The following is a 55917-nucleotide window of genomic DNA, read 5'->3' on the forward strand; positions in this document are numbered from 1 at the left end:
CAGGGGCTGCTGCCGGGGGGAACGTCCTTGACCGCGGCGGATCGGGGGTCGGCGGGCGGAAGGTCGGCGGGCCGACTGTCGGCGGCGGGTCGGCGGTCGGCGGGTCGGGAGTCGGTGGGTCGGGGGGCGGTGGGTCGGGGGTCGGTGGCGTGGTTCTCGGTCATGGCTCGGCGGGCTTTCCGGGTGTCCGTCGGGCCTCAGCCCCGGCTCTTGGAGGGGTCCTTGAGGCCGATCGCGGCGTAGTCGACGGTGCCGGTCCACACCGGGTGGCCGAAGGCGCCCGCGATGTTGGTGCCGACGAGCAGGGGCTTGCGTTCCAGCAGGACCGGGACGGAGGGGGACTTCTTCATGATCTCCGCGTCGAGTGCGATCCAGGCCCGCTCGGCCTGGCCGGCGTCGGCCATGGCGTTGATCTCGTCGATCCGCTGCGTCGTCGCCCCGTCGCGGAACTGGCTGTAGTTGCCCTGGTTGCCCTTGTCCTTGACGGTGCGTCCGTCGAAGACGAAGGGGATCCAGGTGGAGCCGGAGGGGTAGTCGGGGCACCAGCCCGCGAGGGTCATGTCGGGGGTGGTGGACAGGTCGCCGATGACGTCGTAGTACGCGCCCGGGTCGATGGTGTCGATGACGACCTCCACGCCCGCCCGGGACAGGCCCTGTTGGATGGCCTCGGCCTTGCCCTTGTCGCCGGTGGAGACGGCGAAGGTCACCTTCAGCTTCTCCTTCCCGGCGGCCTTGAGGAGTTCCTTGGCCCTGGCCGGGTCGCCGGCGGGCGGGATCTTGAGGGTGTCGGCCTGCCGGCCGCCGGAGAGGGCCGGGGGCAGGTAGGCGGTGGCCACCTCGTTGAGGGCGGGCCCGCCTCCGGCCGTGACCACGGCTTCCTTGTCGACCGCGTACTGCATGGCCTCGCGGACCCGGGGGTCGTCGAAGGGGGCGCGGGAGTTGTTGAGGTGGAGCATCTCCGTACAGCCCTGGGACTCGGCGAGCAGGCGGGCCTTGACGTCCGGCTTGGGCAGGACCTTCGGCGCGCTCTCGGGCCGCATGTCGGAGTACTGGACGGCGGAGGCGTCCGCGCCCTCGCCGGCGATGATGCGGTCGTCGATCTGGCCGCCCTTGAGTCCCATCACGACGACGAAGCGGTCGGGGTAGGCCTTGCGGACGGTGTCGGTGCGGGCGTCCCAGTGTTCGTTGCGGACCAGGACCAGCTTCTTGTCGCGGTCGTAGGACTCGATCTTGTAGGGCCCGGAGGAGAACGGGCGCGCGTCGTAGCGGGTGCCCGCCTCCTTGGACTGCGGGACCGGTGCGAAGGTCGGGAGGGTGGCGGTGGCGGAGAAGTCGGCGACTGGGCGCCTCAGTTCGAAGACGATCGTGCGGTCGTCGGGCGTCTTGATCGAGTCGAGGTGTTTCCCCTGGAGCGGACCCTTGTAGGTCTCGCCGCCGGCCAGGTACTGGGCGGCGTAGTCGGGTCCGCCGGTGAGGTCGGGGGCGAAGGAGCGCTCGACGTTGTACTTGACGTCCTGGGCCCGGACGGGGGTTCCGTCCTCGTACTTGACGCCTTCCTTGAGGGTGAAGGTCCAGGTTCTGCCGCCGTTGGACGGGGTGCCGAGGTCGGTCGCGAGGTCGGGCACCAACTCGCTGCCCGCCTTGCCGGGTTCGGCCTTGAAGGTGACGAGGGTGCGGTAGAGCAGGCGGGTGCCGAAGTCCATGGTCGGCATCGTCCAGTTGCGCGCCGGGTCGAGGTGGGAGAAGTCCTGGTTGGACAGGACGGTCAGGGTGCCGCCCTTGCTCGGCGTGCCGCCGAGCGTCTTGCCCTCGTTGGCCGCGGCGGGGTTGGCGGCGGGCCCCCCGGCGGAGCCCTTCCCGCCGGCGTCGGAGCACCCCGAGGCGCCGACGGCGAGTGCCGCCACCAGAGCGGTGGCGAGGGCGAGTTGGGTGCGCTTGGTCATGGGTCACTCCAGTGAGGGGCGCTCGCTACGATGTGACCGGTAACATAGTAATGTGAAATTGCACTGACAAGGGTTCGGTCACGCCGTTACCCAGCCGTGTTCAAAAGGAGCGGACGACGGGTCCCCCAGAGCCCCGCCGGCCCGCTGTGACATGCCCCACCCCCTCTTGCCGCGAGAAGAAAGGGTTACCTAAGTTCGACCGTATGCCCCCACATGACCCCACCCCCTTCACCGACCCGGACGCGCCGGCGCTCGTCGGGTTCGACGTCGACCTCACCTCGCACGAGGTGCTCCGGCGGGCCCACGTCCTGGACGCCCTCGGCGACGCGTGGGACCCCGTCGAGGTGCTCCGCGGCGAGGAGGCGGCGTACGACCTGCTCTACTCCGGCCTTGACGAGGAGCAGCAGCGCGTGCACGACCGGCTCGTCGCGGCCGGCGTCCTCCCCCCGCGCGGGGGCGGCCGTGCTGCCGCTTGACCCGCAGGCGGATCCCGGGCGCCGCGCCTGGGTGCCCTGCCCGAGCTGTGCGGACGACCGCGACTGCGCGCCGTGCGGGCAGCGCCGGACGTGTTCCGCCCACTGGCGCTACCTGCTCTCCAACCACGGGAGCCTGCTCCACCTGCAGTGCCCGGCCTGCACCCACGTCTGGGCGCACGAGAGCGGCTTCGGCGCCACCCGCTCCCTGTGGAGCCGGGTCACCAGCGGTCGCTCACGCTCCTGACCGCGGCGGCGGGGGACGGACCGGACCGTGCGGGGCGGCCCGCTCCGGGCGGCTTCAGACGCCCGAGCCGAGCCGGCCCGGCGTGCGCCCGACCGGCTCGTCGCGGCCCTGCGCCCAGAGCGAGCGCACGTGGCCGAGGTGGCGGACCATGCACGCCTGGGCGGCCTCGGCGTCGCCGCTGATCATGAGGTCGAGCAGCTCGATGTGCTCCTCGGCGGAGGAGACCAGCTTCCCGGCCTCGTCCAGGCCGGTCAGGCCGTAGAGCCGGGAGCGCTTGCGCAGGTCGCCGACCGTCTCGACGAGCCGGTCGTTGCCGGCGAGGGCCAGCAGGCCCAGGTGGAAGCGGCGGTCCGCCTCCAGGTAGCCGATGAGGTTGTGCTCCCGGGCGTTGGTGACGATCTCCAGCGCGACGGGGCGCAGCGCCTCCAGTTGCTCGCGGGTGGCGATCTCGGTGATCCGGCCGATGGTCGGGACCTCGATCATCGTGCGCAGTTCGGTGTACTGGTCGAGGTCGCGTTCGCTGACCTCGGTGATCCGGAAGCCCTTGTTGCGGACCGGTTCGACCAGCCCCTCGCGGGCCAGGTCGAGCATGGCCTCGCGCACCGGGGTGGCCGAGACGCCCAGTTCGGCGGCGAGGCCGGGGGCGGAGTACACGCTCCCGGGGCGCAGTTCGCCCGCGATGAGCGCCGCTCGCAGGGCATGGCCGACCTGGTCCCGGAGTCGTTCCTGGGCCTTGATGAGACTGTGCTGCTTCAGGTCACCCATTGCGTTTCCTCCGAGACCACTACACCAGCGGCGAGCAGAGGCCAGCGTACAATGTCACGTTGCGCCGCCCGCCCCGGCGGCCCGGAACAGGGCGACCGCCACGGCAAGATCCTCCCAGGCCATGCCCACGCTCTTGAAGAGTCGCGGGGAATCCGCCCGCCCCGGCGGCGGGAGGCGTCCCGCGACCAGGTCGGCCAGGGTGCCCGCGACGTGGCCGGCCCCCAGGAGGCCTTCCGCCTCCGGGACCAGCAGGTCCCCCGCCTCGCGCAGGGCCGCCGCGCGGGACTCCACGTACACGACCGCGCGCCGCACCAGCGCGCTGTCCGTCTCCCGGGCGTCCGGCTCGTGGGAGCCCACGGCGACGACGGTGGCGCCCGGGGCGACGAGCCGGCCGTCGAAGAGGGGTTCGCGGGCCGTGGTGCAGCAGACGATCAGGTCGGCGTCCGCCACCGCCGACGCCGTGCCCGTCCGGGCCGTGAGCCCCAGGTCCCGGGCGTGCGCGGCCAGTTTCCCGGCGCCCGCGGGATCGCGGGCCACCACGACGACGTCCGCGGGCCGGCGCACGGCCAGGACGGCTTCGAGATGCCCGTACGCCTGCGGGCCCGACCCGAAGAGGACCATGCGCGGCGGCCGGTCCCCCGGGGCGAGGTACCGCAGCGCGAGCGCCGACACCGCCGGGGTGCGCAGGGCGGTCAGGGCGGCCCCGTCGAAGTGGGCGAGCGGGCTGAGCGTGGACCCGTCGAGGAGCAGGTACGAGCCGGTGATCCGGGGCAGGCCGCGTACGGGGTTCCCGGGCGCCACCCCGGCGACCTTCACCCCGGCGTACCCCCCGAACGCGGCCGGCATCAGCAGCAACTCCCCGCCGGGCACGGGCAGGGCGGTTCGGGGCGGGCAGGTCTCCGGGTCGAACCCGGCCCGCAGCGCGTCGGCCAGGGCGTCCGCCGCCGCGGCCGGTGTGAGCAGGCCGGCCATCCGCGCGGCGGTCCACTGGGGGATCACAGCAGGAACCCGGTGCCCAGGTCGTCGTACGGGTCGACGGTGAAGGTGTGTTCGCCGGTGCGGTGGGCGGTGCCGGTGACCTCGGTGACCGGTGCGTCGGGGGCGGTGGCGGGCAGGAGCCGGCCGGTGAACACCGTGCCCACGACGGACTCGTGCAGCAGTTCCTCCCCCGGGCCCAGCCGCCCGTCCTCGGCCAGCAGCGCGAGCCGGGCCGAGGTTCCGGAGCCGCAGGGTGAGCGGTCGACCTGCCCGTCGGCGAAGACGGTCACGTTGCGCTGGTGCGGCCCCCGGGGGGTGTCCGCCAGCTCCTCGTGGAGGATCACCCCGTACACCCCGGAGAGCAGCGGCCCGTCGGGGTGCCAGGTCCCGGGGTGGGTGGCGAGGGCGGCCTTGATCTCCCGTCCGGCGCGGACCAGTTCGGGCAGCGCGGCGCGGGAGACCTCCAGTCCCAGGTCGCGCGCGCGGACCGCGGCGTAGCAGGCGCCGGCGTGCGCGAGGTCCACTTCGACCGGGCCGAGGGTGGTGGCCACCGGGACCTTGCGGGCGCCGATCCGGGCCGGGACGTTGCGGAAGGTGATCCCGGCGGTGCGGCCCGCCTCGCGGTGCACGGTGACGCCGACCCGCCCCGAGGGCACGTCGATGCGGACGTGCGCGTCACCGGTGTCCGGGGCGGGGACCCGGCCGCTGTCCACGGCCCACGCGCCGAGGGCCATGGCGCCGTGCCCGCAGGCAGTGGAGTAGCCGTCCTTGTGCCAGAACAGCACCCCGAAGTGGGCGCCGTCGTCGTCCGGGGGCACGACGAAACCTCCGTACATCCCCGCGTGCCCGCGCGGCTCCCGCACCAGCAGGCGCCGTACGTCGTCCAGCGCGCCCCGGCGGGGGGCCGTCCCGGAGCCGCCGGGCCCGACGGCGGTGGCGCAGCGCTCGGCGACGGTGTCGCCGGGGATCTGCGGGAGGCCGTCGCAGACGATCCGGAAGGGTTCGCCGGCGGTGTGGTAGTCGACGGTGTGGACCGGGCGGGGCGCGGTGCTCACAGGAGGAACCCCCCGGGGAAGGGGTCGGACGGGTCGAGGAAGTACTGGGCGGTGCCCGTGATCCACGCCCGACCGGTGACGGTGGGGACGACCGCCGGGATTCCTGCGACGGTGGTCTCCCCGATCAGCCTGCCGGTGAACTCGGTGCCGATGAAGGACTCGTTGACGAAGTCGGCGCCCTGCTCCAGCAGGCCGCGGGCGTGCAGTTGGGCCATCCGCGCGCTGGTGCCCGTACCGCAGGGCGAGCGGTCGAACCAGCCGGGGTGGATCGCCATGGCGTGCCGGGAGCGGCGGGCGTCGGACCCGGGGGCGGCGAGGTAGACGTGCTTGACGCCGGCGATGGAGGGGTCCTCGGGGTGGACGGGGCGGTCGTCCGAGGCGTTGATGGCGTCCATGACGGCGAGCCCGGCGGCGAGGAGTTCGTCGCCGCGGGCCCGGTCGAAGGGGAGTCCGAGGGCGTCGAGTTCGACGAAGGCGTAGAAGTTGCCTCCGTAGGCGAGGTCGTGGGTGACGGTGCCGAGGCCGGGTACCTCGGTCTTCAGGTCGAGGCCGACGCTGAAGGCGGGAACGTTGGTGAAGGTGGCGGCGCGGGCCGCGCCGTCCTCGACCCGGACGTCCACGCTCACCAGCCCGGCCGGGGTGTCGAGGCGGACGGTGGTGACCGGTTCGACGACCGGCACCATGCCGGTTTCGACCAGCACGGTGGCGACCCCGATGGTGCCGTGCCCACACATGGGGAGCAGACCCGACACCTCGATGTAGAGCACGCCGAAGTCGGCGTCGGGCCGGGTGGGAGGCTGGAGGATCGCGCCGCTCATCGCGGAGTGTCCGCGCGGCTCGTACATGAGCAGGGTGCGGACGTGGTCCAGGTGCTCGATGAAGTGCAGCCGCTTCTGCGCCATGGTGGCCCCGGGGATCACCCCGACGCCTCCGGTGATCACCCGGGTCGGCATGCCCTCGGTGTGCGAGTCGACCGCGTGGTAGATGTTGCGCGTACGCATGGGGACTCCCGCGGGGGCTAGTTGAGGCCTTCGGCGAGGGCCTTCTCGGTGGCGGCCCGGACCGCCGCCTCGGTCTCGCCGGTCAGCGGGAACCTGGGCGGGCGGGTGGCGCCGCCGGGGCGTCCGGCCAGGTCCATGGAGAGCTTGATGGCCTGGACGAACTCGGTCTTGGAGTCCCAACGCAGCAGGCCGTGCAGGGACTTGTACAGGGGCAGCGCGGTGTCGAGGTCGCCCGCGACTGCGGCCCGGTAGAGGGTGGCGCAGGAACGCGGCAGGGCGTTGGGGTAGCCGGCGATCCAGCCGACGGCCCCGGCGAGGGCGAGTTCGAGGAGCACGTCGTCGGCTCCGACGAGCAGGTCGAGGCCGGGGGCGAGTTCCGCGATCTCGTAGGCGCGGCGGACGTCGCCGGAGAACTCCTTGACGGCGACGATGCTGGCGTCCGCGTACAGCCGGGCCAGCAGGGCCGGGGTCAGGTCCACCTTGGTGTCGATGGGGTTGTTGTACGCGACGACGGGCAGGCCCGCGCGGGCGACCTGCGCGTAGTGGTCGCGTACGGCCCGCTCGTCGGCGCGGTAGGCGTTGGGGGGCAGCAGCAGGACGGATCCCGCGCCGGCCTCCGCGGCCTGGTCGGCCCAGCGGCGGGCCTCGGCGCTGCCGTAGGCGGCGACGCCGGGCATGACCCGCTCGCCGTCGCCGGCCGCCTCGACGGCCGTACGGACGACCCGGGCCCGCTCCTCGTCGGTGAGGGTCTGGTACTCGCCGAGGGAGCCGTTGGGGACGACGCCGTCGCAGCCGTTGGCGATCAGCCAGGCCACGTGTTCGGCGTAGGCGTCGTGGTCGACGGTCAGGTCGTCGCGCAGGGGCAGCGCGGTGGCGACCATGATTCCGTGCCAGGGGCGGGTGCGGGCGGGCGCGGGGGTGTGCGCGTGGGTCATGAGAGCTCCCTAGAGTGGTGTGTGACATTTTACTAGTGGGCGTGGGGAGCCCACAAGGGTCCCGGGATCCCGGATCGGGTCGATCAGCCGTCCTCGACGGGCAGTTCGGCGAGCCGGCGCAGCGGGACCGGGCAGGACAGCGGCCTGCGGTCCGGGTCCGGGTCCCGCCCCGTGAGGGCGGCGACGGCCGGTCCGCACATCCGGCCCTGGCACCAGCCCATCCCCGCCCGGGTGAGCAGTTTGACGGTCCGGGCGTCGCGCGCGCCCAGGTCGCGCACCGCCTCGCGGATCCGGCCGACGGTGACCTCCTCGCAGCGGCACACCTCGGTGTCCTCCCGCAGCCGGCCGGACCACCCCGCCCCCGGACGGTGGGCGGCGCCCATCGCCTCGGCGAACGCGCGCAGCCGTGCGCGGCGTCGGACCAGCACGGCGGGGACGGGCCGGCCGGCGATCGCGCGGGCCGCGATCTCGCCCTCGATCAGGGCCAGTCGGGCGCCGCCGATCCCCCCGGTCTCCCCCGCCGACCAGACGCCGGGTACGGAGGTCCGCTGACGGGCGTCCACCTCCAGGGCGACTGCTCCGTCCGCCCCGAGCCGGGTGGCGCAGCCGAGGCCGGTGGCCAGTTCCAGTTGCGGCACCAGCCCGTGGCCCACGGCGAGGGCGTCGCAGGGGACGCGGCGGTCCGTGCCGGGCATCGGCCGCCACTGCCGGTCGAGCCGGGCCACGGTCACCGCCTCGACCCGGTCGGTCCCGTGGGCCTCGGTGACGGCGTGCCGGGTGAGCAGGCGGATCCCGTGACGCAGCAGGGCCCCGCCGTACGTGGCGGCCTCGCCGAGCTTGCCGGGGTTGCGCAGCAGGGCGGGGAGCCGGCCGGCGTACGCGGTGTACGCGGAGGCCTCCACCACCGCCGGGACGGTGGCGCCCGCCGCCGCGAGGGACCCGGCGACGGCGAGCAGCAGCGGCCCGCTCCCGGCGACGACGATCCGCCGGCCCGGCAGCACGAGCCCGCCCTTGAGCATGGCCTGCGCCCCGCCGGCCCCGATCACCCCGGGCAGCGTCCAGCCGGGGAAGGGCAGGTGCCGTTCGAAAGCGCCGGTGGCGAGGAGCACGGCGCGGGCCCGGACGGCGACGGCCTCCTCCTCGGGGCCGGCGACGGCGTGCAGCAGCAGTTCGGCGCCGGCGGGGACGACGGTCCACACGTGGTGGAGCGGGAGGTGGGTGATCCGGCCCGCCGAGGCGTGGGCGCGCAGGGCTGCTTCGCGGGAGGCGAAGGCGGCCCAGTCGTGGTGCAGGGCCTCGGGGCGGTCCGCGCCGAGCGCGGGCGCGGGGCTCCGGTAGTACTGGCCGCCCGGCCGCTCCCCCGCGTCCAGCAGGGTGACGCGCAGTCCGAGGCCGGCGGCCGTGACGGCGGCGGCGAGCCCGGCGGGGCCCGCGCCGACGACGGCGAGGTCGCACGGCACGCCGTCAGACGCCGAGTTCGGCACGGCCGGTCCCTTCCTGGGTGGTGACGGTGTCCCCGGGGCGGGCCGGGGTCAGGCAGGCGCGCAGGTTCGGGCGGTCGTTGACGGTGACGAGGCAGTCGTGGCAGCTTCCGATCCCGCAGAACACCCCGCGCGGGGCGCCGTTGTCCCGGGTGGTGCGCCAGGCGAGGATGCCCGCGCCCCACAGTGCGGCGGCGATGCTCTGGCCCGCGCGCGCGGGCAGTTCACGGCCGTCGAAGCGCAGGGTGTACGTGGCCCGGGGGGCGCCGCCGACCAGGTCCCGGGGGGAGCGGGCGGGGCCGCGGAGCAGCCGGCGGACGAGACGACGCGGCGGGCGGTCCGGGTCGGCGGGGCTGGTCATCGCGTGGTCTCCTTCGGTTCGCCCGGCCCGAACCGGTCCGGGCGGAACGGGCCTGTCTCCAGCGGGGGTTCGGCCCCGGTCAGGGCCGCCGCGATCAGCAGCCCGGTGGCCGGCGCCAGGCCGATCCCGGCGCCCTCGTGGCCACAGGCGTGCAGCAGGCCGGGGGCCCGGGGGTCGGGGCCGATGGCCGGGAGGTGGTCGGGCAGGTAGGGCCGGAAGCCGTGGTAGGTCCGCAGCACCCGTACGTCGGCCAGGACCGGGAACAGCGCGGCCGCCTGCGCGGCGAGCCGGCGCAGCGCCGCCGTGGACAGGCCCCGGTCGAAGCCGACCCGCTCCCGGGTCGCCCCGATGAGCACCGGCCCCGAGGGGGTGCCCTCGACCACCGCCGAGGACTGGAGGGCGGCCGATCCGCTGGCCACGTCCGCGATGTAGTCGGCGGCGTACACCTTGTGCCGGACCACCCTGGGCAGCGGCTCGGTCACCAGGACGAAACCGCGGCGCGGCAGCACCGGCAGGGTGGTCCCGGCGAGTTCCGCGATCCTCCCGCCCCAGGTGCCGGCGGCGTTGACCACGGCCGGCGCCCGCAGCTCCCGGCGGGGGGTGCGCACCCCGCACACCCGGCCGCCCTCCGTGAGCAGGCCGGTGACCTCCTCCCCGAGGTGGATCCGGGCGCCGGAGGCGGCGAGCAGGCGCGCCGCCGCCTGCGCGGGGTGGACCTGGGCGTCCTGCGGGTAGTGGAAGCCGCCCGCCAGGCCCGGGGCCAGGTGGGGCTCCAGTTCGCGCAGCTCCCGCGGGCCCACCTCGACGGCGTCGACGCCCGCGCGGCGCTGGCCCTCGGCGAAGCCGCGCAGGGCCTTCAGCGTGGTGTCGTCCGGCGCGACGACCAGCCCGCCCTTGGCCTCGTACTCCACGGAGTGCGGGAGGACCTCGGCGAGTTCGCGCCACAGCGTCGCCGACAGCAGGGCCAGGTCGAGTTCGGGCCCGGCCTCCTTGTCGGAGACGAGCAGGTTGCCCTCGCCGGCGCCGGTGGTGCCGCCGGCCACGGGGCCTCGGTCCACGACGGCCACGGAGAGTCCGGCGCGGCCGGCGTGGTACGCGCACGCGGCGCCGACGACGCCGGCGCCGATGACGACGACGTCCAGGGAGTGGTGTCTCTGGGGCACGGCAGTAATATGTCACATTCTTCTTAGGGTGCCTAGGTACTCCGGGGCCGGTCCCGCCCCCCGTTCTCGACGGGACCGACCACCGGTGTCGGTCAGTCGCGCAGCGGTCCCTCACAGCTGTAGGAGGAGCTGCCCGCGACCTTGTTGGTCCAGATCTCCACCGGGCCGAAGGAGCAGTTCATGTCGGCCAGGTTGTTGGAGGCCGCGCCCGCCCGGTCGAGGAGGAAGTAGTCCACCGTCTCGGACATGTCATTGAAGTTCTGGTCGTCGCTGCGCCAGTTCTTCAGGTTCGCGGTGATCCGGCCGGTACAGGTGAACCGGCGCTTGCCGGGCTCGCCGTTCTCCACGCAGTCCGGGGTGTTGTAGGTGGCCGTCGCGAAGCTCGACTTCACCGAGGCGAGCGCGGAGTCGCGCAGCCGGTCGTTGGCGGTGAAGGTGGTGTTCGGGACGTACAGCTGGTCCACCTTGGCGATCTGCGCGTCCAGGAAGCGGTTGTAGTCGCGCTGGAGGTAGGTGTCCGCGCCGGTCCGGTGGCGCCAGGCGTCGTACGCGGCGACGTCGTCGTTTCGCAGGTGGGTGTACATCTCGCGCAGCAGCGTGGGCTTCTCGGTCCACAGGAACTCGAAGAAGGTCCCGGCGTAGCTGTAGAAGCGGAAGCCGTCGCCGTCGTAGGTGGCGTTGAGCAGTTGCTCCACCGTCATCCGGGGGCCGCCGCCCGCGGTGTCGGCGATGACGCTCTTGACCAGGGACTTGCGCACGGCGATGCCGTTGTCCCGGGTCGCTCCGTCGAAGAACTCGGCCGTGCCCTCGTCCATGGCGGTCGTGCGGTCGCCCTCGTACCAGGGGCCCTCGCCGAAGAAGCCGGGGACGGCGTAGCGGCCGTTGAGGTAGTGCGTGTACTCGTGGCGGAACAGTTCCTCCAGCGTGAGGGAGGAGTCCTGGGGGACGCGGCGCTGGTAGGTGTAGAAGGTGGCGCCGTTCTCGATGTAGATGCCGCCGTTGTTGGTGCCGTAGCCGGTGAGGATGGGGTGGTAGTTCTCGTAGTCGGCCCGGGAGGCGTACAGCACGATGTTCAGCGTGGTGTTGGGGTCGCCGGCGAGCGGCTGTTCGGTGCCGAGCACCCGGTGGTACTGGGACTTGACCTGCTTGCTCGCGTAGTAGAGCTGGTCGACCGTCGCCCGGTCGAGGGCGGTGCGGACCTTGATCGCGCCGTTGTCGTAGGAGTAGGTGTAGGGGAAGAGCTGCTTCTCGATGTCCTCCTTGCACACCCCGTACGGCTTGCACGCCTCGTAGAAGTTGAGCCAGGAGACGATCTTGGCCCACTGCTCGCTGCCGTTGCCGAAGCCCGACCTGACCGGTTCCAGCAGGGCTCCGAGGTCGGCGACGACCTGGCTCTTGAGTGCGTCGATCTGGCCGAAGCGGCCGTACTCGCCGAGTGCGTCGCGGGCCACCCACGCGTTGCCGCCGCCTTTGAGGTGGACGTAGCCGCCGAAGGCCTTGAACGCGGCGCGGTAGGCCGGGTCGGCGGAGACCGCGGCCTGGAAGGCGGTGTCCTGGTTGCCCGGGTAGACGCCGAGGTAGTTGACGGAGAGCGCCGCGAGGGCCGCGCCGCCCCAGGAGGCGTCCTGGCTGGTCGCGGGGTGCGCCGGGTCCATCGCGGCGAGCACCTTCTTGATCAGGCCGAGTTGGTGCTGTCGCAGGCCGGGGGCGCTCGCGGCGTAGAGGGCCTCGCGCAGGGTGCGGGCGTTCGTCGGGGTGACGTCGAAGGTGCGGGCGGCGGCGCCGAAGTCCGCGACGGCGCGGCGCATGGCGTCGACGGTCGGGGCGTCGGTGACGTCGATCTCGTCGCGGGAGTAGTCGTGGTAGGCGACGGCGTGCAGGTAGGTGAACATCTCCTCCAGGTGCGAGGAGTTGCGGCCGTCGTGGCCGGCGGCCGCGGCGGATATCCGACGGGAGACGGCCTGGACGTGGGCGTCGGACATGACGGGCGCGAGGCGGGCGTCCCAGGTCCAGACGAGACCGCGCAGACAGCCGTCGGCGAGGACGGCCGGGTCGCCGAGGAAGTCGGCGAAACGTTCCGGCGAGAGGCCGGTGATCCCGTCGAGGGTGCAGGGGACGGCGACGGCCATGTTCCGGGTGGTGGGCGCGGCCTGGGCGGCGACCGTCTTGCGGCTCTTCTCCGAACGCTCGCCGGCCGAGGCGGAGGCCGTGTCGAGGGGCGACGGGGTGGGGCGCGCCGCGCCGGGGACCTCGCCCTTGCCGACGGCGAGGCCGCCGGGCGTGGTGGCGGGGGCCGAAACGGGCTCCCGGGCCTCGGCGAGGCGGTCGACCTCGTCAAAGGGGTTCGGCGCGCTCGGGCCGGGGGCCGGGGCGCCCGCGGCGGGGGCGCCGGCCGCGAAGGTCGCGGGAACCGTCGCGTCGTTCTCGGCCGCCCGGGTCACGGCCTGCCCGGCGGAGGCGAGGAGCGTGACCGCCACGGCGGCGGAGAGGAGGGACGTACGCACAGCTCTGTGCTGGGACACCGAGGACTCCTGGTGGGGAGGGGAGGTGGGGGAAGTGGTGCGCGAACTGCCCGCAGTGAACTGCCCTGCGTCACACGGCGTTTGACGGGGATTAACGTGCCGCGGTGTGAGCTGTAACATAGTAATGTGAAATTGCACTGACAAGCCCTGTGCGACCACCAGTTCGCTTCTTCTTCCGGGAGCCCCTGTGACCGACACCCCCTCCGGCCTCCACATCGGCAGCCACGACCTGCCCGTCTCGCCGGACTTGTCCCGCTTCATGGCCGCCGACTGGACCGCGACCCCGCTCCCCGACCGGGGCCCCGCACCGGCCTCCGCCGTCACCCCGGCCCGCCGCGCCCGCCTCTCGGCCCGCTTCCCGGGCGAGCGACTGATCGTGCCGGCGGGCGACTTGAAGGTCCGCTCCAACGACTGCGACCACCGCTTCCGGCCACACAGCGCGTACGCCTGGCTGACCGGCCTGACCGGCGAGGACCAGGTGGGTCACGTCCTGGTGCTGGAGCCCTCCGGCGCGCACGGGCACGAGGCCGTGCTGTACCTGCGCCCCCGCTCGCCGCGGGCGGACGGCAACGAGGAGTTCTACCGGGACCGCCGGTACGGGGAGTTCTGGGTGGGGCGCCGCCCGGACCTGGCGGAGACCGAGCGGCTGACCGGCCTGCGCTGCGCCCACCTGGACACGCTCGGCTCACCCCCGGCCCGCAACGCCTCCTCCGATCCCGAACTGGCCGCGACGCTATCGGAGTTGCGCCTGGTCAAGGACGCCTGGGAGGTCGAGCAGCTGCAACGGGCGGTGGACCACACCACGGCCGGGTTCGAGGACGTCGTACGGGCACTGCCGCGCGCGCTCGCCCATCCGCGCGGGGAGCGCTGGATCGAGGGGGTCTTCGCACTGCGCGCCCGGGCGGAGGGCAACGGCACCGGCTACGAGACGATCGCCGCCTCCGGCGCCCACGCCTGCGTCCTGCACTGGATCCGCAACGACGGCCGACTGGACCGCGACGACCTGCTGTTGCTCGACGCGGGCGTGGAGACGGACACCCTGTACACGGCGGACATCACCCGCACCCTCCCCCTGTCGGGCCGGTTCTCGCCGGTACAGCGGCAGGTCTACGAACTGGTCCTGGCCGCGCAGGACGCGGGGATGGCGGCGCTGCGCCCCGGCGCGAGCTTCCGTGACTTCCACCGGGCCGGGATGCGGGTGATCGCGGACGGACTCGCCGAGTGGGGCGTCCTCAAGAACGCGGAGGGCGACCTGCACCGGCGCTACACCCTGTGCGGCAGCGGGCACATGTTGGGGCTGGACGTCCACGACTGCGCGAAGGCGCGGGCCGACACCTACCTGGACGGGACCCTGGAGGAGGGGCAGGTCCTCACCGTGGAGCCGGGTCTGTACTTCCAGCCGGACGACGAGACCCTGCCGGCGGAGCTGCGCGGCATCGGCGTGCGCGTCGAGGACGACCTGGTCGTGACGGCGCGGGGCGCCCGACTGATGTCGGGCGCCCTGCCGAGGTCCGTGGCGGACATCGAGGAGTGGATGGGCCGCCTCCTGGCGGGGTGAGCGGAGGTCCGGTCGCCGGGGCGACGGCCAGACGGCCTAGTCGTGCCAGTTGCTCCGGTGGCCGCCGTCGTGCCGGTTGCCCTGGTTGTCGTACCCGTGCCAGTCGTCGTTCCAGCCGCCGTTGCCGCCGTTGTTCCAGCCGCCGTCGCGCCAACCGTCGTCGTACCGGCTGTCGTACCGGCCGTCGTTCCAGTTGTTCCGGTTCGGGTCGTGCCAACCGGCGTCGTGCCAGTTGCCGTCATTGCGACCGCTGTTGTCCCAGCACCAACCCGGCCGGTAGTTGCCGCGTGCGGGGTCGCAGCAGGCGGACCACTCGCCGTAGCGCGAGTCGGAACACCAGTCGGTCTGCGGAAGACTTGTCGCGAAGGCGCCACTGACGGGCATCAGACCGAGCGTGAGCCCGGCCGCCCCTGTCACGGCTGCCGCAACGAACCCACGGCGCATGTCCATGCACCTCCGAGTCTTGGTGGCGAAGCATGCCAAAAAGGTCTTAACCACCCTCCCCCGGCTTTCGGTCGCTGTCAAAATCACGGCAGGACGGCGATGCCGTCGAGTTCGACCAGCGCCTCCTCGTCCCAGAGTCGCACCACACCCACGACGGCCATGGCCGGATAGTCCCGGCCCGCCAACCGGCGCCAGATGCGGCCCAGTTCACCGGCGTGCGCCCGGTACGAGGCCACGTCCACGGCGTAGACGGTGACCCGGGCCAACCCCCCGGGGGTACCGCCGGCCGCCGCCAGGGCCGCCAGCAGGTTGGACAGCGCACGCTCGAACTGTTCCGGCAGGTCCTCCCCCACGACCTTTCCGGAGCCGTCCAGCGCGGTCTGCCCCGCCAGGAAGACGAGCCGGCCGCCCGTCATGGCGACGGCGTGCGAGAAGCCGGTGGCCGGGGAGAGCTCCTGCGGGTTGTGGCGTTCCAGGCTCATCGCGCCACCTCCCGGTAGAGCTCCTTCGCGATGATCGTGCGCTGCACCTCGCTGGCCCCCTCGTAGATCCGCGGCGCCCGCACCTCCCGGTACAGGTGTTCCAGCAGGTGTCCCCGCTGGAGGGCGACGGCCCCGTGCAGTTGGACCGCGTGGTCCACCACGTACTGGGCCGTCTCGGTCGCCAGCAGTTTGGCCATGGCCGCCCGGCGCGGGACCTCCGGGGAGCCGCTGTCGTAGGCGCCGGCGGCCGCGTAGACCAGCAGCCGGGCCGCCTCCACCCGGGTCGCCATCTCCGCCACCCGGTGCGCGACCGACTGGAGGTCGGCGAGGACCCCGCCGAAGGCGCTCCGGCCGGCCGTGTGCGTCAGCGTCGCGTCGAGCGCCGCCCGCGCCATGCCGACGGCGAAGGCGCCCACGCTCGGCCGGAACCGGTTCAGGGTGTCCATCGCCACCCGGAAGCCGCGCCCCGGCTCCCCCAGCACGTCCTGGGGCCCCACGGGCACCCCGTCGAAGGCCAGCGAGCCGATCGGGTGCGGGGACAGCATCTCCAGGGGCTCGCCCGTCAGGCCGGGCCGGTCGGCGGGCACCAGGAAGGCCGTGATCCCCCTGGAGCCCGCGCCCTCACCCGTTCGGGCGAAGACGGTGTAGAAATCCGCCTCCGGGGCGTTGGAGATCCAGCGCTTCTCCCCGCGCAGCCGCCATCCGTCGCCGTCCCGCTCGGCGGCCAGGGTCAGCGCGGCGGCGTCCGAGCCGGCCCCCGGCTCGCTCAGCGCGAACGCCGCCACGAGCCGACCCTCCCGCACTCCGGGCAGCCAGCGCTCCCGCTGCGTCGGGCTGCCGGCGCTCAGCACCGGGTGGGCGCCCAACCCCTGGAGGGCGAGCGCCGTCTCCGCCTCCGTGCAGCCGTAGGCGAGGGATTCCCGCAACAGGCACAGGTGCAGCGCGCCGGAGGTGAACACCCGCTCCAGCAGGCCCTCTTCACCCAGCGCCGCGAGCAGCGGGCGGTTCACCCGGCCCGCCTCCCCCTTCTCGGCCAGCGGCCTCAGCCGCTCGGTCGACAGTGCGCGCAGCCGCCCGCACCATTGCTCGTCTTCCGCTTCGAGCGCGAATCCGGTCATCCGAATGTCCCCGCATCTATCGCGTCCTGTTGACTGCCGTCACCATCACGATACGCTCGTGTTGCCCACGCACGGACAGCTCCACCCCGTTCGGTTCCATACATTCGGTTCCATACAGCAGGGGCCGGCCCCCCACACCGGGGCCGGACCGTCGCAAGGGGGCGAACCCGCCTTGGAGCTCATGCCTTCCGCTCACGTCGACACCTTTGCCCGTGACCATCTGCCGGCCGCGGACACCTGGCCGCAGCTCCTCTTCGAGTTGCCCGAGCTGGCCTACCCGGACCGGCTGAACTGCGGCGCCGAACTGCTCGACGCCACCATCGAGCGGTTCGGGCCCGACCGTCCGGCCTTCCGCGACGCGTCCGGCGCGGTGTGGTCGTACGGAGAACTGCGCGGGCGCGTGGAGCGGATCGCCCACGTCCTCACCGCCGATCTCGGCGTGGTCCCCGGCAACCGGGTGTTGTTGCGCGGACCCACCGGGCCGTGGCTCGCCGCCTGCTGGTTGGCGGTGATGCGGGCGGGCGCGGTGGCCGTGACCGTACTGGCCGGGCAGCGGTCCCAGGAACTGGCCACGGTGTGCGCGATGGCCCGGGTGGGGCACGCGCTGTGCCACGTGGACGCGCTCGACGATCTGGTGAAGGCCGAGGTGCCCGGGCTGCGGATCACCCCCTACGGCGGTGCGTCCCCCGACGACCTGCTGCGGCTCGTCGACGGGCATCCCGAGCCCTTCCCGGCCGTCGAGACCTCCGCGGACGACGTGGCCCTGATCGCCTTCACCTCCGGCACCACCGGGCGCCCCAAGGGCTGCATGCACTTCCACCGGGATCTGCTCGCCGTGGCGGACACCTTCTCCCGCCACGTGCTGCGCCCCCGCCCCGACGACGTGTTCGCGGGCAGTCCGCCGCTCGGTTTCACCTTCGGTCTGGGCGGACTCGTGGTCTTCCCGCTGCGCGCGGGGGCCTGCGCGCTGCTGCTGGAGCAGGCGGCCCCGCGCACGCTGCTGCCCGCGCTGGCCGAGCACCGGGTCACCGTCCTGTTCACCGCGCCCACTGCCTACCGGTCGATGCTGGACACCCTGGGCCCGTACGACACCGGCGCCTACGACCTCTCCGCGCTGCGCCGCTGCGTCTCCGCCGGCGAGAACCTGCCCGCCGCCACCTGGCGGGCGTGGCACGAGCGGACCGGGCTGCGGATCATCAACGGGATCGGCGCCACGGAGCTGCTGCACATCTTCATCTCGGCCGCCGACGAGGACATCCGGCCCGGTGCGACCGGCCGGGTGGTGCCCGGCTGGCAGGCCCGGGTGGTGGACGCGGCCGGCCTGCCGGTCCCGGACGACGTGCCCGGCCTGTTGGCCGTCCGCGGGCCGGTGGGCTGCCGGTACCTGGCCGACCCCCGGCAGCGGGACTACGTACGGGACGGCTGGAACCTGACCGGTGACACCTACGTACGCGATCCGGAGGGCTACTTCCGCTACGTCGCCCGCGCCGACGACATGATCATCTCCTCGGGTTACAACATCGCCGGCCCGGAGGTCGAGGAGGCCCTGTTGCGCCATCCCGACGTGGTGGAGGCCGCGGTGGTCGGCCGGCCGGACGAACGGCGCGGCCAGATCGTCGTGGCGTACACGGTGGCCCGGGACGGCGCGATCCTCACCGAGGAGGCGCTGCGGGCCTTCATGCGCGAGGAACTGGCCCCGCACAAGTGCCCGCGCTCGTTCGTCTTCCTGCCCGCCCTCCCGCGGACCGCGACCGGGAAACTTCAGCGGTTCCGGCTGCGCGATCTAGAGTGAACCCGTGGTCGAGCAGCACACTCCGCGATCCCTGATCGTCACGTTCCACGGCGCCTACGGGCGGGCCTTCGAGGGCGCCGTCCCGGTGTCCGCGCTGATCCGCCTGCTGGGCGCGGCCGGCGTGGACGCGCCGTCCGTCCGCTCGTCGGTGTCCCGGCTGAAGCGGCGCGGCTTCCTGCTGCCCGCGCGCGCCGCCGACGGGTCGGCCGGGTACGAGCTGTCCCCGGAGGCCCGCCTGCTCCTTGAGGACGGCGACCGGCGGATCTACGGATCCCCGCGGCTGTCGGAGGAGTGGCTGGTCGCGGTGTTCTCCGTGCCGGAGCAGGAGCGGCACAAACGTCACCTGTTGCGCTCGCGACTGGCCCGGCTGGGCTTCGGGTCGGTCGCGCCGGGCGTGTGGATCGCCCCCGCGCACCTGCACGGGGAGACCGGGCGGACGCTGGAGCGGCTGCACCTGACGGCGTACGTGGAACTGTTCCGCGGCGCGCACCTGGGTTTCGCCCCGACCCCCGAGGCGGTGGCCCGCTGGTGGGACCTGTCGGCCCTCGCCAAACAGCACGAGGAGTTCCTGGACCTGCACGAGCCGGTCCTGCGGGCCCTCCAGTCCGGCCCGGACCCGACGCCCGAACAGGCCTACCGCGGCTACCTGCTCGCGCTGGACACCTGGCGGCGGCTCCCGTACGCCGACCCGGGGCTACCCCGCGAGCTGCTCCCGGCGGACTGGCCCGGGGACCGGGCCGCGGCGGTCTTCGCCGAACTGCACGCCCGGCTGCGGGACGCCGGCGCGGGCTTCGTGGAACCGTAGGACGGCGCTGCCCGGCCCGGGCGCCGGAAAACCGGCTGCGGGGCGATGCCGCCGCGCGCCACGATGGTCCATGACATGGACCTTCGGCTCCGACCTGACGGCCTTCCTGGTCGCCGCGCGCCCCGCCGTGGCCGCGCGGCCCGTCGCGAACACCCTGCTCCTGACCGTGACCGAGGCCCTTGAGCGGCTCGGGCCGCACGCCTTCGGCGAGCAGGATCCGCTGTACGGCTGGTGGACCGGCCCGGACGGGGTCGTCGCCGGGGCGCTGCTGTGCACGCCGCCGCGCCCCCTGCTGACGGGCGCGCTGCCCCCGGAGGCGGTCCGGGACCTCGCCGCGGTGCTGGGGACGGAGCCGTCGCTGAGCGGTGTCCGCGGCTTCAACGGTCGCCGCCGGGACGTGGAGGTGCTGACGGCGGCGTGGGGGCGCCCGGTGGTGACCGAGTACCAGCGCCTGTACCGCCTCGGCGGGCTCGTGGCGCCGTCGCCGGCGCCCTCGGGGCGGGTCCGGACCGCCGTCGCGGCGGACCTCCCGCTGCTGCTGACCTGGCTGGAGGCGTTCCGCGTGGAAGCGGACCCGGCCGGTTCGGTCTCCGAGGCCCTGGTGCGCGACCGGCTCGCGTACGGCGGGATCCTGCTGTGGGAGGACGCCGGGACCCCGGTCTCCCTGGCGGGCTTCTCGCGCCCGGCGAGCGGTGCCGCGCGGGTCGGTCCGGTGTACACCCCGCCCGGCGCGCGGGGACGGGGTCACGCCGCGGCGGTGACGCACGCCGCGAGCGAGGCGGCGTCCGCGCGGGGCGCCTCGGAGGTCCTCCTGTTCACCGACCTCGCCAACCCCACGAGCAACGGGGTCTACCTCCGCATCGGGTACGTCCCCGTCGAGGACCGGGCGGTCGCCGTCGCCCGCTGAACCCGGCGCGGCGGCCCCGCCCGGTCCGCCGTCGGCGGGCGCGGGACGGGGCGCCGGGTCAGCCCCGGCCCGTCGGGGGTGTGCGGCTGCCGGCGCGGTAGGGGGCCGGCCAGGGCGCGGCCGGGCCCCGGTACGCCTGGTCGGCGGCGGCGTGCAGGGTCCAGTGCGGGTCGTACAGGTGCGGTCGGCCGACCGCGCAGAGGTCGGCGCGGCCCGCGAGGAGCAGCGAGTTGACGTCGTCCCAGGAGGAGATCGCGCCGACGGCGATGACGGGGACGCCGAGGGCGTTGCGGATCCGGTCGGCGTAGGGGGTCTGGTAGGAGCGCCCGTACTCCGGGCTCTCGTCCGACACGACCTGGCCGGTCGAGACGTCGATGGCGTCCGCCCCTCGGGCGACGAAGGCGGCGGCGATCCGTTCGGCGTCCTCGGGCGTGGTGCCTCCGGGGGCCCAGTCGGTGGCCGAGAGCCGGACCGTCATGGGGCGGTCGGCGGGCCACACCTCCCGGACCGCGTCGAAGACCTCCAGCGGGAAGCGGAGCCGGTTCTCCAGCGGCCCGCCGTACGCGTCGGTGCGGTGGTTGGTGAGCGGGGACAGGAACCCGGAGAGCAGGTAGCCGTGCGCGCAGTGCAGTTCCAACAGGTCGAAGCCGCAGTCGGCGGCCCGGACGGCCGCCGCGGCGAAGTCGGAGCGGATCGCCGGCAGGTCCGCGACCTCCAGGGCGCGGGGAACCGCGGAGATCCCCGGCCGGTAGGGCAGGGCGGAAGCCGCGACCAGGGGCCAGGCGCCCTCGGGGAGCGGGTCGTCCATGCCCTCCCACATCAGGCGCGTGGATCCCTTGCGGCCGGAGTGGCCGAGCTGGACGCCGAGGGCGACGCCGGACGCCCGGGTGTGGACGAAGTCCGCGATCCGCCGCCAGCCGGCCGCCTGTTCGGCGGTGTACAGGCCGGTGCAGCCGGGGGTGATGCGGCCCTCGGCGCTCACGCACACCATCTCGGTCATGACCAGCCCGGCGCCGCCCAGGGCGCGGGCGCCGAGGTGCACCAGGTGGAAGTCGCCGGGCACGCCGGTCCCGTCGGGCGCCGAGTACATGTCCATGGGTGAGACCACGACCCGGTTGCGCAGGGTGAGTCCGCGCAGGGTGAACGGGGTGAACATCGGCGGGGTCTGCTCGTCCGGGCAGCCGAAGTCCCGTTCCACGGCGCGGGTGAACCGCGCGTCGCGCAGCCGCAGGTTGTCGTGGGTCACCCGCCGGCTGCGGGTCAGCAGGTTGAAGGCGAACTGCCGCACGGGCTGGTCGACGTATCCGGCGATGTCCTCGAACCACCGCATGCTGGCGGCCGCGGCCCGTTGGGTGCTGGCCACCGCCGGCCGGCGCGCCGCCTCGTACGCGGCCAGCGCTGCCGGTACGTCCGGTTCGCTCGCCACGGCCTCCGCGAGGGCCAGCGCGTCCTCGACGGCGAGTTTGGTACCGGATCCGATGGAGAAGTGCGCGGTGTGCGCCGCGTCGCCGAGGAGGGCCACGTTGCCCTGCGACCAGCGTGCGTTGACGACGGTGTGGAAGCGGGTCCATGTCGAGCGGTTGCCGCGCAGGGGTCGGCCGCGCAGCGCCTCGCTGAAGATCTTGGCGCAGCGGGCCGCCGACTCGTCCTCGTCGCAGAGGTCCAGGCCCGCCGCCCGCCACACCTCCTCCCGCATCTCGATGATCACGGTGGAGGCGTCGGCCGCGTAGGGGTAGGCGTGCAGTTGCATGACCCCGTGCTCGGTCTCCGCGATCTCGAACCGGAAGGACTCGAAGGCGAAGTCGGCGGCCAGCCAGACGTACCGGCAGCGACCGGGCGTGACGCTCGGGCCGTAGTGTCCGGCGTCGCTCTCCCGGGTCGCGCTGTGCACCCCGTCGGCCGCGATCACCAGGTCGTGCGAGGCCGCGAGTTCCCGGGCGTCCGGTGCCTTCGCCCGGAAGCGGAGTCGAACGCCGAGGCCGGCGCAGCGTTCGTGCAGGATCTCCAGCAGCCGGCGCCGTCCGAGGGCGGCGAAGCCGTGGCCGCCCGAGGTCAGCAGTCGTCCGCGGTGGACGACGTCCACGTCGTCCCAGCGGACGAACTCCTCGCTCAGGGCGGCGTGGACGACCGCGTCGGCCCGTTCGATGCCGCCCAGCGTCTCGTCGGAGAGCACCACGCCGAAGCCGAAGGTGTCGTCCGGGGCGTTGCGCTCCCAGAGCTCCACGGCATGCCCCTGCCGGGCCAGCAGCGCCGCCGCGTACAGTCCGCCCGGTCCCCCGCCCACGACGGCGACCCGCAGGGTCTTCTCGACGGCCATGGGAGCTACCTGCCCTTCCATTGCGGCGGGCGCTTGCCGGTGAAGGCGGCGTGGAACTCCGCGTAGTCGCCGCCGTGCATCAGGAGTGCCTGGGTGTTGGCGTCCAGTTCGACCGAGGCGGCCAGCGGCATGTCGAGTTCGGCGGTCAGCAGCGCCTTGGTCTGGGCGTAGGCCAGGGCCGGGCCGGCCGCCAGGTGGGCGGCGAGTTCGGCGGCCCGCGCGTGGGCCTTGCCCTCCTCGGTGAGCTCGCTGAGCAGACCGATCCGCTCGGCCTCGGGGGCCCGTACGGGTTCTCCGAGCATCAGCAGCCGGGTGGCGTGGCCGAGGCCGACGACCCGGGGCAACAGGTAGGCGGCGCCCATGTCGCCGCCGGAGAGGCCGACGCGGGTGAAGAGGAAGGCGAAGCGGGCGGTGGGGTCGGCGATGCGGAAGTCGGAGGCGAGGGCGAGGACGGCCCCGGCCCCGGCGGCCACCCCGTGGACGGCGGCGATCACCGGGAACGGGCATTCGCGAACGGCCCGGACCACCTGGCCGGTCATCCGGTTGAAGTCGAGCAGTTGGGCGGTGTCCATGGCGAGGGTCGCGCCGATGATCTCGTCCACGTCTCCGCCGGAGCAGAAGCCGCGCCCCTCGCCGCCCAGCACGAGGGCGCGCACGGAGCGCTCACGGGACAGTTCGGCGAGCAGATCGCGCAGGTCGGCGTAGGCGCCGAAGGTGAGCGCGTTCAGCTTTTCGGGGCGGTCGAGGGTGACGGTGGCCACGCCGTCCTGCCGGGTCACCCGGAGGTGGCGCCACCGTTCGGTCGCTGGTGTGGAACCGATGAAGGGGCTCACCCGACCGACGGTATCACCGACTCGTGACTCCCGTCACAGAAACGCGACAGATCTGAAACGCGTGTCGGCGCCCCGGCCGCCGACGGCCCCCGCCGCCGGCCCCGCCGCGTTTCGGACGGGGTGCCCTACAGGGCCACACTTCGGGTTCGTATCGTTGAAACCGGGAGTTACCTGCCACCTGCCCGCCTCCCCATGGATAAGGACAGCCCCGCCTTGCCCGACCCATCCGCCTGGCGGATCGCCCTGCCGCACACGGCCGCCGCCGTTCCGATCGCCCGCGCCCTGGTCCGTACCGCCCTCGCCGACGTCGAACCGTCCGCCGACAGCGACACCGCGGAACTCCTGACCGCCGAGCTGGTCGCCAACGCCGTCGAGCACACCGCGGGCCGGACCCCGATCGAACTGGTCGTGGAGCTGCTGGCGAACGGCTGCCAGGTCGAGGTGCACGACGGCGACCCGCGACCGCCCGGCGATCTCGTGACCCGGCGGGACGACGCGCACCCCGACCCCTGGCAGGAGCACGGCCGGGGGTTGCTGCTGATCCGGACGCTGAGTTCCGCCTGTGGCCACCGGCCCACCGCGCGGGGCAAGGCGGTGTGGTTCACGCTGCCCGCCCGCCGGCACGCGTGACGAGGCGGCGCACACCGCACCCACACGACCGGCTACCGGCGAACCCCGACGCGGCCGCGACCGCGACCCGCGACCCGCGACCCGCATGACTATGCGGAGAGATCCGCTCCGGGCTTGCCCAGCGTCGCCACCAGCACGGCCTTGATGGTGTGCAGGCGGTTCTCGGCCTGGTCGAAGACCAGCGAGCGCTCGGACTCGAACACCTCGTCCGTCACCTCCAGGGACTCCAGCCCGTGCCGCTCGTGGATCTCCCGCGCCACCGCGGTCCCGAGGTCGTGGAAGGCCGGCAGGCAGTGCAGGAACCGCACGTCCGGGTTGCCGGTGGCGCGCAGCACGTCCATCGTCACGGCGTACGGGGCCAGGGCCGCGATCCGCTCGTCCCAGACCTCCTTGGGCTCGCCCATGGACACCCAGATGTCGGTGACGACGAAATCGGCCTGCGCCACGCCCTCGGCGATCTCCTCGGTGAGGGTGATCCGGGCGCCGCTGCGCGTCGCGAGGTCGCGGGCCGCGGCCACCACGGACTCGGCGGGCCAGTAGGCGCGGGGCGCGACGATCCGCACGTCCATGCCCAGCAGCGCGCCGGTCACCAGGTAGGAGTTGCCCATGTTGAAGCGGGCGTCGCCGAGGTAGGCGAAGGCGATCCGCTCCAACGGCTTGGCGCAGTGCTCGGTCATGGTGAGCGCGTCGGCCAGCATCTGGGTGGGGTGCCAGTCGTCGGTGAGGCCGTTGAAGACGGGCACGCCGGAGTGCGCGGCGAGCTCCTCGACGATCTCCTGGCTGTCGCCCCGGTACTCGATCCCGTCGAACATCCGGCCGAGCACCCGGGCGGTGTCCTTGACGGACTCCTTGTGCCCCATCTGGGACCCGGTGGGGTCCAGGTAGGTGGTGTGGGCGCCCTGGTCGGCGGCGGCGACCTCGAAGGCGCAGCGGGTGCGGGTGGAGGTCTTCTCGAAGATCAGCGCGATGTTGCGCCCCTGGAGCCGGCGCCGCTCGGTCCCGGCCCGCTTGGCGGCCTTGAGGTCGGCGGCGAGCGCGATCAGGCCGCGGAACTCGGCGGCGGTGAAGTCGAGCTCCTTGAGGAAACTGCGGCCGACGAGATCGGTGGCCATGGGGACACTCCAGGGTGACACTGACAGGGAATGCTGGAAGTCTATACGATCCTCCGCATTGATATACAGCCCCATTCCCGGGTGTGGTCACCGCCCACCGCCGCCCTCCGGCCGACGTCAGACCGGGTCCCGCTCCACGGGACAGCTCATGCAGCGCGGCCCGCCCCGCCCCCGTCCGAGTTCGCTGCCCGGGATCTCGATGACCTCGATGCCCTCCCGGCGCAGATGGGTGTTGGTGGTGACGTTGCGCTCGTACGCGACCACCACCCCCGGCTCCACCGCCAGCACGTTGCAGCCGTCGTCCCACTGCTCCCGCTCCGCCGAGTGCACGTCCTGGGTGGCGGTCAGCACCTTGATCGAGTCCAGTCCGAGCGCGGCCGCGATGGCCCGGTGCATGTGCTCCGGCGGGTGGTCGGTCACCTTGAGCTCGCTCGCCTCGGATCCCGGCTCGATCGTGTAGGAGCGCAGCATGCCCAGTCCCGCGTACTGAGTGAACGTATCTGCGGCCACCATCGTCATCACCGTGTCCAGGTGCATGAAGGCCCGCCGCTTGGGCATGTCCAGCGCCACGATGGTGGTCGCCGACCCGGCCGCGAACAGTCCGCGGGCCAGCATCTCCACGGCCTGCGGGGTGGTGCGCTCGCTCATCCCGATCAGCACGGCGCCGTTGCCGATGACCAGGACGTCGCCGCCCTCGATCGTCGAGGGGTAGTCGGCCTGCCCCTGCGACCAGTAGTGGAAGGCGCCGCAGGAGGTGAAGAGCGGGTGGTGCTTGTAGATCGCCTCGAAGTGGACGGTCTCGCGCTGCCGGGCCGGCCAGCGCATGGCGTTGATGGACACCCCGTCGTAGATCCAGGCGGAGGTGTCGCGGGTGAACAGGTGGTTGGGCAGCGGCCCCAGCAGGAAGTCGTCCAGTTCCATGGCGTGGAAGCGGACCGACACCGGCTCGGCGTGCGCCTCCAGGAACTCCCGCTTGGTCATCCCGCCGACCAGCGCCTCGGCGAGCGCGTGCGCGGACAGCCCGTCGAAGACCGACCGCAGGTGGTCGGTGGCCAGCGGCCCGTACTCCTTCTCGTCGAAGACCCGGTCGAGGACGAGGTGTCTCGCCTCCGGGATGTCGAGGGCCTCCCGGAGCAGGTCGCCGAAGAGGTGCACGGCGACGCCCCGGTCGCGCAACACGTCCGCGAAACCGTCGTGTTCCTGGCGGGCGCGCCGCACCCACAGGACGTCGTCGAAGAGCAGGGCGTCCTTGTTGCTTGGTGTGAGCCTCTTCAGCTCCAGGTCGGGCCGGTGGAGGATGACGCGGCGAAGCCGCCCGGTCTCGGAGTCGACGTGGAATCCCATGCCGTACACATTCCCAGAACGGGCGGCCTTTTGAACTGGCGTCGGCCCAGCGGCCTCGGGGCGGGCCGAGAAGCCCTCAGCGCAGGCCGAGAAGTGCCGCCGGGGCACCGGTGAGCTCGGGGCCGGTCAGACCCAGCTTCGGGGTGGTCAGGCGCGGGATCCCGTAGTTGCTCCCGTCCGGCATGCTCAGCGGGGCGCCGATCACCGCACCGGGGCTCTTGGTGTGCAAGGTGGTCGAAGGGGCCTCCACCGAACCCTCGCCGTCCGTCTCGGGGCTGCCCGCCAGGTTCGGCACCGGGGAGGTGACGAGGGTGTGGCCGAGGTCGGTGCCGATCGGGACCACCGGGAGCAGTGGGGTCGGAAGCAGGTCTCCCGAGTGGTGGCGCGGGGCCTCGGGGGCGCCGACGACCGGCACCGGAACTCCGGTGGCCACACGCGGGGTGTCCACGCCCAGCGTGGTCTCGACGGCCTCAAGCGGGACGGCGACGGGTACCGCGTCGGCCAGGGCCGGGGTGGTCGCGCCGGCCGCCGCCAGACAGGTCATGAGCGCCGCAATGCTTCCGCGCGCGGTCATCTTCATAGGTGGGGTTCCGTCCTTTCGGGGTCGCGGACGTTCCGCTGCCCTGGATGAACGATCCCGCCGGTGGTTTTCCCGGAGTTCTCCGCGAAAGTTCCCCCATACGACCTAATTCGAGGCCGTACGGGGGCCCTTGCTTTACGCGCCGTGCGGGCGGCTCGGCCCGCACGGGCTCACAGCCGCGGGTCGACCGGCTCCGACTCCAACGCGAGGACGGCGAACACCGCCTCGTGCACCCGCCACAACGGTTCCCCGGCCGCCAGCCGGTCCAGCGCCTCCAACCCCAGGGCGTACTCGCGCAGGGCGAGCGAGCGCTTGTGGCCGAGGAACCGTCCGCGCAGCCGCTCCAGGTGGTCCGGGCGCGTGTACTCCGGACCGTAGATGATCCGCAGGTACTCGCGCCCGCGCACCTTCACCCCCGGCTGGGCCAGGCGCCCCTTGCCGTCCCGGGCGTACGCCGTGAGCGGTTTGACGACCATCCCCTCGCCGCCGGCGGCGGTGAGTTCCAGCCACCAGTCGGTGCCCGCCCGCACGGAGGCCTCGTCGCCGGTGTCGACCAGGATCCGCCCGGTGCGGCGCAACAGCCCGGTGCCGGCCGCCTCGTCGGCGGCGACGAGCCGGTCCAGCAGGGCCAACTGCTCGTCGTGCGGCACCGCGGCCAGCGAGCGGCCGGCGGCCGCCAGTACCTGGAACGGCGCGAACCGTACGCCGTCCAGCCCGTCGGTGCTCCAGCAGTAGCGCCGGTAGGCGTCGGTGAACAGGGCCGCGTCGCCGGCCCGGTCGCGCTGACGGGCGGCCAGCGCGGCGGTGTCCACCCCCCGCGCCCCGGCCGCGTCCAGGGCGGCGAGGGCGTCGGGGAACACCGCGCGGGAGGCGGCGCCCACGGCGGCGTACTGGTTGCGCAGCAGCCCCGTTGACTTCAGCGACCAGGGCAGCAGTTCCCCGTCGAGGAGCAGCCAGTCGGTGTCGAGTTCCTCCCACGTCCCGGCGTCGGTGACCGCCCGGCGGATCCGGGTGAGCACCTCCTCGGTGACCTCGAGGTCCTGGAAGAAGGGCCGCCCGGTGCGGGTGTGGACGGAGCCCGTGGGACCGTCCACCCCGAACCGCTCGCGCGCGGCGGCGGCGTCCCGGCACACCAGGACGGTGGCGCGGGAGCCCATGTGCTTCTCCTCGCACACCACCCGCTCGACGCCGTCCTCGCGGTACTGCTCGAAGGCCTCGGCGGGGTGTTCCAGGTAGCCCTCCACCCGCGAGGTGGCCGTGGGCGCCATCGTGGGCGGCAGGTACGGGAGCAGCCGCGGGTCCACCGCGAAGCGGCTCATGACCTCCAGGGCCGCCGCCGCGTTCTCCTCGCGCACGGTGACGTTGCCCAGGTGGCGGGTCTCGACGATCCGGCGGCCGTGGACGTCGTTCAGGTCGAGCGGGCGTCCGTCGTGTCCGCCCGGCGTCTCGGCGACGAGCGGCTTGACCGGCTCGTACCAGACCTTCTCGGCCGGTACGTCGACCAGTTCGCGCTCGGGCCAGCGCAGGGCGGTCATCTTCCCGCCGAAGACCGCGCCGGTGTCGAGGCAGATGGTGTTGTTGATCCAGGCCGTGTTCGGCACCGGAGTGTGGCCGTAGACGACGACGGCCTTGCCCCGGTAGTCCTCCGCCCACGGGTGGCGCACGGGCAGGCCGAACTCGTCGGTCTCGCCGGTGGTCTCGCCGTACAGGGCGTGCGAACGGACCCGGCCGGAAGTGCGACCGTGGTACTTCTCGGGAAGGCCGGCGTGGCAGACCACCAGCCTGCCGCCGTCGAGCACGTAGTGGCTGACCAGGCCGGCGATGAACGTCCGTACCTCCCGGACGAACTCCTCCGGCTCGCGGGCGAGCTGCTCGATGGTCTCGGCCAGGCCGTGGGTGCGTCGCACGTCGGCCCCCTTGAGGTGGCGGCCCAGCTTGTTCTCGTGGTTCCCCGGTACGCACAGGGCGTTGCCCGAGCCGACCATGCCCATCACGCGGCGCAGGACGCCGGGGCTGTCCGGGCCCCGGTCGACGAGGTCGCCGACGAAGACGGCGGTGCGGCCCTCGGGGTGGACGCCGTCCTCGTAGCCGAGCTTGGCGAGCAGGGTCTCCAGCTCGGACGCGCAGCCGTGGATGTCTCCGATGATGTCGAAGGGGCCGGTGAGGTGGGTGAGGTCGTTGAAGCGCTTCTCCAACACCACCTCGGCCGTCTCGACCTCCTCGACGGTGCGCAGGACGTGCACCTTGCGGAACCCCTCGCGCTCCAGTCCGCGCAGCGAGCGGCGCAGTTCGCTCCGGTGCCGCTGGATGACCTGGCGCGGCATGCCGGCCCGGTCGGGGCGGGTGGCGTTGCGTTCCGCGCAGACCGCCTCGGGCATGTCGAGGACGATGGCGATGGGCAGGACGTCGTGTTCGCGGGCCAGCCTGACCAGCTGCCGGCGGGACTCCTGCTGCACGCTGGTCGCGTCGATGACGGTGAGGCGCCCCGCGGCGAGCCGTTTGCCGGCGATGTGGTGCAGGACGTCGAAGGCGTCCTTGCTCGCGCTCTGGTCGTTCTCGTCGTCGGCGACCAGGCCCCGGCAGAAGTCGGAGGAGAGGACCTCGGTCGGCTTGAAGTGCCGACGGGCGAAGGTGGACTTGCCCGATCCGGTGGCGCCGATGAGCACGACGAGGGACAGGTCGGTGACGGGGAGCACGCGCCCCCGGTCGGTGGTGGCGCCGTCTTCGGCGGCGGTGGTGGTGCCGTGTTCGGTGCTCATGCCGCCTCGCCCTCCTTCGGGGTGTCGGTGTCGGTGTCGGCGTCGGTGAGGGTGTGGCCGGGGGTGCGGCCGTGCGGGGCCTCGGCGGCGGCGCCGTCCGCGCGGGTGAAGACGGCCAGCTGGGTCGGCGCTCCGACCTCCGGGTCCTCGTCCCCGACGGGCACGTGGGATACGCGGTAGCCGTGGCGCCCGGCGACCCGGTCCGCCCAGGCCCGGAACTCCGCCCGGGTCCACTCGAAGCGGTGGTCGCCGTGCCGGACGTGTCCGGCGGGCAGGGATTCCCAACGGACGTTGTACTCGACGTTCGGGGTGGTCACCAGGACCGTACGCGGGCGGGCCGAGCCGAACACCGCGTACTCCAGCGCGGGCAGCCGGGGCAGGTCCACGTGCTCGATGACCTCGCTGAGGACGGCCGCGTCATAGCCCGCCAGCCGCTTGTCGGTGTACGCCAGGGAGCCCTGGATGAGGGTGAGGCGGGAACTCTGCCGCTCCCCCATCCGCTCGGGTCGCAGCCGCTTGACGGCGGTGCCGAGGGCCCGCATCGACACGTCCACCCCGACGACCTCCGTGAACGACACGTCCTTGAGCAGGGCCTGCAGCAACTGCCCCTGACCGCAGCCCAGGTCGAGGACGCGGGCCGCGCCGGCGGCGCGCAGCGCGCCGAGGATCGCCTCGCGGCGCCGCACCGCGAGCGGGACCGGGCGCTCCTCGGTGTCCTTCGTCTCGTCCACGGCGTTGTCGATCTCCTCGACCTCGCTGCCGTCCACCTCGGCGAGGCGCAGCAGCTCCAGGCGTTCCAGGGCGTCCTGGGTGAGCCGCTTGTGGCGGGCGAGGTAGCGGGCGGTGATGAGCCCGTTCTCGGGGTGGCCGGCCAGCCAGCCGTCGCCGGCGCGCAGCAGCTTGTCCACCTCGTCGGGCGCCACCCAGTAGTGCTTGGCGTCGTCCAGCACGGGCAGCAGGACGTACAGCTGACGCAACGCGTCCGCCAGGCGCAGCTCACCCTCCAGCACGAGCCGCACGTACCGGGAGTCGCCCCACTCGGGGAACCGTTCGTCGAGCGGTACGGGCGTCACGCCGACGGACTCCCACCCCAGCGGGCCGAACAGTCGGCGCACCAGCTCCTCCCCACCCCGGGCGGGCAGCGCTGGGATCTCGATCCGCAGCGGGCGGGCCTGCTCCGGCAGCTCCGGGCGGGCCACGCACCGCCCCTTGAGGGCGATGCCGAAGACCCCGCTCAGCGCGACGGCCAGCAGCGAGGACGCGGCGTACGGACGGTCGTTGACGTACTGCGCGAGGGCCGCGTCCGGCGCTCCGCCGCGCCCCTTGCCCTGCCCGCGGCGCACGAGCGCGACGGGGTCCACTTCCAGCAGCAGCGCCGCCGTGCACACCTCGTCGGACGCCGCGGGGTAGAACACGTGCGCGGTGCCGTGGGAGGTGGAGAACGCCTGAGCCTTCCCGGGATGCTTGTGCAGCAGAAAGCCCAGGTCGGTGGCGGGACGTGCGGCGGTACCGGTAGTGGAGATCGTCAGGAACATGCGGTCGAGTATCGGTGGATCGCGGCCCCCCGGACTACGGAATTCCGGTCGGGGGAGGCGCCCTCTCCCCCCGCTCGGCCCGCTTTCCGTCTCATTCCCCGTACACCGGCCGGCACGTTTTGGCATTCTCGCTACTTTGAACGCCATTCGACCCACGCGCTTCCCGGGAGACCCGTGTACCCACCACCCCACGCCTACGCGCCCGCCCACCCCGTCAGACGGTGGTGGCAGCACCCCGCGCTGATCATCACCGCCCTGGTCCTGCTGCCCCCGGCCGGCATCGCACTGGCCTGGACGAGCCGGTGGAGCCGGACACAGAAGATCGTCGCCACCGTCCTGTCCGGGGTGTGGTTCCTGATCGTGATGCTGTCGGACCCGCCGAAGGAGCCCGTCGACGACGCGAAGCCGGCGGCGGCCGCGACCGCCACGGCCTCCCCCTCCCCCACCTCGACGGCGAGCCCGAGCCCCACGCCCACCCCGAGCGCGGAGCCCGTGATGCCGGCGGTCGTCGGCAAGCCGTTCGCCGAGGCGGAGAAGGCGGTCGAGGCCCTGGTCAAGGGCGAGTTGACCGCTCGTAGCGCGTACGCGGACGTCCCCCTCCCCGCGAACCACACGACCTGGCTCGTCTGCTTCCAGAGCCTGGGCGCGGGCACTCGACTCGGCGCGAACACGGCCGGCGCCGACGTCCACCTCGTCGCGCCGGGCACCGCCTGCCCGGCATCGGTCGGAGCCACGCTCCGCCCGAAGCCGAAACCGAAGCCGACCCCCACCGAAACCGACGACGACGCGAACGGCACGGGCTCCGGCTCCACGTCGAGTTCGGGCTCCTCGACGAGCGGCGGCGGCTCGTCCGGCACCGGCGGCGGCTCGTCCTCGACCGGTGGTGGATCCTCGTCCACGACCGGCGGCTCCTCGACCGGGGACGGATCCGCCTCCTCGACCGGCGGCGCGAGCGTCTCCTACCGGAACTGCGCCGCCGTGCGGGCGGCCGGCGCCGCCCCCATCCGGCGGGGCGACCCCGGCTACGGAAGTCACCTCGACCGGGACGGCGACGGCATCGCCTGCGAGTAGCCGCCCGGGGGCCCGCCGGGCCGGCTAACCGTCCCGCAGCCGCCCGGCCAGGGCCGCGATCTCGGCCGGGCCGACCCGGCAACAGCCGCCGACGAGTCGGGCGCCCGCGGCGCGCCAGTCCTCCACCGGCCAGGGGGCCGGTCTGGCCGGGGCCTGCCAGGTGCCGGTTTCGGCCCGCCACACGGAGCCGTCGTTCGGGTAGGCCACGAGCGGTTTCCCGGTGACCTCGGCCGCGACCCGCAGGGACGGGAGGACGTCCCGCGGGTCGCAGCAGTTGACCCCGACCGCGATGACCCCGGGAGCCCCGGCGGCCGGGGCGAAGGCCTCGGCAAGGGACTGCCCGGCCCGGGTCCGGCCGTCGGCCACCGTGTAGCTCAGCCAGGCGGGGGCGCCCGTCTGCGCCACGACCGTGAGCAGCGCCTCGGCCTCGACGGCGTCCGGGACGGTCTCCAGGGCCAACACGTCGGGTTCCGCCGCCAACAGCGCCTCGATGCGGGGCCGGTGGAAGTCGACCAGTTCGCGCACCTCCAGGCCGTAGCGCCCCCGGTACTCGGAGCCGTCCGCGAGCACCGCACCGTACGGGCCGACGCTCGCGGCCACCCAGACGTCCTGCTCGGCGGCCTCGGCGGCCTCGGCGGCCAACCGCACGCTGCGGCCCAGCAGGGCCGTGGTCCGCTCCCGCCCGTACCCCCGGGCGGCGAAGGCCTCGTACCCGACCTGGTAGCTCGCGGTGATCAGCACCTCGGCGCCGGCCCGGACGTAGGCCGTGTGGGCGGCCCGGATCAGGTCCGGCCGCTCGGCGAGCACCCGGCCCGTCCAGAGACCGCCGGACAGGTCGAGGCCCTGGGCGGCGAGTTGGTTGCTCAGCCCGCCGTCCAGGAGCACGGCCGTGTCGAGCACGGCCGTGTCGAGCAGGGCTTCCGCGAGCGGGCGACGGGCACGGGGCATCGGATCCGCCTCCCTCAGCCGAGCTGGGACAGTACCTGGGCGGAGATCAGCTCCAAGTGGTCCAGGTCGTCGAGGTCGAGCAGCTGGAGGTAGACCCGGGAGGCGCCGATCGCCCCGTACGTACCGATCTTCTCGACCACCTCGGCCGGGGAACCGGCCAGACCGTTGGCCTTGAGCTCGTCCACCTCGCGGCCGATCGCCGCGGCCCGGCGCGCCACTTCCGCGTCGTCCCTGCCCACGCAGACCACGAGCGCGTTGGAGTAGACGAGTTCGCCGGGCTTTCGCCCCGCCTCCTCGGCGGCGGCCCGGACCCGGCCGAACTGCCGCTCGCTGTCGGCGATCGACGCGAACGGCATGTTGAACTCGTCCGCGTACCGGGCCGCGAGACGCGGTGTGCGCTTCGCTCCGTGTCCGCCGATGAGGACGGGCACCTTGGCCTGGGCCGGCTTGGGCAGGGCCGGGGACTTCTCCAGCTGGTAGTGGGTCCCCCGGTAGTCGAAGGTGGCGCCGGGGGCGGTGGCCCACAGGCCGGTGACGATGGCCAGCTGCTCCTCCAGCCGGGCCATCCGCTCCGCCGGGAAGGGGATCCCGTACGCCTTGTGCTCGTCCTCGAACCAGCCTGCACCCAGCCCGAGTTCGACGCGGCCGCCGGACATCTGGTCGACCTGGGCCACCTGGATGGCGAGGACCCCGGGCAGCCGGAAGGTACCGGCCGTCATCAGGGTGCCCAGCCGGATCCGTTTGGTCTCCCGGGCCAGGCCGGCGAGGGTGATCCAGGCGTCGGTGGGGCCGGGCAGGCCGTCGGCCGACCCCATCCGCAGGTAGTGGTCGGAACGGAAGAACGCGTCGAACCCGAGGTCCTCGGTGGCCTTGGCGACGGTCAGCAGGGTCTCGTAGCTCGCGCCCTGCTGGGGCTCGGTGAAAATTCGGAGGTCCATGCTCCTATCCTGCCCCTCCCACCCCACCCGGGTGAATCTCCGTCAGCCGGACGGTCCACCCCGGTCCCGCCAGTGACCGGCCCCGATGGGGATCGTTGGCTCGGACGGAGCCGGACCCCCGGCCCGCGCGCCGCCGGCCTCGCGCCCGGCGCGACCGCCGCTCCTGCCCCCGCGGAAGGGCCAGAGCCGAGGAGGACGCCATGACCCATGAGGCCGTGCCGGAGACCCCCCGACAGACACTCCGGATCGGACAGGCCGCGCCCGATTCCGCCCGCCAGGAGTCCGGGGCGCCGAAGGGTCTGCTCCAGCAGATGGAGGAGCTGATGGCCGCGCTGAACGCCGACCTGTCCCGCCTCGACGCCGACCTCCAGTGCGCTCCGCAGCGCACCGGGTCCGACCACGGCGACCACCGCGATGTCGCCACAGGCCCCGACGGTTGCGGCGCGTCCGCCGGCCCGGGCGGCCGGGCCACCGAGAACCACGGCGCCTCGTACCGGTCGTAGCGACCGAGCGGGTCCCGTCACCGCCGGAACGTCCCCGCTCAGGAGACGCCCGAGGCGGAGCCCCGTTCACGGACGGATATCTTGCGCAGTATCGCCCGCACCCGGTCGCTCGACTCGTCGGCCGCGTCGATGGACTCGATGCACTGCCAGTACAGACCCTCGTCGTCCGTCCCGCAGGCCACCCCGACCAGTGCTATGCCGACTTCGCCGAGCAGTGCCTGAAGCCCCAGCAGTGCCTGCCGGACATCGGCCACCCCGGCCAGTTGTGCCGCTCTCGGCGGCAGCTCGGGCGCGCTGCCCTCACCCCGCAGTGCCGCGCGGTCGAGCACTCCGCAGCCTCTGCCTCCCGCTTCTCCCAGTCCCCGTGCCTCCGCTCTCAGCTCCGGCGGCCCGGTGACCGCCAGCCAGCTCCCTATCCCCTGCGCGAGCGCCTGGGCCTGCCAGGCCTCGCCCACGATGTCCCACGCAGCCCCACTCTGTGCCAGCGCGTGCCGGCCGGCCGCGATGAGCCGTACCGCATCCATATGCCGTCCCCCGTCCGCACGACATCCCACCGTTCTCCACTACCCAGAGTGAAGGCAAGGAGCCAGTAAAGCCAGGGGTATTCGGAAATCTATGGACACAAACATGGTTGTGGACAACGCCATCACTCCGAAGAGTGACGGTTCTGGCTCGAACCGCCCGGCGCCGGGAAGCGGAGCTCGTTCCTCTCGATCTTCGCCGCGAGCGCGTCCAGCACATCCACCCCGAGGACCTCACAGAATTGCAGCAGATACGCGAGCACGTCGGCCACCTCATCGGCCACCCGGTGCGCGCTTTCCGGCTCCTCCATGACCCGCGCCGACTGCTCCGGCGTCAACCACTGGAAGATCTCGACCAGTTCGGACGCCTCCACGCTCAGGGCCACGGCCAGGTTCTTGGGTGTGTGGTAGGGGGCCCAGTCGCGGGCCGCGGCGAAGTCGGCGAGTCTGCGCTGCAGCAGGTACAGGCGCTCTTCCGGGGGCTGTGTGTCGCTCATGGGGCCAGGTCTACCACCGAGACGCCGGGAAGTCCGCGCGCGGTTCCCGCGCATCCCTCCCCGACGGCGGCCACCAGCCTGACCTGACCGCGCGCGCAGCAGAGTTGGGCGAGCCGCAGCAGTTCGGCGCCCTGGCGCCGGTCCAACCCGCGGTCGAAGTCGTCGGCGAGGACGGTCAGGGCCTGCCGCGCGGACAGCAGTTCGGCGGCCGGCTCCATGGCCAGCACCCCGGGTCCGGTCAGCAGGACGAGCGCCAGGGCGAGGAAGCGCAACTCGCCCGAGCCGAGGCGGTCCAGGCCGGTGCCGGGCCGGCCGGGGCCCCGGTCCAGCAGCGCCGCGACGGATCCGTCGGCCAGGTCCCGTACGGCCAGTGCGGCCACCGGCCCCGCGCAGCCGGTGCGCGCCGCCTCGGTCAGGAGGGCGTGGCGGGTGCCGCATTCGTCACGGGTGCGGCGCAGGACGTCGGCCAGGTTCGCGCAGTCGCCGGCGAGCCGACCGGCCCCGGGCGCCACGGCCGCCCGCATCCGCTCGGGGCGGGGGTCGCAGGGGAACACCGAGCGCAGGGCGACAACCACCTGCTCGGCGGCGCTCAGCACGCGCCGCTGTCCGGCCGTGGAGCCGGCGACGCGCAGCGGCAGCAGGGCGGTTCCGAGGCGGTCGTCCGGCAGCGGGGCGCGGGTCACGCCGACGGAGCCGCCGGTCAGCCAGCCCGCCTGCACGGAGCGTCGGCCGGGGTCGCGCAGGGCGGTGCTGAGCAGGATCTGCCCGTCCTGCACGAGGCGTTCGCCGACGACGCGCAGCGTGGGTTCGGCCTGGACGGCGAGGTCGAGCCGGACCGGTCCGGCGGGGCCGTCGACGGTGCAGCCGATCCGGAATCCGCGCCGGCGCTGCGCGTCGGGCACGGCCCGTTCGGGCACCCGGGCCGAGGGGTCCGGGAACACCGTCTCCAGCGTGGCCCCGGAGGCGAGGCCGGCCAGCGCCTCGTAGGCGCCCAGGGCCTGGGACTTGCCGCTGCCGCTGGGTCCGGCGAACAGGGTGACGGGGCCGAGCGGGAAGACGGCCGCGCGGTGCCGGCCGAAGGCGGACAGCCGCAACTCGGTGACGGCGGGACGCTGGTGCGCGACGGGTCGCGCCGGGGCGGGGTCCCCGGGGGTGTCGTGAGCGAGGGCTTCGGATACGGGGGCGTCGACGGCGGGGGCCTCGGCCAACCCTGTGCCCGCAGTGGCTTCCATGCGCCGGACGGTACGGCCGCCGGTGACCGGTCGGTACCGGCGAACCGTTCCGTCGCGCGGACCTTCCTACGATCGGGGGACGGCCGCCGCGGCGATGCCCTCGACCTCGGTGCCGACCGGCGCGAGCAGGAAGACGTTCCGGTCGACCCGGTGCATCCCGCTGCCCAGTCCGAAGACCACGCCGCTGCTGAAGTCCAGGATCCGCTTGGCCACCTCGGTGTCGGCGCCCGTGAGGTCCAACAGCACCGGGATCTGCGCGATCAGATACTCCGCCACCTCCCGCGCGTCCGCGAAGATCTGGACCCGGATCACGACGAAGCGCCGCTGTTCCGCCGCGGACGCCCCGGGGGCCGTGGGGATCGTGCGGTGGTCCACCCGGGAGGGCCACTCGTTGCGACTGCGCAGGGGGACCACCTGCGCGAGTCCCTCCCACTGTTCGTCCGTGACGTCGTACCTGCTCACCGGGCCGCCTCGGCCGTGCGCTTCATGTGCATCGGGCCATCCTCTCGCGTTTCACCCGTTCAGCCCAACACCGACACGGCGGGTGTCGGGTCGCGCCGTCGCGGGACCCGGATCTTCACCCGAACACATCGCCGAGCCTTCGGGTCGACCGGGGCGCGGGGTACTCCCCGGGAGGACAATGGGTTAGGTTAGGCATACCTAACCTTCGGACGATGGAGAGATCCGCATGCGCATGTCCGGTGCCCCTGCCACGCCCGTCCCCGCGCCCACCGCCGCCGAGCGGGTCCGGTCGATCCTGGCCGCCGCCCACTCCATGACCGTGGTCACGGACGGACTGCGCAGCGAGGTCCACCAGATGGAGGGCGAAGACCTGCTCGGTCGGCTGCACCTGCACCCCGCCGCCCCCGCCGCGGGCCACCTGGACGCCGCCCTCGACGAGGACCGGCCGGCCATCCGGCTGGAGTTCACCGACATCGCCCCGACCCCCGTACGGGACCGGGTGCGCGCCCGGGTCACCGTCGTCGGGCACCTGCTCACCCCGTACACCGGGAACGGCGCCGAGAGCACCTGCGTGGAGTACGGCCGGGCGATCCTGGAGACGGCCGAGGGCACCTCGTACATCGGGCTGGAGGAGCTGGACCGGGCCTGGCCCGACCCGCTCGCCCCGTACGAGGCCGGCATGCTCACCCATCTGCTCGACGACCACCCCGAGTTGGTCACCCTGCTGCTGCGGCTGGTCCGTCCGGCGCCGACGGCCTCCGTCGTGCGCGCGCTGCCGCTGGCGCTGGACCGGTACGGGATCACCCTGCGGCTGGAGGAGGCGAGCGGTCACCGTGACGTGCGGCTGCCCTTCCCCTCCCCCCTGGACGACGTCGAACAGTCGGGGGCGCAGATCCAGGCCCTGCTGAGCGCGGCCCGGCGGCGCTCGCACCGCAACACACTGCCCGCGTGAGACCCCACCGGAACCCAGGGGGCGCCGACCGGGACGGCCCCCGGCTCGGTCGGACCGGGCGAGGTCCTGGTCCGGGTCAAGGCCGCCGGGGTCGACCCGGTGGACTGGAACGGAACTCGTGTCCGCACCCGTGCGCACCCTCGCCCGCAAGCCCCACTCGCTGACCTTCGAGCAGGCCGCGGGCATCCCGCCGGCCGGCCTCGGCGCCTACCAGTCGCTCCTGCGGGTGGGGGCCCGGGCGGGCGAGACCGTCGTCATCCACTCCGCGGCGGGGCGGCACCGGCTCGCTCGGCGTACAGATCCGCCAAGGGCGCGCACCAGCCGTGGGTACGCCCCGGCACCGCCGACCTCACCTTCCTGGCCGAGCCGGCCGACACCGGCCGGCTGACGGTCGAGGTGGCGCACGCCCTGCCGTGGGACGAGGCCGCGCGGGCATGGGAGCTGAGCGCCTCCGGCAGGACCCGCGGCAAGATCGTCCTGACCGTGTGACGACGGCGACGGGCACGCCGCCCGGGCGTCGGACCCGGGCGGCGCGGTCGTTCACGCGCTCGGCGTGAGGTGACGGTTGGTCGGGCGGGCCAGGCCGTAGTTCTCGCGGAGGGTGGTGCCGGTGTACTCCGTACGGAAGAGGCCGCGCTGCTGGAGGATCGGCACGACGTGGTCGACGAACGCGGTCAGGCCCGTCGGCAGCACCGGCGCCATGATGTTGAAGCCGTCCGCGGCGCCCTGCGTGAACCACTCCTGGAGCTGGTCGGCGATCTGCTCGGGCGTGCCGGCGTAGACCCGGTGACCGCGACCCGCGCCCAGCCGGGCGATCAACTGGCGCAGGGTCAGCCCGTCACGGCGGGCGAGTTCGGCGACGAGCGTGAACCGGCTCTTGTTGCCGTTGATGTCCCGCTCCTCCGGCAGTTCGGGCAGCGGGCCGTCCAGGGGGTGGTCGGAGAGGTCGACACCGAGCATCCCGGAGAGCTGGGCCAGCCCGTACTCGGGGACCTGGAGGTCGGTGAGCTGCTGTTCCAGGGCCTTGGCCTCGGCCTCGGTGGAACCGATGACGGGGGCGATGCCGGGCAGGACGAGCAGGTCGCTCTCGGCGCGGCCGTACCGGGCCAGCCGGGACTTGAGGTCCTTGTAGAAGGTCTGGCCGTCCGTGAGGGTCTGCTGCGCGGTGAAGACCGCCTCGGCGTACTGCGCGGCGAACTCCTTGCCGTCCTCGGAGGAACCGGCCTGGACGAGGAGCGGGTGCCCCTGGGGCGAACGGGGCACGTTGAGCGGGCCGGCGACACCGAAGTACTCGCCCCGGTGGGCGGCCGGGTGCAGCTTGTCGGTGTCCGCGTAGACGCCGCGCTCCTTGTCGAGGACGATCGCGTCGTCCTCCCAGCTGTCCCAGAGCTTGCCGGCGACGTCCAGGAACTCGCGGGCCCGGTCGTAGCGCAGGTTGTGGGCCAGGTGCTCGTCCTGGTTGAAGTTGCGGGCCTCGTCGACGGTGCCCGAGGTGACGATGTTCCAACCGGCGCGACCGTTGCTGATGTGGTCGAGCGAGGCGAACTTGCGGGCCGTGTGGAACGGCTCGTTGAAGGTCGTGGAGACGGTCGCGATGAGCCCGATGTGCTCGGTGACGGCGGCGATGGCCGAGAGCAGGGTCAGCGGCTCGAAGCCGCCGAGGGCGTTGTAGCGGGCCTTGCCCCACAGGGCCAGGCCGTCGGCGAAGAAGATCGAGTCGAGCCGTCCGCGTTCGGCGGTGCGCGCCAGCTCCTGGAAGTAGCGCAGGTCGGTGACGCGTTCGGGGCTGCTGTCCGGGTGTCGCCAGGCGGCGTCGTGGTGCCCGGCGTTCATGAGGAAGGCGTTGAGGTGGAGGGTGCGCGGAGCGGTCATGTCTGTTCCTCGGGTCGGGTCGGCGCGCGCGGGGCACCGCCGGGGTGGGAAGGGCGTGCGGGCCGCGCGGGGCGGCGGCCCCGCGCGGCCCGGCGGGGCGGCGGTGTCAGGCGGGGACGCGCCACAGGCTCAGGCGGCGTTCGATCGTGACGAGGAGCTGGTTGAACGCCAGCCCGATCGCGGAGATCGTGACGATGCCCGCGTACATCTGGGGGATCGCGAAGTTGAACTGCGAGGCGTTGATCAGGTAGCCCAGTCCCGCCTTGGCGCCGATCATCTCCGCGGCCACGAGGACGAGGATCGACACCGCCCCCGCCAGCCGGATCCCGGTGAAGATCGCCGGTACGGACGACGGCAGGATCACCTTCTGGAAGAGCCTCGGTGTGGAAAGGTCCATCGACCGGGCCAGCTTCACCAGGGTCGGATCGGCGTTGCCGACCGCGCTGATGGTGTTGAGCAGGATCGGCCACAGGCACGCGTAGACCACGATGGACACCTTCGAGGTCTCCCCGATGCCCAGCAACAGAACGAACACCGGCAGCAGCGCCAGCGCCGCCGTGTTGCGGAAGACCTCCAACAGTGGCCCGAGCAGCGCCGCGACCGGCCGGTACCAGCCGATGAGCAGGCCGAGCGGTACCGCGATCACGACCGCGATGCCGAAGCCGCCGAAGGAGCGGACGAGACTGGCCCCGGTGTGTTCGGCGAGCTGCCCGTCCCCCAGCAGTTCCCACCAGGCCGTGGCGACCTCGCTGACGGGCGGCAGGAACGTGGCGTCGACCAGGCCGAGCCGGGGCGCCGTCTCCCAGAGGGCGAGCAGGGCGAGGACGGCCGCCGAGCGCAGCACGGCGGCGCTCAGCCCGCGCCCGACGGCGGCGAGCAGGCGGCGCCCCGGACCGCGTACGGGTGCCTTCGCCGCCACCGGCTCCGTACGGGCGGCCGGCGCCGCGGCGGCCGGTCCCCCGGCGGGCGCGGTCGGGCTCGCGGCGGGCGCGGTCGATCCCCCGGCGGGCGCGGGCGGGTTCGCGGGTGACCCGGAGGTCGCCGGCGACTGTCCCGTGGGGCGTGCCGTGTCCTCGGTCTCGGGCGGGGGTGCCAGGCCGGCCAGGGCGGCGGCGGTGATGTCGGTTCCGGTGGTCATACGGCGGCCTCCTCCTTCTCCAGTTGCTGAGCGCGGGCCACCTCGTCGTGGAGCAGGGTCCAGATCTCGTGGCGATGACGGGCGAACTCCGGGCTGGAGCGCAGGTCCTCGCCCGTGGCGCCGGTGGCCCGGTCGCCGAGGTCGACGGGGACGACCTCCTTGACGCGGCCGGGGCGCGAGGTGATCACGGCGACCTTCTGCCCGAGGTACACGGCCTCCTCGATGCCGTGGGTGATGAACACGATCGTCTTGCCGGTGCGCTGCCAGATGCGCCGCAGCTCGTCCTGGAGGGATTCGCGGGTCTGCGCGTCCAGGGCCGCGAAGGGCTCGTCCATCAGCAGTACGTCGGGGTCGTAGGCGAGCGAGCGGGCGATGGCGACCCGCTGGCGCATGCCCCCGGACAGTTCGTGGGGGTGGCGGTCCTCGAAGCCGGTGAGCCCGACGAGGTCCAGGAACTCCCTGGCCCTGTCGGTCCGTTGGCGGCGGGGCACGCCGGTGGCCTCCAGGCCGAACTCGATGTTGCCCAGTGCGGTGCGCCAGGGCAGCAGCGCGTACTGCTGGAAGACGATGCCCCGGTCGAGCCCGGGGCCGGTGACGGGTTCGCCGTCGAGCAGGATCCGGCCGGAGGAGGGACGGGTCAGGCCGCCGAGGAGGTCGAGCAGAGTGGACTTGCCGCAACCGCTGGGACCGACGACGACCACGAACTCCCCCGCCTCGATCTCCAGGTCGATGCCGTCGAGCGCGGTGAACTCCTGCCTGTTCCTCCTGTTCTTCCTGTCCTTCGTCGGGAAGGTCTTCGTCACGGAGTCGAACACGATCTTCGCCATGGCAGTCGGTCAGCCCTTCCCGTGCCCGTTGAACTCGTTGGTGTAGAGGTCGGCGGCCTTGAGCTGCCCCTTCTTGATCTCGCCGCGCTCGCCGAGCCAGTCGATCCAGAGCTGGAACTCCTTGTCGGCGATCCGCCCGCCCGGTTCGGCGACCCCGTAGGAGCGCCAGTAGCGCAGGGTCGAGGTGTCCTCGTTGCGGCCGCGCTTCTTCACGATGTCGGTCAGCCGGGCGATGACCTGTTCGCGCGGGGTGGTGCGCGACCACTCGATGGCCTTGCCGACGCCGGTGGTGAACGTCCGGACGGTGTCGGGGTTCTCCTTGATGAAGCGCCGGGTCATCACGTAGCTGCCGGCGCTGAACGCCCCCAACAGTTCGAAGTCCTTGAACAGCGGGCGTATCCCCCCCGCCGCGAGAGCCTTGTCGCGCAGCACCCCGCTGAGGACGCCGACCTCGATCTGCTTCTGGCGCAGGGCCTGTTCGGTGTTGACGGGCGGCACGACGAGGGACTCGACCTTGCCCGCGTCGGCCTTGGAGAGGCCGTTGCGCTCCAGGTAGATGTCGAGCAGGGCCTGCGCGTGGGCACCCAGGGTGTTCATGCCGACCTTCTTGCCGATCAGGTCGCGGGCGGACCGGATCGGGCTGTCCTCCAGGACGTAGTACCCGAGGTAGGTGTCCTTGTCGGAGCCGTAGTAGGAGATGACGGCCTGGATCTGGGCCTTGCTCGCGGCGAGTTTGACGATCGCGCCGTTGAAGGCGCCGCCGAAGTGGGTCTGGCCGGTGGCCGCGGACTGGATGTCCTGGGGTCCGCTGATGGTGTTTCCGACCCAGTCCAGGGTGAGGTTCCCCAGGTAGCCGAGATCGGCCGCCAGTTCGGCAAGCGTGACCGCGCCCACCGAGCCCTGGTACTTGAGGGACGTGACCTGCTTGCCGGAGCCGCCGGTGGCGGTGGCCGTGCCGCAGCTCACCGCGGCCGCCGAGATGCCGAGCAGGGTGAGGAACTGGCGCCGGGAGGTGGGGGACGTGGTGAAGGCTGCGGGCATGACGGGTCCTTGTCGGTGCGTACGGGGTCAGTGAGCGGTGGTGAGGGCGCCCGCGGGGGCGATGCGCAGCGCGTCGGCGAACTCGTCGACGGCCTGGTACAGGTCCAGTTCCGCCTCGGGCCGGAGCCGGTCCGGCCCCTCCCCGCGCTCGACGGAGGAGTCCAGGACGAACCGGCCGGCGGTGACGTGCCGGGCGCCGAGCGCGGAGAGGACCGGGCGCAGGGCGTAGTCGATGGTCAGGACGTGGGCGAGGCTGCCGCCGGTGGCGATCGGCAGGACCGTCTTGCCGGCCAGGCCGTCCTGCGGGAGCAGGTCGAGGAAGGCCTTGAGCAGGCCGGTGTACGAGGCCTTGTAGATCGGGGTGGCGATGACGAGGCCGTCCGCCTCGGCCACGGCCTCCACCGCGCGGCGGATCTCGGGCTCGCCGCGGCGGGCGGAGAGCAGGTCGGCGGCGGGGAGTTCCCGGACGGCCAGGTGCGCGGTCTCGTATCCGGAGTGGGACAGGCGGCGCAACACCTGGTCGACGACCACGGCGGTACGGGAGTGGACGGAGGGGCTGCCGGTGATGGCGAGCAGCTTGGGCACGGGGCTCTCCTTGTGCGGCGGGGTCGGGTCAGAGCGAGGCGGAGGAGGCGCCGGAGGCGATGCCGAAGTCCGGGTCGGGCACGGTCTCCGGGCTGATCAGGCGGGACGGCAGTCCGTCGGGGCCGACGGGGACGTCGCCGTCGACCGTGACGCGGCGCAGGGTGCGCTCGTGGTCGTCGGAGTCGTCGACGCCGTAGTGCTGGGTGGCGCGGTTGTCCCAGATCGCGACGTCGCCGGCCCGCCACTGCCAGCGGACGGTGTTCTCGGGGCTCTCGATGTGCGCCTGGAACAGGTCCTGGAGTGCGCGGGAGTCACGGCCGGTGAGGCCGGTGATCCGCTGGACGAAGTTGCCGAGGAGCAGGGTGCGTTCGCCCGTCTCGGGGTGGACGCGCACCACCGGGTGCTCGGTGAGGAACGTGGTGGAGGTGAACACCTCCCGGTACTGCGCGAGGGCCTCGGGGAGCGCGTCCGGCCGCAGGGCGGCGTAGTCGTACTCGTTGGAGTGCACGGCGCGCAGGCCGTCGGCCAGGACCCGGAGCGCCTCGGGGAGGCCCGCGTAGGCGGTGGCGGTGTTGGCCCAGAGCGTGTCGCCGCCGTACGGGGGGATGGTGACGGCGCGCAGGATGGAGAAGGCGGGGTAGGCGGGGACGAAGGTGACGTCCGTGTGCCACTGGTTGGCGCGGGCGCCGTGGTGGGAGTCGATGCCGAGGGCGTAGCGGCCGTCGGCGGAGGGCACGGTCGGGTGGGCGACCGGCGCGCCGAGCAGCCCCGCGAACGCCTCGTGGCCGGCCTCGTCGAGGTGGTCCTGGCCGCGGAAGAAGACGACCTTGTGGGCGAGCAGCGCGCTTCGGATCTCGGCGACGGTCTCGGCGGGCAGCTCGCCACCGAGGCGGACGCCGCCGATCTCGGCGCCGATGCGGCCGCCGATCTTGTCGACGGAGAGGGCGGTGACAGTGGTCATGGGTACTCCCGGGTCAGGGGTTTATTTCCGCAGGGGAAGAAATGCCGGTACGCGAACGGGTCGCGGTGCGCGGCAGTGGCACGCACACGGGACACGGTGGGGGCGGAACGGGCCTCGAGCGGGCCGAGGGGTCACAGGACCCCGGAGCGGGCGCTCAGGCGCGGCGCGGGGCCGGGAGGCGGCCCTGACACTCGCCCGGCGCGGTACAGACGCCGGGGGTGTGGAGCCGCGGGGCGAGGTGCTCGATCGCGGACATGGCTCGGAGCCTGTCAGCGCCCCCCGCCGGGGTCAACCCCCACCGAAAGCCCCCGCCCCACCCGCCGCCGAAACCCCGCACAGCAGCGCTGACCTGCCGCTTCCCCCACCAGAAACCCCCCGCCGCGGCCCGGCCCCCGGCCGAAAACCATGGCCGGATTTCACACCCCCGCAACGCCACCGCCATCCCCACCCCTTCGGCTGCGCCGGGCTTACGGGGCTCAAAGCCGGGCGAGGCCGCCGGCCCCGGCTCCGCCGGGCTTTCCGGGGCTCGCCCCGCGCCTCAAACGCCGGCGGGGCCGGGATGGCCGAAGGCCGCGCCACCGTTGCGCGAAGCGCCCCCGGCTCCGCCGGGCCTTCGGGGCTCCGCCCCGCGCCTCAAACGGGATTTCGCCGGACCGGACCTGGAGAGCGGCCCGGTCCCGTGCGCCTCAAACGCCGGCGAGGCTGGATTGGCCGACCGCGCCGGCGAGGCTGAACTTTGCCGGACCGGACCGGAGGGGGCACCCCGAGCGAGCGGCGGTATCCACTCCACCGGGGGTGGACGGTCTGGTCGGGGGCGGGGACGGGGTGGGGTGTCGGCCGGGACGTAGAAGTGGGATTTGTGGCGCGCGACCCCCGCCCCACAAAACAACCCAACCCCCCCCCCCCCCCCCCCCCCCCCCCCCCGGCCCCCCACCCCCCCCCCCCGCCCCACCCCCACCACCCAGCCCCGCCGGCACTTGAGGCGCCCGGCGCAGCCGGGACCCGCAGCAACCGGCAACCGGGACCGGGACCCAACCCGGACCACCCGCAGCCGGCCACCGCCGCCCCCACGCCCCCACCCCCGCCCGGCCAGGGCTACCGTCGCCCCATGCCCCCCACCCCCGGCGACAGCCGCGCGGCCGCCAACGCCGCCACCGTCCTGCGGACCGTCCTCGCGCACGGCCCCGTCGCCCGCAGCGGAATCTCGACCCTGTGCGGTCTCAGCCAGGCCGCCGTATCGCGCCAGACCACCGGTCTGCTCCGCAGCGGCCTGTTGCGCGAGCTCCCGCATCCGGGCGGGGCGAGCGCCGCGGGCCGACCCCGGATCCCGCTGGACCTGCACACGGGGGCCGTCGGCGGGCCGCTCGTCGCGGGGCTGCACATCGGCGTGCCCTCCTCCCACTTCAGCCTGGTCGATCTCCGCGGACAGGTGGTGGCCCACCGCACCTTCCCGCACACGGGCGGACCGCCGACCCCCGCCCATCTCGCGACGCAACTGCGCCGCTTCCTCCACGAGCACGGCCACACAACGCACGGCCCCACGCCACCCGGCCCCACGACCCACAGCCCCACCACAGGCGGCCCCACCACAGGCGGCCCCACAACACCCGGCCCCACCACACAAGGCCCCACAACCCACAGCGCCACCACCCACGGCCCCACCACACAAGGCCCCACAACCCGCAGCGCCACAACACAAGGCCCCACCGGACCCCCCACCACCCCGGCGGCGAAGGCCCCCCACCGCCCCCTCCTCGGCGTCGGCGCCGCGCTCGGCGGGTGGATCCGTCCCGCCGAGGGGACCGTCGTACGGCACGAGGCGCTCGGCTGGCACGACAGGCCCCTCGCGGCCGAGCTCTCGGCCGCCCTGGGGTTGCCGGTGCACCTCGACAACCACGCCCGCGCCATCGCCCGCGCGGAGATGTTGTTCGGGCACCCGTCGGCCCGCCGCAGCATCGTGCACCTGTTCATCGGCAACGTGGTGGACGCCGCCTTCGGGATCGAGGGCACCGTCCACCAGGGCCCCGGTTCCGCCGCCGGCGACGTCGCCCACCTTCCCGTCCCCGGCTCGACGGCCCGGTGCGCGTGCGGCCGTACGGGTTGTCTTCAGGCCACCGCGTCCGACACGGCCCTGGGCGCCGAGGCCGTGCGCCTCGGGATCGTTCCGGAGCCCGCCATCGGGCTGGTCGTGGACGCGGCCGCGGCGGGCGATCCCCGCGCGGACCTGCTGCTGCGCGAGCGGGCCCGCGCGGTGGGGCGGGCGGCGGCCCTGTTGCTGGACGTGTTCAACCCCGCCGTCCTGCTGGTCTCGGAGCTGTCGAGCATCCTGCACGAGGGGTATCTCGCCGAGATCCGCGAGGCGGCGACGGCCCAGTCGCACGTCTGCGACGACCCGGCCCGGATCATCGGCCCGCACGCGGGCCCGGCGGTCCTGACGCAGGCCTCGGCTACGGTCCTGCTGGGGCCGCTCTTCCAGGACCCGGCCACCGCGCCCTCCACCGCGCCCTCCCTCGCCCCCGCCCCCACCGGCCCACCCCGCACCGCCCCCGCCGACCTGCCGGGCATCGCCCCCCATACCCCTACTCTCCGGTAACTCACCCGCTGACCTGCGAGTGCGAGATCACATCCGGCGGTTCTGGTCTCGATTGAGCGACCCCCCTAGCATTCGAGCCATGACGGTCCTGCCTGACGACGGGCTTTCCCTGGCCGCCGAGTTTCCTGACGCGACACATGAGCAGTGGCAGCGCCTGGTTGAAGGCGTACTGCGCAAGTCGGGCAAGGAAGCCTCCGGCGAGGCAGCTGAAGACGCGTTGTCCACCACGCTTGAGGACGGGCTCCGCACCCGCCCCCTGTACACCGCACGCCCCGACGCGGAGGACACCGGCTTCCCCGGCTTCGCTCCCTTCGTCCGCGGCGGCACGCCCGAGGGCACCAGCGCGTCGGGCTGGGACGTACGCCAGCGATTCGCCGGCAGCGACCCCGTTCGGGTGAACGAGGCGGCCCTGGCGGACCTGGAGAACGGCACCACCTCCCTCTGGCTCACCCTGGGCCCCACCGCCCTCCCGGTGGACGGGCTCGCCCGCGCCCTGGACGGTGTCTACCTCGACCTCGCCCCGGTCACGCTCGACGCGGGCGCCGGGTACGCCGAGGCCGCCCGCGCCCTGCTGGGCCTGTACGCCGACCGGGGGGTGTCCCCCGAGGCCGCCCGCGCCTCGCTCGGCGCCGACCCGCTGGGGCACGAGGCCCGCACGGGTGAACCGCTCGACCTCGCCGAGGCCGCCGCGCTCGCCCGCGAGACGGCGGCCGGCTGGCCCCACGTACGCACCCTGACCGCGGACGCCCTGCCGTACCACGAGGCGGGCGGCAGCGCCGCCGAGGAGCTGGGGCTGTCCCTGGCCACCGGCGTCGCCTACCTCCGCGCCCTCACGGATGCCGGCCTCGGTACCGAACTCGCCTTCGATCAGCTGGAGTTCCGCTACGCGGCCACCGCCGACCAGTTCCTCACCATCGCCAAGCTGCGCGCGGCCCGCCGGCTCTGGGCCCGGATCGGCGAGGCCTGCGGGGTCCCGGACGCCGCCGCCCAGCGTCAACACGCCGTCACCTCGCCGGTGATGATGACCCGGCGCGACCCGTGGGTGAACATGCTGCGCACCACCGTCGCCTGCATGGCGGCCGGCGTGGCCGGCGCGGACTCCGTCACCGTGCTCCCCTTCGACCACGACCTGGGCCTGCCCGACGCGTTCGCGCGCCGCATCGCCCGCAACACCTCCACGATCCTGCTGGAGGAGTCGCACCTGGCCCGGGTGATCGACCCGGCCGGCGGCTCCTACTACGTCGAGCAACTCACCACCGAACTGGCCGCGGCCGCCTGGGAGTTCTTCCAGACGGTGGAGAAGGCGGGCGGTCTTCCCGAGGCCCTGCGTTCCGGCCTGGTCGCCGAGCGCCTCGCGGCGACCTGGGCCGAGCGTTCCAAGAAGCTCGCCAAGCGCCGCGAACCGATCACCGGTGTCAGCGAGTTCCCGAACCTCTCGGAGAAGCCCGTCGTACGCGAGCCCGCGCCCGAGGGGCCCACCGGCGGGCTGCCCCGCGTCCGGCGTGACGAGGCGTACGAGGCCCTGCGCGCCCGCGGGGACGCGCACCTCGCGGCGACCGGGGCCCGGCCGCGGATCTTCCTGGCTGCCCTGGGGCCGGCGGCCGCGCACACCGGCCGCGCCACCTTCGCCTCGAACCTCTTCCAGGCGGGCGGCGTCGAGCCGGTGCACGATCCGGTGTCGGTGACCCCGGAGACGGCCGCCGCCGCCTACGCCGCGAGCGGCGCGGACGGCATGGCGGTGCTGTGTTCCAGCGACGCGCTGTACGAGGAGCAGGCCGAGGCGGTGGCCGCGGCCCTGCGCTCGGCGGGCGCCACGACCGTGTTCCTCGCAGGCCGGCCCGGTACCGCCGGGCAGGCCGTGGACGAGTACGTCTTCGCCGGCTGCGACGCGGTCGCCGTACTGTCCTCCGTACTCGACCGGATGGGAGTGGCCCCGTGAGCGGCATCCCCGACTTCTCCGAACTCGCGCTGAACGGCGACGCGACGGCCGGTGTCTCCGAGGAGCAGTGGCGCGCCGCCGTCAAGGAGTCCACCGGCAGCGGTGCCTCCGACCTGCTGTGGGAGACCCCCGAGGGCATCGGTGTCAAGCCGCTGTACACCGGGCGGGACCTGGAGGGCCTGGACTTCCTGCGGACATACCCGGGCGTGGCCCCGTACCTGCGCGGCCCGTACCCGACGATGTACGTCAACCAGCCCTGGACGATCCGGCAGTACGCCGGTTTCTCCACGGCCGAGGAGTCCAACGCCTTTTACCGGCGCAACCTCGCGTCCGGCCAGAAGGGCCTGTCGATCGCCTTCGACCTGCCCACGCACCGCGGCTACGACAGCGATCACCCGCGCGTGACGGGCGACGTCGGCATGGCGGGCGTGGCCATCGACTCGATCTACGACATGAGGCAGTTGTTCGACGGGATCCCGTTGGACAAGATGACGGTGTCGATGACGATGAACGGCGCGGTGTTGCCGGTCCTCGCGCTGTACATCGTGGCGGCGGAGGAGCAGGGCGTCTCCCCCGACAAGCTCGCCGGGACCATCCAGAACGACATCCTCAAAGAGTTCATGGTCCGCAACACCTACATCTATCCGCCGAAGCCCTCGATGCGGATCATCTCCGACATCTTCGCCTTCACCTCGCAGAAGATGCCCCGCTACAACTCCATCTCCATCTCCGGCTACCACATCCAGGAGGCGGGGGCCACGGCCGACCTGGAGCTGGCGTACACCCTCGCCGACGGCGTGGAGTACCTGCGGGCCGGGCAGGCCGTGGGGCTGGACGTGGACGCGTTCGCGCCGCGCCTGTCGTTCTTCTGGGCGATCGGCATGAACTTCTTCATGGAGGTCGCGAAGCTGCGCGCCGCCCGCCTGTTGTGGGCGCGCCTGGTCAAGCAGTTCGACCCGAAGAACGCCAAGTCGCTCTCGCTGCGCACCCATTCGCAGACCTCCGGTTGGTCGCTGACGGCGCAGGACGTCTTCAACAACGTGACGCGCACCTGCATCGAGGCGATGGCGGCGACCCAGGGGCACACCCAGTCGCTGCACACCAACGCCCTCGACGAGGCGCTCGCCCTGCCGACGGACTTCTCCGCGCGCATCGCCCGCAACACCCAGCTGCTGCTCCAGCAGGAGTCGGGCACCTGCCGGTCGATCGACCCGTGGGGCGGCAGCGCGTACGTCGAGCGGCTGACCTACGACCTCGCGCGGCGGGCCTGGCAGCACATCGAGGAGGTCGAGGCGGCCGGCGGCATGGCGCAGGCCATCGACGCGGGCATCCCGAAGCTGCGCGTGGAGGAGGCCGCGGCCCGTACGCAGGCGCGGATCGACTCCGGCCGGCAGCCGGTGATCGGCGTGAACAAGTACCGCGTGGAGACCGACGAGCAGATCGACGTCCTCAAGGTCGACAACTCCTCCGTGCGCTCGCAGCAGATCGCCAAGCTGCGGCGGCTGCGCGAGGAGCGCGACGAGGCGGTCACCCAGGACACCCTGCGGGCGCTGACGAACGCGGCCGGCAGCGGCGAGGGCAACCTGCTGGCGCTCGCGGTCGACGCGGCCCGCGCCAAGGCGACCGTGGGTGAGATCTCGGACGCGTTGGAGAAGGTCTACGGGCGGCACGCGAGCCAGATCCGTACGATCTCGGGTGTGTACCGCATGGAAGCAGGCGAGTCCCCGTCCGTGGAGCGCACCCGCGCCCTCGTCGACCGGTTCGAGGAGGCGGAGGGCCGTCGTCCGCGCATCCTGGTCGCCAAGATGGGCCAGGACGGGCACGACCGCGGCCAGAAGGTCATCGCGACCGCCTTCGCCGACCTGGGCTTCGACGTGGACGTCGGCCCGCTGTTCCAGACCCCGGCGGAGGTGGCCCGCCAGGCCGTCGAGGCGGACGTCCACGTGGTGGGCGTCTCCTCGCTGGCGGCCGGTCACCTGACCCTCGTGCCGGCGCTGCGCGAGCAGCTGGCGGAGGAAGGGCGCGAGGACATCATGATCGTGGTGGGCGGGGTCATCCCGCCCGCGGACGTGCCGACGCTGCTGGAGATGGGTGCCACGGCGGTCTTCCCGCCGGGGACCGTGATCCCGGACGCGGCGCACGACCTGGTGACGCGGCTGGCCGCGGATCTCGGGCACGAGCTGTAGGCGGCGTCGATGCCGAAGATCGACATCGAGGCGTACGCGAAGGGGGTCCTCGACGGGAAGCGCGCGTTCGTGGCGCGCGCCATCACGCTCGTCGAGTCCACCCTGCCCGCCCACCGGGCGTTGGCCCAGCAGCTCCTGACGGAGCTGCTGCCGCACTCGGGGCGGGCCCGCCGGATCGGCATCAGCGGCGTCCCGGGGGTGGGCAAGTCCACCTTCATCGACGCGTTCGGCACGATGCTCACGGCGCTGGGCCACCGGGTGGCGGTGCTGGCCGTGGACCCCTCCTCGACCCGCACGGGCGGTTCCATCCTCGGCGACAAGACCCGGATGGAACGCCTCGCGGTGGACCCGGCCGCCTTCGTCCGCCCCTCGCCTTCGGCGGGCACCCTGGGCGGGGTCGCCAAGGCCACCCGTGAGTCGATGATCGTGATGGAGGCGGCGGGCTACGACGTGGTCCTCGTCGAGACGGTCGGCGTCGGCCAGTCGGAGACGACCGTGGCCGGCATGGTCGACTCCTTCCTCCTGCTGTCCCTGGCCCGGACCGGCGACCAGCTCCAGGGCATCAAGAAGGGCGTCCTGGAACTGGCCGACGTGCTGGCCGTGAACAAGGCCGACGGCCCGCACGAACGCGACGCGAAGGCGGCGGCGCGCGAACTGGCGGGCGCGCTGCGGCTGATGCACCCGGCCGACGCGGCCTGGACCCCGCCGGTCCTGACGTGCAGCGCGCGGGAGTCGGCGGGTCTGGACGAGATCTGGAACCGCCTGGAACAGCATCGCCGGCTGCTGGAGGCGGGCGGCCGGCTGGCCGCGAAGCGGGCCGCGCAGCAGGTGGAGTGGACCTGGTCGATGGTCCGCGAGGAGCTGTTGGAGCGGCTGCGCGCCGATCCGGCCGTACGCGATCTCGCGCCCGCGCTGGAGGCCTCGGTGCGGGAGGGCACCCTGACGCCGACCCTGGCGGCGGACCGGATCCTGAAGGCCTTCCACGCCTCCTGACCGGCCTGGATCCGGCGGGGCGTGGACCGTACGACGAGGGGGCGGGTACGGGGATTCCCGTACCCGCCCCCTCGTCGCGCGAAGGTTCGCGGAGGTCAGGCCTCGACCAGCACCGGGCCGCCGGAGGCCAGGGCGTCCCGCAGGACCCGCATCCGTTCGCCCGGCTCGACGTCCGCGAGGAGCGCGGCCAGCACGGCGATGCGCACCTGCCCGGCGCGCAGCGTCCCGGAGGGGACGGCCCCGGCGGCGACCAGGTCCACCGCCCCGCCGTGCGTGTAGATCTCCGTCACGGGCCCGGCGGGAACGCGCGTGGTCAGGGCGACCAGTACGCCCCGCTCGACCGCGGCCCGAACCGCGTCCACGATCTCGGGCGTGGCGTTGCCCGCCCCGGTGCCGACGAGGACGATGCCGCGCGCGCCCGCCTCGACGGCGGCGTTCAGGAGCACGGGGTCGCCGTCGGCGTGGTGCATCACCATGTCCACGCGGGGCGGCAGTTCGGGCATCGAGGGCAGGGCGAGCGGCGTCGGGCGCTGCGGGGTGCGCAGCATGGTGACCTTGCCGAAGCCGATCTTCCCGAGCAGTTCCTTCGAGGGGTCGGCGAACGCGTCCAGGGCCACGGCCTGGGTCTTCACGGTGCCGCGCGCGGCGTGCACCCGTCCGGCGAAGGTGATCAGGACGCCGAGCCCGCGGGTTGCGGCGGCGGTGAGCAGTGCGTCGTACAGGTTGCCCGGTCCGTCGCCGTCCGCGGAGCCCATGGGCAATTGCGAGCCGGTGAACACGACGGTGCGCGGGTCGTGGTGGTGGAGGTCGACCAGGAAGGCCGACTCCTCCAGGGTGTCGGTGCCGTGGGTGACGACGATGCCGTCGACCTCGGGGTCGGCGAGGACCTCGTGGACGGTGCGCAGCAGGGTCAGCTGGTGGGCGGTGGTGAGCCGGGGGCTGTTCACGCTGAACAGGTCCACCACCTCGACGGTGATCCCCTCGGGCAGCGGGGCGGTGGCCATCACCTCGCTGCCGTCGGCATCGGCCGCGAAGCCGGATCCCTGCCAGCGGCTGGCTATCGTTCCGCCGGTGCTGATGACGACGATGCGTCCCATGCCCGCCCTTCCCTCACACCTGATCGCACACAATTCCGATAAAGGCAATGATAGTAAGATCTACGCGCAATGAGATTGCCACTTTCGGCCCCCGCGTTACATGGGGTGGTGGATGATTGCGTGATGGACGCCATCGATCGCGAAATCTTGCGCGAGCTTCAGCAGGACGGTCGCCTCAGCAACCAGGAGCTGGCCCAGCGCGTGGGCCTGACCCCCTCCCCCTGCATGCGGCGCGTGCGCCAGCTGGAACAGGACGGGGTCATCCAGGGCTACCGCGCGGTCATCGACCCCGAGGCGGTGGGCCGCGGCTTCGAGGTGCTGGTCTCGGTCGAGGTGCGGCGCGACCGCGAGGCGGTCGAGGCCTTCGAGGCGGCCCTCCAGGACATCCCCGACGTCATCGAGGCCCACCGCCTGTTCGGCAGCCCGGGCTGCCTGCTGCGCATCGCGGTCGCTGACCTGCGCGCCTACGAGCGCCTGTGGATCGAACAGCTCACCGCGCTGTCCGGGATCACCGAGGTCAACTCCCAGATCATCATGAAGCGCGTCAAGGAACCGACGGGCCTGCCGGTCTAGGTGTATTGATCACGAGCGTTGTTGACACTCGGTAGGTCTTGAACATGGCGAAGACCTCCGGTGTGGTGGGAGCTGTCTGGGAACCCATTGCGCAACGGAGGTCTTCGTGTCCCACCGTAACGCCCGCCTGACCGTCTTCACCGTCCGGGCGCCCGCGCGGTTCCGTCCACCCTTCCCCGTCTCGCCCTTCCGGGCTCTTCCCAGGGCAAGGAAGCTCAAACACCGCGGCTGCGTGATGTGAGTTCAGCTCGGAGCGATCGTCACGATGTCAGGCGCGATGTCCAGCACCAGGAGCGCCGCCGCCACATGGGTCGGGTTGTCCTCCACCTTGACGGCCGAGAGCTCGTTGGCGCGTGAGACCCGCCGTTCGACGGTGTTGCGGTGCGCGTAGAGGTTGGCGGCCGCCCGGGTCGCACTGAAACCGCACTGCACATAGGTGAGCAGTGCCTGCCGCAGCGCTGTGTCGGCTTCGGCCAACGGCCCGAGGGTGTTGATGACGAACCGGCGTGCGCCGGGCCGGTCCTTCGTGAGCGCGTCGATCAGCTCGACGTCGGCGTATGCGGTGAATCGCCGGTCGGACCCCAGCCGGATCACCAGCGCCTGCGCCGCGAGGGCGTCCTGGTGGCTGGAGCGGAATCCATCGAGACCGCGTCCCGGCCTTCCCACTGCCGCGCGGACCTCGTCGACCGCCGCGAGGTCCTTCTCCACGTGGTGAGGGTCCGGGACGGCTTCCCCCGAGAGCCAGATCCACCGCGACGTGGCGCTGGCGCGCGCCACCAGCGTGCTCCGGCCGCCGGCGGAGGAGCGCACGGCGGCGATCGCCTCGTCCAGGGCGTCGGCCTCCTGGGGATCGTCGACCCAGAGGACGAGACCCACGTGCCACCGCGCCATCCGATAGCGCAGGCGCCCTTCGGCGAGGTCCTCCGCCATCGGTGCCCCACTGGCGATCAGCTGGATCAGTGCGATCCCCTCGGCATCCGTGTTCCCCATCGCCGCGGCGAGGCCGGCTTGCCGCAGGGCCGCGACGGAGTCGAGGGCGTACTGCACCAGCGACTGCGCCGTCACGTCCAGGATCCCCACGAGAAGATCGGGGTCCGCGCAGTCCGCCACGCATTCCTCCAGCCATCGCCGCCAGCCGATCCCCAGGGCCACACGCCAGGCAACGGCGAAGTCGGGCGCGATGCCCCGAGAGACGAGATCATTGATGTACGCAGTGGTCCTCGGACTGACGTAGGGCTCTACCCTTCGCCCCGGTTGCTGAACGTTTGCGGTCAACCATTGGACCAGCTCAGAGCGGTTGAGCGCGCGATCCTCCTCGACCAGCGATGCGTCCGCGAGGAGAGCGGGATCGTTCTGGGCGACGAGAGAGGGTCTCGCGAAGGCGTCGACCAGCGCGTCCGTTTCCGTCAGCAGGCGCTGGCACAGTGACCTGATCGCGTCAGCGACCTCACGCGAGGGCGGGGGCCACAGCTCTTCCATGTTCTCAGTGTCCCTCTGCTCTCGGGGAGCCGAGGCTCCCGACATGCCGTGTCACAGACAGATGAAGGGCTACCATGCCCGACCGCGGGTGTCGTTGACGGAGGTCGCGCACCGGACAGAGGTCACCAAGGGCTTTCTGAGCCAGTCGGAGCGTGGGCTCACCAGCGTGTCCGTCCCGACGTTGCCGCGCGTCTGCGAGGTGCTGCGCCCCTATCGACTCGACACCGCCACGATCTTCGCGATGGGGCTGAGCAGCTCGACCCCGTCTGATCGTCGGGGGGCGAGATCCGGATGCAGCCGGCAGGGGCGTCCACCTCGTTCTCCGGACAGACGCTTCACCAGTTCGACAATCCGGGTGCGACGGTGAGC

At 73.2% G+C, this 55917-nt stretch carries 51 protein-coding genes (1 of these 51 running past the window's edge); 16 read left to right on the plus strand and 35 right to left on the minus strand.

Translation table 11 applies throughout. The features are described 5' to 3' along the window. Both ACIRO3_RS27565 and ACIRO3_RS27570 read right to left on the minus strand, forming a co-directional pair. Nucleotides 1-164: the start of an ABC transporter permease gene (locus ACIRO3_RS27565; RefSeq protein ID WP_404141314.1), read on the minus strand. The gene continues 883 nt to the left of window position 1, outside the view; only the first 164 of its 1047 coding nucleotides appear in the window; the start codon lies at nt 162-164; its stop codon lies off the left edge, out of view. A 33-nt stretch (nt 165-197) separates the two neighbouring features. Continuing rightward, nucleotides 198-1943: an ABC transporter substrate-binding protein gene (locus ACIRO3_RS27570; protein WP_404141316.1), complete on the minus strand. Its 1746-nt coding sequence runs from the start codon at nt 1941-1943 to the stop codon at nt 198-200. A 203-nt stretch (nt 1944-2146) separates the two neighbouring features. On the opposite strand from ACIRO3_RS27570, the gene ACIRO3_RS27575 reads away from it, so the two are divergent. Further along, nucleotides 2147-2419 carry a DUF6400 family protein gene (locus tag ACIRO3_RS27575; protein WP_404141318.1) on the plus strand — a complete coding sequence of 91 codons (273 nt, stop codon included), beginning with the start codon at nt 2147-2149 and terminating at the stop codon, nt 2417-2419. Next, a complete protein-coding gene (locus tag ACIRO3_RS27580; protein ID WP_404141320.1) occupies nt 2406-2663 on the plus strand; it encodes a hypothetical protein in 258 nt (85 codons plus the stop codon). The genes ACIRO3_RS27575 and ACIRO3_RS27580 overlap by 14 nt, the downstream gene beginning before the upstream one ends. A 54-nt stretch (nt 2664-2717) precedes the next feature. Here the strand turns inward: ACIRO3_RS27580 and ACIRO3_RS27585 are convergent, their stop codons facing one another. From ACIRO3_RS27585 to ACIRO3_RS27625, 9 genes are all read right to left on the minus strand, one after another. Then, nucleotides 2718-3428 (minus strand): GntR family transcriptional regulator, encoded by a 711-nt coding sequence (locus tag ACIRO3_RS27585; RefSeq protein ID WP_404141321.1) that lies wholly within the window; start codon nt 3426-3428, stop codon nt 2718-2720. Between the two features lie 54 nt (nt 3429-3482). Beyond that, nucleotides 3483-4400 carry an ornithine cyclodeaminase family protein gene (locus ACIRO3_RS27590; protein WP_404141441.1) on the minus strand — a complete coding sequence of 306 codons (918 nt, stop codon included), beginning with the start codon at nt 4398-4400 and terminating at the stop codon, nt 3483-3485. A 23-nt stretch (nt 4401-4423) separates the two neighbouring features. Further along, the gene (locus ACIRO3_RS27595; RefSeq protein WP_404141323.1) at nt 4424-5461 is read right to left on the minus strand and encodes a proline racemase family protein; all 1038 of its coding nucleotides are present in this window, start codon (nt 5459-5461) and stop codon (nt 4424-4426) included. Then, on the minus strand, nt 5458-6462 hold the full coding sequence (locus ACIRO3_RS27600; RefSeq protein ID WP_361774708.1) for a proline racemase family protein: 1005 nt from the start codon (nt 6460-6462) through the stop codon (nt 5458-5460). The genes ACIRO3_RS27595 and ACIRO3_RS27600 overlap by 4 nt, the downstream gene beginning before the upstream one ends. Nucleotides 6463-6479: 17 nt before the next feature. After that, nucleotides 6480-7397: a dihydrodipicolinate synthase family protein gene (locus tag ACIRO3_RS27605; protein WP_404141325.1), complete on the minus strand. Its 918-nt coding sequence runs from the start codon at nt 7395-7397 to the stop codon at nt 6480-6482. Nucleotides 7398-7480: 83 nt separating this feature from the next. Then, nucleotides 7481-8881 carry an NAD(P)/FAD-dependent oxidoreductase gene (locus ACIRO3_RS27610; protein ID WP_404141327.1) on the minus strand — a complete coding sequence of 467 codons (1401 nt, stop codon included), beginning with the start codon at nt 8879-8881 and terminating at the stop codon, nt 7481-7483. After that, a complete protein-coding gene (locus ACIRO3_RS27615) occupies nt 8862-9239 on the minus strand; it encodes a (2Fe-2S)-binding protein (RefSeq protein ID WP_361774717.1) in 378 nt (125 codons plus the stop codon). The genes ACIRO3_RS27610 and ACIRO3_RS27615 overlap by 20 nt, the downstream gene beginning before the upstream one ends. Next, entirely contained in the window at nt 9236-10402 is a 1167-nt protein-coding gene (locus tag ACIRO3_RS27620) for an NAD(P)/FAD-dependent oxidoreductase (protein WP_404141329.1), read from the minus strand. The genes ACIRO3_RS27615 and ACIRO3_RS27620 overlap by 4 nt, the downstream gene beginning before the upstream one ends. A 92-nt stretch (nt 10403-10494) precedes the next feature. Beyond that, entirely contained in the window at nt 10495-12924 is a 2430-nt protein-coding gene (locus ACIRO3_RS27625; protein WP_404141331.1) for a collagenase, read from the minus strand. Nucleotides 12925-13111: 187 nt separating this feature from the next. Between ACIRO3_RS27625 and ACIRO3_RS27630 the strand changes: the two genes are divergently transcribed. Next, nucleotides 13112-14482 carry an aminopeptidase P family protein gene (locus ACIRO3_RS27630; RefSeq protein ID WP_404141333.1) on the plus strand — a complete coding sequence of 457 codons (1371 nt, stop codon included), beginning with the start codon at nt 13112-13114 and terminating at the stop codon, nt 14480-14482. A gap of 36 nt (nt 14483-14518) precedes the next feature. Here ACIRO3_RS27630 and ACIRO3_RS27635 read toward each other — a convergent pair whose 3' ends face one another. From ACIRO3_RS27635 to ACIRO3_RS27645, 3 genes are all read right to left on the minus strand, one after another. Next, a complete protein-coding gene (locus ACIRO3_RS27635; protein WP_404141335.1) occupies nt 14519-14866 on the minus strand; it encodes a hypothetical protein in 348 nt (115 codons plus the stop codon). Nucleotides 14867-15009: 143 nt separating this feature from the next. Continuing rightward, the gene (locus ACIRO3_RS27640; protein WP_361774733.1) at nt 15010-15408 is read right to left on the minus strand and encodes a RidA family protein; all 399 of its coding nucleotides are present in this window, start codon (nt 15406-15408) and stop codon (nt 15010-15012) included. After that, nucleotides 15405-16526: an acyl-CoA dehydrogenase family protein gene (locus ACIRO3_RS27645; RefSeq protein ID WP_361774736.1), complete on the minus strand. Its 1122-nt coding sequence runs from the start codon at nt 16524-16526 to the stop codon at nt 15405-15407. The genes ACIRO3_RS27640 and ACIRO3_RS27645 overlap by 4 nt, the downstream gene beginning before the upstream one ends. Before the next feature lie 181 nt (nt 16527-16707). Here ACIRO3_RS27645 and ACIRO3_RS27650 point away from each other — a divergent pair, with 181 nt between their 5' ends. The 3 genes from ACIRO3_RS27650 (at nt 16708) to ACIRO3_RS27660 (ending at nt 20030) form a co-directional block, all read left to right on the plus strand. Continuing rightward, nucleotides 16708-18318: an AMP-binding protein gene (locus ACIRO3_RS27650; protein ID WP_404141337.1), complete on the plus strand. Its 1611-nt coding sequence runs from the start codon at nt 16708-16710 to the stop codon at nt 18316-18318. A 4-nt stretch (nt 18319-18322) separates the two neighbouring features. Beyond that, nucleotides 18323-19123 (plus strand): PaaX family transcriptional regulator C-terminal domain-containing protein, encoded by an 801-nt coding sequence (locus ACIRO3_RS27655; RefSeq protein WP_404141339.1) that lies wholly within the window; start codon nt 18323-18325, stop codon nt 19121-19123. 70 nt (nt 19124-19193) lie between these two features. Continuing rightward, the gene (locus ACIRO3_RS27660; RefSeq protein ID WP_404141340.1) at nt 19194-20030 is read left to right on the plus strand and encodes a GNAT family N-acetyltransferase; all 837 of its coding nucleotides are present in this window, start codon (nt 19194-19196) and stop codon (nt 20028-20030) included. 58 nt (nt 20031-20088) lie between these two features. Here the strand turns inward: ACIRO3_RS27660 and ACIRO3_RS27665 are convergent, their stop codons facing one another. Both ACIRO3_RS27665 and ACIRO3_RS27670 read right to left on the minus strand, forming a co-directional pair. Beyond that, nucleotides 20089-22347 (minus strand): bifunctional salicylyl-CoA 5-hydroxylase/oxidoreductase, encoded by a 2259-nt coding sequence (locus ACIRO3_RS27665; protein WP_404141342.1) that lies wholly within the window; start codon nt 22345-22347, stop codon nt 20089-20091. A 5-nt stretch (nt 22348-22352) separates the two neighbouring features. After that, the gene (locus ACIRO3_RS27670; protein ID WP_361774751.1) at nt 22353-23180 is read right to left on the minus strand and encodes an enoyl-CoA hydratase family protein; all 828 of its coding nucleotides are present in this window, start codon (nt 23178-23180) and stop codon (nt 22353-22355) included. Between the two features lie 192 nt (nt 23181-23372). On the opposite strand from ACIRO3_RS27670, the gene ACIRO3_RS27675 reads away from it, so the two are divergent. Beyond that, on the plus strand, nt 23373-23810 hold the full coding sequence (locus tag ACIRO3_RS27675) for an ATP-binding protein (RefSeq protein ID WP_366150084.1): 438 nt from the start codon (nt 23373-23375) through the stop codon (nt 23808-23810). Nucleotides 23811-23899: 89 nt separating this feature from the next. On the opposite strand, the gene argF is transcribed toward ACIRO3_RS27675, so the two are convergent. The 5 genes from argF to ACIRO3_RS27700 form a co-directional block, all read right to left on the minus strand. Then, entirely contained in the window at nt 23900-24922 is a 1023-nt protein-coding gene (argF, locus tag ACIRO3_RS27680; RefSeq protein WP_404141344.1) for an ornithine carbamoyltransferase, read from the minus strand. Nucleotides 24923-25039: 117 nt separating this feature from the next. Further along, nucleotides 25040-26266, minus strand: coding sequence for an arginine deiminase (locus ACIRO3_RS27685; RefSeq protein WP_404141346.1), 1227 nt, complete (start codon nt 26264-26266; stop codon nt 25040-25042). 76 nt (nt 26267-26342) lie between these two features. Beyond that, nucleotides 26343-26846: a hypothetical protein gene (locus ACIRO3_RS27690; protein WP_404141348.1), complete on the minus strand. Its 504-nt coding sequence runs from the start codon at nt 26844-26846 to the stop codon at nt 26343-26345. A 170-nt stretch (nt 26847-27016) separates the two neighbouring features. Next, nucleotides 27017-29605, minus strand: a complete 2589-nt coding sequence (locus ACIRO3_RS27695; protein WP_404141350.1) for a polynucleotide kinase-phosphatase — start codon at nt 29603-29605, stop codon at nt 27017-27019. Then, nucleotides 29602-31140 (minus strand): 3' terminal RNA ribose 2'-O-methyltransferase Hen1, encoded by a 1539-nt coding sequence (locus tag ACIRO3_RS27700; RefSeq protein WP_404141352.1) that lies wholly within the window; start codon nt 31138-31140, stop codon nt 29602-29604. Before ACIRO3_RS27700 ends, ACIRO3_RS27695 begins: the two co-directional genes overlap by 4 nt. 174 nt (nt 31141-31314) lie before the next feature. Between ACIRO3_RS27700 and ACIRO3_RS27705 the strand changes: the two genes are divergently transcribed. Further along, nucleotides 31315-32211, plus strand: coding sequence for an excalibur calcium-binding domain-containing protein (locus ACIRO3_RS27705; RefSeq protein WP_404141354.1), 897 nt, complete (start codon nt 31315-31317; stop codon nt 32209-32211). A gap of 24 nt (nt 32212-32235) precedes the next feature. On the opposite strand, the gene mmuM is transcribed toward ACIRO3_RS27705, so the two are convergent. After that, nucleotides 32236-33159, minus strand: a complete 924-nt coding sequence (mmuM, locus tag ACIRO3_RS27710; RefSeq protein ID WP_404141356.1) for a homocysteine S-methyltransferase — start codon at nt 33157-33159, stop codon at nt 32236-32238. Between the two features lie 14 nt (nt 33160-33173). Next, nucleotides 33174-34097 carry an LLM class F420-dependent oxidoreductase gene (locus tag ACIRO3_RS27715; RefSeq protein ID WP_404141358.1) on the minus strand — a complete coding sequence of 308 codons (924 nt, stop codon included), beginning with the start codon at nt 34095-34097 and terminating at the stop codon, nt 33174-33176. Nucleotides 34098-34297: 200 nt separating this feature from the next. Between ACIRO3_RS27715 and ACIRO3_RS27720 the strand changes: the two genes are divergently transcribed. Then, nucleotides 34298-34600, plus strand: coding sequence for a hypothetical protein (locus ACIRO3_RS27720; RefSeq protein ID WP_404141360.1), 303 nt, complete (start codon nt 34298-34300; stop codon nt 34598-34600). A 38-nt stretch (nt 34601-34638) separates the two neighbouring features. On the opposite strand, the gene ACIRO3_RS27725 is transcribed toward ACIRO3_RS27720, so the two are convergent. The 4 genes from ACIRO3_RS27725 to ACIRO3_RS27740 form a co-directional block, all read right to left on the minus strand. Beyond that, the gene (locus tag ACIRO3_RS27725; RefSeq protein WP_361774781.1) at nt 34639-35124 is read right to left on the minus strand and encodes a DUF6099 family protein; all 486 of its coding nucleotides are present in this window, start codon (nt 35122-35124) and stop codon (nt 34639-34641) included. A 122-nt stretch (nt 35125-35246) separates the two neighbouring features. After that, nucleotides 35247-35618, minus strand: coding sequence for a nucleotide pyrophosphohydrolase (locus ACIRO3_RS27730; RefSeq protein WP_404141362.1), 372 nt, complete (start codon nt 35616-35618; stop codon nt 35247-35249). Next, nucleotides 35615-36850 carry an ATP-binding protein gene (locus ACIRO3_RS27735; protein ID WP_404141364.1) on the minus strand — a complete coding sequence of 412 codons (1236 nt, stop codon included), beginning with the start codon at nt 36848-36850 and terminating at the stop codon, nt 35615-35617. The genes ACIRO3_RS27730 and ACIRO3_RS27735 overlap by 4 nt, the downstream gene beginning before the upstream one ends. A gap of 66 nt (nt 36851-36916) precedes the next feature. After that, nucleotides 36917-37312, minus strand: coding sequence for a cell division protein SepF (locus ACIRO3_RS27740; RefSeq protein ID WP_053684615.1), 396 nt, complete (start codon nt 37310-37312; stop codon nt 36917-36919). Nucleotides 37313-37538: 226 nt separating this feature from the next. On the opposite strand from ACIRO3_RS27740, the gene ACIRO3_RS27745 reads away from it, so the two are divergent. Together ACIRO3_RS27745 and ACIRO3_RS27750 are read left to right on the plus strand one after the other, a co-directional pair. Continuing rightward, the gene (locus ACIRO3_RS27745; RefSeq protein WP_404141365.1) at nt 37539-38264 is read left to right on the plus strand and encodes a DUF2470 domain-containing protein; all 726 of its coding nucleotides are present in this window, start codon (nt 37539-37541) and stop codon (nt 38262-38264) included. Between the two features lie 99 nt (nt 38265-38363). Further along, nucleotides 38364-38753, plus strand: a complete 390-nt coding sequence (locus ACIRO3_RS27750) for a zinc-binding dehydrogenase (RefSeq protein WP_404141367.1) — start codon at nt 38364-38366, stop codon at nt 38751-38753. Nucleotides 38754-38804: 51 nt separating this feature from the next. On the opposite strand, the gene ACIRO3_RS27755 is transcribed toward ACIRO3_RS27750, so the two are convergent. From ACIRO3_RS27755 to ACIRO3_RS27780, 6 genes are all read right to left on the minus strand, one after another. Continuing rightward, complete coding sequence (locus ACIRO3_RS27755) at nt 38805-40136, minus strand: LLM class flavin-dependent oxidoreductase (RefSeq protein ID WP_404141369.1); 1332 nt, start codon at nt 40134-40136, stop codon at nt 38805-38807. Between the two features lie 106 nt (nt 40137-40242). Then, nucleotides 40243-41274, minus strand: coding sequence for an ABC transporter permease (locus tag ACIRO3_RS27760; protein WP_404141371.1), 1032 nt, complete (start codon nt 41272-41274; stop codon nt 40243-40245). Further along, the gene (locus ACIRO3_RS27765; protein ID WP_366150073.1) at nt 41271-42101 is read right to left on the minus strand and encodes an ABC transporter ATP-binding protein; all 831 of its coding nucleotides are present in this window, start codon (nt 42099-42101) and stop codon (nt 41271-41273) included. The genes ACIRO3_RS27760 and ACIRO3_RS27765 overlap by 4 nt, the downstream gene beginning before the upstream one ends. Before the next feature lie 9 nt (nt 42102-42110). After that, nucleotides 42111-43142, minus strand: a complete 1032-nt coding sequence (locus ACIRO3_RS27770; RefSeq protein ID WP_361774806.1) for an ABC transporter substrate-binding protein — start codon at nt 43140-43142, stop codon at nt 42111-42113. Nucleotides 43143-43169: 27 nt separating this feature from the next. Next, nucleotides 43170-43727, minus strand: a complete 558-nt coding sequence (gene ssuE / locus ACIRO3_RS27775; RefSeq protein WP_366150071.1) for an NADPH-dependent FMN reductase — start codon at nt 43725-43727, stop codon at nt 43170-43172. A gap of 28 nt (nt 43728-43755) precedes the next feature. After that, nucleotides 43756-44688 (minus strand): TauD/TfdA dioxygenase family protein, encoded by a 933-nt coding sequence (locus ACIRO3_RS27780; protein ID WP_404141374.1) that lies wholly within the window; start codon nt 44686-44688, stop codon nt 43756-43758. Nucleotides 44689-45796: 1108 nt separating this feature from the next. Between ACIRO3_RS27780 and ACIRO3_RS27785 the strand changes: the two genes are divergently transcribed. The 4 genes from ACIRO3_RS27785 to meaB all read left to right on the plus strand — a co-directional run bounded on the left by ACIRO3_RS27785 (nt 45797) and on the right by meaB (nt 52399). Next, the gene (locus tag ACIRO3_RS27785; protein ID WP_404141376.1) at nt 45797-47281 is read left to right on the plus strand and encodes an ROK family protein; all 1485 of its coding nucleotides are present in this window, start codon (nt 45797-45799) and stop codon (nt 47279-47281) included. Nucleotides 47282-47360: 79 nt separating this feature from the next. Further along, on the plus strand, nt 47361-49220 hold the full coding sequence (locus ACIRO3_RS27790) for a methylmalonyl-CoA mutase family protein (RefSeq protein ID WP_404141377.1): 1860 nt from the start codon (nt 47361-47363) through the stop codon (nt 49218-49220). Continuing rightward, the gene (gene scpA, locus ACIRO3_RS27795) at nt 49217-51406 is read left to right on the plus strand and encodes a methylmalonyl-CoA mutase (RefSeq protein WP_361782608.1); all 2190 of its coding nucleotides are present in this window, start codon (nt 49217-49219) and stop codon (nt 51404-51406) included. Before ACIRO3_RS27790 ends, scpA begins: the two co-directional genes overlap by 4 nt. Before the next feature lie 9 nt (nt 51407-51415). Then, complete coding sequence (gene meaB, locus ACIRO3_RS27800; protein WP_361782611.1) at nt 51416-52399, plus strand: methylmalonyl Co-A mutase-associated GTPase MeaB; 984 nt, start codon at nt 51416-51418, stop codon at nt 52397-52399. Nucleotides 52400-52494: 95 nt separating this feature from the next. Here meaB and ACIRO3_RS27805 read toward each other — a convergent pair whose 3' ends face one another. Further along, nucleotides 52495-53496 carry an asparaginase gene (locus ACIRO3_RS27805; RefSeq protein ID WP_361782614.1) on the minus strand — a complete coding sequence of 334 codons (1002 nt, stop codon included), beginning with the start codon at nt 53494-53496 and terminating at the stop codon, nt 52495-52497. Nucleotides 53497-53619: 123 nt separating this feature from the next. On the opposite strand from ACIRO3_RS27805, the gene ACIRO3_RS27810 reads away from it, so the two are divergent. Further along, nucleotides 53620-54069, plus strand: a complete 450-nt coding sequence (locus ACIRO3_RS27810; RefSeq protein ID WP_404141380.1) for an Lrp/AsnC family transcriptional regulator — start codon at nt 53620-53622, stop codon at nt 54067-54069. Nucleotides 54070-54312: 243 nt separating this feature from the next. Here ACIRO3_RS27810 and ACIRO3_RS27815 read toward each other — a convergent pair whose 3' ends face one another. Next, the gene (locus ACIRO3_RS27815) at nt 54313-55548 is read right to left on the minus strand and encodes a PucR family transcriptional regulator (protein WP_404141381.1); all 1236 of its coding nucleotides are present in this window, start codon (nt 55546-55548) and stop codon (nt 54313-54315) included. Nucleotides 55549-55917 lie beyond the last annotated feature (369 nt).

The sequence above is a fragment of the Streptomyces sp. NPDC102278 genome (assembly GCF_044766345.1).
Taxonomy (GTDB): Bacteria; Actinomycetota; Actinomycetes; order Streptomycetales; family Streptomycetaceae; genus Streptomyces.

Excerpts from the sequence above, each read along its gene's own strand:
- ACIRO3_RS27645 (WP_361774736.1), bottom strand. The coding sequence starts at position 16,526 with ATGACCGGATTCGCGCTCGAAGCGGAAGACGAGCAATGGTGCGGGCGG.
- ACIRO3_RS27570 (WP_404141316.1), bottom strand. The coding sequence starts at position 1,943 with ATGACCAAGCGCACCCAACTCGCCCTCGCCACCGCTCTGGTGGCGGCA.
- ACIRO3_RS27780 (WP_404141374.1), bottom strand. The coding sequence starts at position 44,688 with ATGACCACTGTCACCGCCCTCTCCGTCGACAAGATCGGCGGCCGCATC.
- ACIRO3_RS27685 (WP_404141346.1), bottom strand. The coding sequence starts at position 26,266 with ATGGGATTCCACGTCGACTCCGAGACCGGGCGGCTTCGCCGCGTCATC.
- ACIRO3_RS27805 (WP_361782614.1), bottom strand. The coding sequence starts at position 53,496 with ATGGGACGCATCGTCGTCATCAGCACCGGCGGAACGATAGCCAGCCGC.
- ACIRO3_RS27605 (WP_404141325.1), bottom strand. The coding sequence starts at position 7,397 with ATGACCCACGCGCACACCCCCGCGCCCGCCCGCACCCGCCCCTGGCAC.
- ACIRO3_RS27590 (WP_404141441.1), bottom strand. The coding sequence starts at position 4,400 with ATGGCCGGCCTGCTCACACCGGCCGCGGCGGCGGACGCCCTGGCCGAC.
- mmuM (WP_404141356.1), bottom strand. The coding sequence starts at position 33,159 with ATGCCCCGTGCCCGTCGCCCGCTCGCGGAAGCCCTGCTCGACACGGCC.
- ACIRO3_RS27635 (WP_404141335.1), bottom strand. The coding sequence starts at position 14,866 with ATGCCCGTCAGTGGCGCCTTCGCGACAAGTCTTCCGCAGACCGACTGG.
- ACIRO3_RS27695 (WP_404141350.1), bottom strand. The coding sequence starts at position 29,605 with ATGAGCACCGAACACGGCACCACCACCGCCGCCGAAGACGGCGCCACC.
- ACIRO3_RS27760 (WP_404141371.1), bottom strand. The coding sequence starts at position 41,274 with ATGACCACCGGAACCGACATCACCGCCGCCGCCCTGGCCGGCCTGGCA.
- ACIRO3_RS27585 (WP_404141321.1), bottom strand. The coding sequence starts at position 3,428 with ATGGGTGACCTGAAGCAGCACAGTCTCATCAAGGCCCAGGAACGACTC.
- ACIRO3_RS27650 (WP_404141337.1), top strand. The coding sequence starts at position 16,708 with ATGCCTTCCGCTCACGTCGACACCTTTGCCCGTGACCATCTGCCGGCC.
- ACIRO3_RS27700 (WP_404141352.1), bottom strand. The coding sequence starts at position 31,140 with ATGTTCCTGACGATCTCCACTACCGGTACCGCCGCACGTCCCGCCACC.
- ACIRO3_RS27575 (WP_404141318.1), top strand. The coding sequence starts at position 2,147 with ATGCCCCCACATGACCCCACCCCCTTCACCGACCCGGACGCGCCGGCG.
- ACIRO3_RS27725 (WP_361774781.1), bottom strand. The coding sequence starts at position 35,124 with ATGGATGCGGTACGGCTCATCGCGGCCGGCCGGCACGCGCTGGCACAG.
- ACIRO3_RS27730 (WP_404141362.1), bottom strand. The coding sequence starts at position 35,618 with ATGAGCGACACACAGCCCCCGGAAGAGCGCCTGTACCTGCTGCAGCGC.
- ACIRO3_RS27660 (WP_404141340.1), top strand. The coding sequence starts at position 19,194 with ATGACATGGACCTTCGGCTCCGACCTGACGGCCTTCCTGGTCGCCGCG.
- ACIRO3_RS27615 (WP_361774717.1), bottom strand. The coding sequence starts at position 9,239 with ATGACCAGCCCCGCCGACCCGGACCGCCCGCCGCGTCGTCTCGTCCGC.
- meaB (WP_361782611.1), top strand. The coding sequence starts at position 51,416 with ATGCCGAAGATCGACATCGAGGCGTACGCGAAGGGGGTCCTCGACGGG.
- ACIRO3_RS27640 (WP_361774733.1), bottom strand. The coding sequence starts at position 15,408 with ATGAGCCTGGAACGCCACAACCCGCAGGAGCTCTCCCCGGCCACCGGC.
- ACIRO3_RS27785 (WP_404141376.1), top strand. The coding sequence starts at position 45,797 with ATGCCCCCCACCCCCGGCGACAGCCGCGCGGCCGCCAACGCCGCCACC.
- ACIRO3_RS27755 (WP_404141369.1), bottom strand. The coding sequence starts at position 40,136 with ATGACCGCTCCGCGCACCCTCCACCTCAACGCCTTCCTCATGAACGCC.
- ACIRO3_RS27770 (WP_361774806.1), bottom strand. The coding sequence starts at position 43,142 with ATGCCCGCAGCCTTCACCACGTCCCCCACCTCCCGGCGCCAGTTCCTC.
- ACIRO3_RS27790 (WP_404141377.1), top strand. The coding sequence starts at position 47,361 with ATGACGGTCCTGCCTGACGACGGGCTTTCCCTGGCCGCCGAGTTTCCT.
- ACIRO3_RS27720 (WP_404141360.1), top strand. The coding sequence starts at position 34,298 with ATGACCCATGAGGCCGTGCCGGAGACCCCCCGACAGACACTCCGGATC.
- ACIRO3_RS27665 (WP_404141342.1), bottom strand. The coding sequence starts at position 22,347 with ATGGCCGTCGAGAAGACCCTGCGGGTCGCCGTCGTGGGCGGGGGACCG.
- ACIRO3_RS27675 (WP_366150084.1), top strand. The coding sequence starts at position 23,373 with ATGGATAAGGACAGCCCCGCCTTGCCCGACCCATCCGCCTGGCGGATC.
- ACIRO3_RS27765 (WP_366150073.1), bottom strand. The coding sequence starts at position 42,101 with ATGGCGAAGATCGTGTTCGACTCCGTGACGAAGACCTTCCCGACGAAG.
- ACIRO3_RS27715 (WP_404141358.1), bottom strand. The coding sequence starts at position 34,097 with ATGGACCTCCGAATTTTCACCGAGCCCCAGCAGGGCGCGAGCTACGAG.
- ACIRO3_RS27735 (WP_404141364.1), bottom strand. The coding sequence starts at position 36,850 with ATGGAAGCCACTGCGGGCACAGGGTTGGCCGAGGCCCCCGCCGTCGAC.
- ACIRO3_RS27745 (WP_404141365.1), top strand. The coding sequence starts at position 37,539 with ATGCGCATGTCCGGTGCCCCTGCCACGCCCGTCCCCGCGCCCACCGCC.
- ACIRO3_RS27815 (WP_404141381.1), bottom strand. The coding sequence starts at position 55,548 with ATGGAAGAGCTGTGGCCCCCGCCCTCGCGTGAGGTCGCTGACGCGATC.
- ACIRO3_RS27600 (WP_361774708.1), bottom strand. The coding sequence starts at position 6,462 with ATGCGTACGCGCAACATCTACCACGCGGTCGACTCGCACACCGAGGGC.
- argF (WP_404141344.1), bottom strand. The coding sequence starts at position 24,922 with ATGGCCACCGATCTCGTCGGCCGCAGTTTCCTCAAGGAGCTCGACTTC.
- ACIRO3_RS27810 (WP_404141380.1), top strand. The coding sequence starts at position 53,620 with ATGGACGCCATCGATCGCGAAATCTTGCGCGAGCTTCAGCAGGACGGT.
- ACIRO3_RS27690 (WP_404141348.1), bottom strand. The coding sequence starts at position 26,846 with ATGAAGATGACCGCGCGCGGAAGCATTGCGGCGCTCATGACCTGTCTG.